At 73.1% G+C, this 56099-nt stretch carries 52 protein-coding genes, 1 tRNA gene and 1 riboswitch (2 of these 54 cut by a window edge); of the genes, 19 read left to right on the top strand and 34 right to left on the bottom strand.

From position 1 onward, the window contains the following. Positions 1-1000: the 5' portion of an NADH-ubiquinone oxidoreductase-F iron-sulfur binding region domain-containing protein gene (locus ACERM0_RS20635; RefSeq protein ID WP_373680522.1), read on the bottom strand. Its footprint begins 386 nt before the window's first position; 1000 of the gene's 1386 nt are visible here — the first part of the coding sequence; its start codon is at positions 998-1000; the stop codon falls past the left edge of the window. Positions 1001-1107: 107 nt separating this feature from the next. Continuing rightward, complete coding sequence (locus ACERM0_RS20630) at positions 1108-2193, bottom strand: polysaccharide deacetylase family protein (RefSeq protein WP_373680521.1); 1086 nt, start codon at positions 2191-2193, stop codon at positions 1108-1110. A 261-nt stretch (positions 2194-2454) separates the two neighbouring features. On the opposite strand from ACERM0_RS20630, the gene ACERM0_RS20625 reads away from it, so the two are divergent. The 4 genes from ACERM0_RS20625 (at position 2455) to ACERM0_RS20610 (ending at position 6018) form a co-directional block, all read left to right on the top strand. After that, positions 2455-4062, top strand: a complete 1608-nt coding sequence (locus ACERM0_RS20625) for a putative glycoside hydrolase (RefSeq protein ID WP_373680520.1) — start codon at positions 2455-2457, stop codon at positions 4060-4062. Positions 4063-4127: 65 nt separating this feature from the next. Next, entirely contained in the window at positions 4128-4706 is a 579-nt protein-coding gene (locus tag ACERM0_RS20620) for an alpha/beta fold hydrolase (protein WP_373680519.1), read from the top strand. A gap of 289 nt (positions 4707-4995) precedes the next feature. Beyond that, positions 4996-5352 carry a hypothetical protein gene (locus ACERM0_RS20615; protein ID WP_373680518.1) on the top strand — a complete coding sequence of 119 codons (357 nt, stop codon included), beginning with the start codon at positions 4996-4998 and terminating at the stop codon, positions 5350-5352. 102 nt (positions 5353-5454) lie between these two features. Beyond that, positions 5455-6018: a hypothetical protein gene (locus ACERM0_RS20610; RefSeq protein ID WP_373680517.1), complete on the top strand. Its 564-nt coding sequence runs from the start codon at positions 5455-5457 to the stop codon at positions 6016-6018. 267 nt (positions 6019-6285) lie between these two features. Here the strand turns inward: ACERM0_RS20610 and ACERM0_RS20605 are convergent, their stop codons facing one another. After that, entirely contained in the window at positions 6286-9939 is a 3654-nt protein-coding gene (locus ACERM0_RS20605; RefSeq protein ID WP_373680516.1) for a multifunctional oxoglutarate decarboxylase/oxoglutarate dehydrogenase thiamine pyrophosphate-binding subunit/dihydrolipoyllysine-residue succinyltransferase subunit, read from the bottom strand. A gap of 272 nt (positions 9940-10211) precedes the next feature. Here ACERM0_RS20605 and ACERM0_RS20600 point away from each other — a divergent pair, with 272 nt between their 5' ends. Next, positions 10212-12128: a penicillin-binding transpeptidase domain-containing protein gene (locus ACERM0_RS20600; protein WP_373680515.1), complete on the top strand. Its 1917-nt coding sequence runs from the start codon at positions 10212-10214 to the stop codon at positions 12126-12128. Positions 12129-12158: 30 nt separating this feature from the next. Then, the gene (locus ACERM0_RS20595) at positions 12159-12743 is read left to right on the top strand and encodes an HhH-GPD-type base excision DNA repair protein (protein WP_373680514.1); all 585 of its coding nucleotides are present in this window, start codon (positions 12159-12161) and stop codon (positions 12741-12743) included. A 52-nt stretch (positions 12744-12795) separates the two neighbouring features. Here the strand turns inward: ACERM0_RS20595 and ACERM0_RS20590 are convergent, their stop codons facing one another. Continuing rightward, entirely contained in the window at positions 12796-12957 is a 162-nt protein-coding gene (locus tag ACERM0_RS20590; RefSeq protein ID WP_373680513.1) for a DUF3309 family protein, read from the bottom strand. Between the two features lie 158 nt (positions 12958-13115). On the opposite strand from ACERM0_RS20590, the gene rimK reads away from it, so the two are divergent. Further along, complete coding sequence (gene rimK, locus ACERM0_RS20585) at positions 13116-14024, top strand: 30S ribosomal protein S6--L-glutamate ligase (protein WP_373680512.1); 909 nt, start codon at positions 13116-13118, stop codon at positions 14022-14024. A gap of 7 nt (positions 14025-14031) precedes the next feature. Continuing rightward, positions 14032-15975 carry a penicillin-binding transpeptidase domain-containing protein gene (locus tag ACERM0_RS20580; protein WP_373680511.1) on the top strand — a complete coding sequence of 648 codons (1944 nt, stop codon included), beginning with the start codon at positions 14032-14034 and terminating at the stop codon, positions 15973-15975. Between the two features lie 46 nt (positions 15976-16021). On the opposite strand, the gene ACERM0_RS20575 is transcribed toward ACERM0_RS20580, so the two are convergent. Next, positions 16022-16687: an ArsR/SmtB family transcription factor gene (locus tag ACERM0_RS20575; protein ID WP_373680510.1), complete on the bottom strand. Its 666-nt coding sequence runs from the start codon at positions 16685-16687 to the stop codon at positions 16022-16024. Positions 16688-16815: 128 nt separating this feature from the next. On the opposite strand from ACERM0_RS20575, the gene ACERM0_RS20570 reads away from it, so the two are divergent. Further along, positions 16816-18159, top strand: a complete 1344-nt coding sequence (locus ACERM0_RS20570; RefSeq protein WP_373680509.1) for a rhodanese-like domain-containing protein — start codon at positions 16816-16818, stop codon at positions 18157-18159. After that, positions 18156-19421 carry an MFS transporter gene (locus tag ACERM0_RS20565; protein WP_373680508.1) on the top strand — a complete coding sequence of 422 codons (1266 nt, stop codon included), beginning with the start codon at positions 18156-18158 and terminating at the stop codon, positions 19419-19421. Before ACERM0_RS20570 ends, ACERM0_RS20565 begins: the two co-directional genes overlap by 4 nt. Positions 19422-19440: 19 nt before the next feature. On the opposite strand, the gene ACERM0_RS20560 is transcribed toward ACERM0_RS20565, so the two are convergent. From ACERM0_RS20560 to ACERM0_RS20540, 5 genes are all read right to left on the bottom strand, one after another. Further along, a complete protein-coding gene (locus ACERM0_RS20560; RefSeq protein WP_373680507.1) occupies positions 19441-19959 on the bottom strand; it encodes a class I SAM-dependent methyltransferase in 519 nt (172 codons plus the stop codon). A 1-nt stretch (position 19960) separates the two neighbouring features. Then, positions 19961-21340, bottom strand: coding sequence for an FAD-dependent oxidoreductase (locus ACERM0_RS20555; RefSeq protein ID WP_373680506.1), 1380 nt, complete (start codon positions 21338-21340; stop codon positions 19961-19963). 137 nt (positions 21341-21477) lie between these two features. Continuing rightward, a complete protein-coding gene (locus tag ACERM0_RS20550) occupies positions 21478-21792 on the bottom strand; it encodes a rhodanese-like domain-containing protein (protein ID WP_373680505.1) in 315 nt (104 codons plus the stop codon). A gap of 2 nt (positions 21793-21794) precedes the next feature. Then, a complete protein-coding gene (locus ACERM0_RS20545; RefSeq protein WP_373680504.1) occupies positions 21795-22292 on the bottom strand; it encodes an FABP family protein in 498 nt (165 codons plus the stop codon). Further along, a complete protein-coding gene (locus ACERM0_RS20540) occupies positions 22292-22678 on the bottom strand; it encodes an FKBP-type peptidyl-prolyl cis-trans isomerase (protein WP_373680529.1) in 387 nt (128 codons plus the stop codon). The genes ACERM0_RS20545 and ACERM0_RS20540 overlap by 1 nt, the downstream gene beginning before the upstream one ends. Before the next feature lie 208 nt (positions 22679-22886). Between ACERM0_RS20540 and ACERM0_RS20535 the strand changes: the two genes are divergently transcribed. Further along, on the top strand, positions 22887-23831 hold the full coding sequence (locus tag ACERM0_RS20535; protein WP_373680503.1) for a calcium/sodium antiporter: 945 nt from the start codon (positions 22887-22889) through the stop codon (positions 23829-23831). Positions 23832-23840: 9 nt separating this feature from the next. Then, a complete protein-coding gene (locus ACERM0_RS20530; protein WP_373680502.1) occupies positions 23841-24587 on the top strand; it encodes a type 1 glutamine amidotransferase in 747 nt (248 codons plus the stop codon). Between the two features lie 9 nt (positions 24588-24596). Here the strand turns inward: ACERM0_RS20530 and ACERM0_RS20525 are convergent, their stop codons facing one another. The 4 genes from ACERM0_RS20525 to ACERM0_RS20510 form a co-directional block, all read right to left on the bottom strand. Further along, the gene (locus ACERM0_RS20525; RefSeq protein WP_373680501.1) at positions 24597-25541 is read right to left on the bottom strand and encodes a hypothetical protein; all 945 of its coding nucleotides are present in this window, start codon (positions 25539-25541) and stop codon (positions 24597-24599) included. 190 nt (positions 25542-25731) lie between these two features. Next, on the bottom strand, positions 25732-26010 hold the full coding sequence (locus tag ACERM0_RS20520) for a MoaD/ThiS family protein (protein ID WP_373680500.1): 279 nt from the start codon (positions 26008-26010) through the stop codon (positions 25732-25734). Positions 26011-26056: 46 nt separating this feature from the next. Continuing rightward, positions 26057-27406, bottom strand: coding sequence for a threonine synthase (gene thrC, locus ACERM0_RS20515; protein ID WP_373680499.1), 1350 nt, complete (start codon positions 27404-27406; stop codon positions 26057-26059). 142 nt (positions 27407-27548) lie between these two features. Next, positions 27549-27669: riboswitch (SAM riboswitch) on the bottom strand. A 108-nt stretch (positions 27670-27777) separates the two neighbouring features. Beyond that, positions 27778-29166, bottom strand: coding sequence for an alanine/glycine:cation symporter family protein (locus ACERM0_RS20510; protein WP_373680498.1), 1389 nt, complete (start codon positions 29164-29166; stop codon positions 27778-27780). Positions 29167-29336: 170 nt separating this feature from the next. Here ACERM0_RS20510 and ACERM0_RS20505 point away from each other — a divergent pair, with 170 nt between their 5' ends. Next, on the top strand, positions 29337-29783 hold the full coding sequence (locus tag ACERM0_RS20505) for a response regulator (protein WP_373680497.1): 447 nt from the start codon (positions 29337-29339) through the stop codon (positions 29781-29783). A 46-nt stretch (positions 29784-29829) separates the two neighbouring features. Here ACERM0_RS20505 and ACERM0_RS20500 read toward each other — a convergent pair whose 3' ends face one another. Together ACERM0_RS20500 and ACERM0_RS20495 are read right to left on the bottom strand one after the other, a co-directional pair. After that, positions 29830-30516 (bottom strand): LytR C-terminal domain-containing protein, encoded by a 687-nt coding sequence (locus ACERM0_RS20500; protein WP_373680496.1) that lies wholly within the window; start codon positions 30514-30516, stop codon positions 29830-29832. Positions 30517-30524: 8 nt separating this feature from the next. Then, complete coding sequence (locus tag ACERM0_RS20495) at positions 30525-30821, bottom strand: DUF3263 domain-containing protein (RefSeq protein ID WP_373680495.1); 297 nt, start codon at positions 30819-30821, stop codon at positions 30525-30527. Between the two features lie 129 nt (positions 30822-30950). Between ACERM0_RS20495 and ACERM0_RS20490 the strand changes: the two genes are divergently transcribed. After that, positions 30951-31023 (top strand) — tRNA-Thr (locus ACERM0_RS20490). Positions 31024-31059: 36 nt separating this feature from the next. Here the strand turns inward: ACERM0_RS20490 and ACERM0_RS20485 are convergent. The 11 genes from ACERM0_RS20485 to ACERM0_RS20435 form a co-directional block, all read right to left on the bottom strand. Then, positions 31060-33102 carry a prolyl oligopeptidase family serine peptidase gene (locus tag ACERM0_RS20485; protein ID WP_373680494.1) on the bottom strand — a complete coding sequence of 681 codons (2043 nt, stop codon included), beginning with the start codon at positions 33100-33102 and terminating at the stop codon, positions 31060-31062. Between the two features lie 46 nt (positions 33103-33148). After that, entirely contained in the window at positions 33149-33823 is a 675-nt protein-coding gene (sigH, locus tag ACERM0_RS20480) for an RNA polymerase sporulation sigma factor SigH (RefSeq protein WP_373680493.1), read from the bottom strand. 88 nt (positions 33824-33911) lie between these two features. Beyond that, positions 33912-34631: a 23S rRNA (guanosine(2251)-2'-O)-methyltransferase RlmB gene (gene rlmB, locus ACERM0_RS20475; RefSeq protein ID WP_373680492.1), complete on the bottom strand. Its 720-nt coding sequence runs from the start codon at positions 34629-34631 to the stop codon at positions 33912-33914. A gap of 89 nt (positions 34632-34720) precedes the next feature. Next, on the bottom strand, positions 34721-36136 hold the full coding sequence (cysS, locus tag ACERM0_RS20470; protein WP_373680491.1) for a cysteine--tRNA ligase: 1416 nt from the start codon (positions 36134-36136) through the stop codon (positions 34721-34723). Positions 36137-36213: 77 nt separating this feature from the next. After that, complete coding sequence (ispF, locus tag ACERM0_RS20465) at positions 36214-36720, bottom strand: 2-C-methyl-D-erythritol 2,4-cyclodiphosphate synthase (protein WP_373680490.1); 507 nt, start codon at positions 36718-36720, stop codon at positions 36214-36216. Positions 36721-36722: 2 nt separating this feature from the next. Then, entirely contained in the window at positions 36723-37409 is a 687-nt protein-coding gene (gene ispD, locus ACERM0_RS20460; protein ID WP_373680489.1) for a 2-C-methyl-D-erythritol 4-phosphate cytidylyltransferase, read from the bottom strand. Beyond that, positions 37406-38503 carry a PIN/TRAM domain-containing protein gene (locus ACERM0_RS20455; RefSeq protein ID WP_373680488.1) on the bottom strand — a complete coding sequence of 366 codons (1098 nt, stop codon included), beginning with the start codon at positions 38501-38503 and terminating at the stop codon, positions 37406-37408. Before ACERM0_RS20455 ends, ispD begins: the two co-directional genes overlap by 4 nt. A 147-nt stretch (positions 38504-38650) precedes the next feature. Beyond that, complete coding sequence (locus ACERM0_RS20450; protein WP_373680487.1) at positions 38651-39145, bottom strand: CarD family transcriptional regulator; 495 nt, start codon at positions 39143-39145, stop codon at positions 38651-38653. Between the two features lie 301 nt (positions 39146-39446). After that, the gene (gene disA / locus ACERM0_RS20445) at positions 39447-40514 is read right to left on the bottom strand and encodes a DNA integrity scanning diadenylate cyclase DisA (RefSeq protein WP_373680486.1); all 1068 of its coding nucleotides are present in this window, start codon (positions 40512-40514) and stop codon (positions 39447-39449) included. A 153-nt stretch (positions 40515-40667) separates the two neighbouring features. Beyond that, positions 40668-42236, bottom strand: a complete 1569-nt coding sequence (locus ACERM0_RS20440; RefSeq protein WP_373680485.1) for a DEAD/DEAH box helicase — start codon at positions 42234-42236, stop codon at positions 40668-40670. Position 42237: 1 nt separating this feature from the next. Continuing rightward, positions 42238-43131: an A/G-specific adenine glycosylase gene (locus ACERM0_RS20435; RefSeq protein ID WP_373680484.1), complete on the bottom strand. Its 894-nt coding sequence runs from the start codon at positions 43129-43131 to the stop codon at positions 42238-42240. Positions 43132-43359: 228 nt separating this feature from the next. Here ACERM0_RS20435 and ACERM0_RS20430 point away from each other — a divergent pair, with 228 nt between their 5' ends. Beyond that, positions 43360-43824: an SRPBCC family protein gene (locus tag ACERM0_RS20430; RefSeq protein ID WP_373680483.1), complete on the top strand. Its 465-nt coding sequence runs from the start codon at positions 43360-43362 to the stop codon at positions 43822-43824. A 50-nt stretch (positions 43825-43874) separates the two neighbouring features. Here the strand turns inward: ACERM0_RS20430 and ACERM0_RS20425 are convergent, their stop codons facing one another. Beyond that, complete coding sequence (locus ACERM0_RS20425; protein ID WP_373680528.1) at positions 43875-44498, bottom strand: iron dependent repressor, metal binding and dimerization domain protein; 624 nt, start codon at positions 44496-44498, stop codon at positions 43875-43877. Positions 44499-44639: 141 nt separating this feature from the next. Between ACERM0_RS20425 and ACERM0_RS20420 the strand changes: the two genes are divergently transcribed. Then, on the top strand, positions 44640-45377 hold the full coding sequence (locus tag ACERM0_RS20420) for an N-acetyltransferase (RefSeq protein ID WP_373680482.1): 738 nt from the start codon (positions 44640-44642) through the stop codon (positions 45375-45377). A gap of 75 nt (positions 45378-45452) precedes the next feature. Here ACERM0_RS20420 and ACERM0_RS20415 read toward each other — a convergent pair whose 3' ends face one another. Beyond that, the gene (locus tag ACERM0_RS20415) at positions 45453-47975 is read right to left on the bottom strand and encodes an ATP-dependent Clp protease ATP-binding subunit (protein WP_373680527.1); all 2523 of its coding nucleotides are present in this window, start codon (positions 47973-47975) and stop codon (positions 45453-45455) included. A gap of 397 nt (positions 47976-48372) precedes the next feature. On the opposite strand from ACERM0_RS20415, the gene ACERM0_RS20410 reads away from it, so the two are divergent. From ACERM0_RS20410 to ACERM0_RS20400, 3 genes are read left to right on the top strand one after another with little or no spacing between them, the layout of a single operon-like run. Beyond that, complete coding sequence (locus tag ACERM0_RS20410) at positions 48373-48924, top strand: hypothetical protein (protein ID WP_373680481.1); 552 nt, start codon at positions 48373-48375, stop codon at positions 48922-48924. Next, complete coding sequence (locus tag ACERM0_RS20405) at positions 48921-50159, top strand: serine/threonine-protein kinase (RefSeq protein ID WP_373680480.1); 1239 nt, start codon at positions 48921-48923, stop codon at positions 50157-50159. Before ACERM0_RS20410 ends, ACERM0_RS20405 begins: the two co-directional genes overlap by 4 nt. Then, positions 50140-51465: a D-arabinono-1,4-lactone oxidase gene (locus ACERM0_RS20400; RefSeq protein WP_373680479.1), complete on the top strand. Its 1326-nt coding sequence runs from the start codon at positions 50140-50142 to the stop codon at positions 51463-51465. The genes ACERM0_RS20405 and ACERM0_RS20400 overlap by 20 nt, the downstream gene beginning before the upstream one ends. Positions 51466-51553: 88 nt before the next feature. On the opposite strand, the gene ACERM0_RS20395 is transcribed toward ACERM0_RS20400, so the two are convergent. The 5 genes in view from ACERM0_RS20395 to ACERM0_RS20375 are tightly spaced (at most 57 nt apart) and all read right to left on the bottom strand, a layout consistent with a single transcriptional unit that may run on beyond the window. After that, on the bottom strand, positions 51554-52774 hold the full coding sequence (locus ACERM0_RS20395; protein ID WP_373680478.1) for an alanine racemase: 1221 nt from the start codon (positions 52772-52774) through the stop codon (positions 51554-51556). A 25-nt stretch (positions 52775-52799) separates the two neighbouring features. Further along, positions 52800-53369: a TIGR00730 family Rossman fold protein gene (locus tag ACERM0_RS20390; RefSeq protein ID WP_373680477.1), complete on the bottom strand. Its 570-nt coding sequence runs from the start codon at positions 53367-53369 to the stop codon at positions 52800-52802. Beyond that, positions 53366-53845, bottom strand: coding sequence for an SAM-dependent methyltransferase (locus ACERM0_RS20385; RefSeq protein WP_373680476.1), 480 nt, complete (start codon positions 53843-53845; stop codon positions 53366-53368). The genes ACERM0_RS20390 and ACERM0_RS20385 overlap by 4 nt, the downstream gene beginning before the upstream one ends. Continuing rightward, positions 53842-55368, bottom strand: coding sequence for a lysine--tRNA ligase (gene lysS, locus ACERM0_RS20380; RefSeq protein ID WP_373680475.1), 1527 nt, complete (start codon positions 55366-55368; stop codon positions 53842-53844). The genes ACERM0_RS20385 and lysS overlap by 4 nt, the downstream gene beginning before the upstream one ends. 57 nt (positions 55369-55425) lie before the next feature. After that, a protein-coding gene (locus tag ACERM0_RS20375) for a type III pantothenate kinase (RefSeq protein WP_373680474.1) crosses the window boundary here: on the bottom strand, positions 55426-56099 show its 3' portion. 94 nt of this gene lie beyond the right edge of the window; the window shows 674 of its 768 coding nt (coding positions 95-768); its start codon lies off the right edge, out of view; its stop codon occupies positions 55426-55428.

Below are 56099 nucleotides of genomic sequence, written 5' to 3'. Positions count from 1 at the left end.
CGCAGGACTCGATGGCCAGGAACCGGATCAGCACCGCGAGCACGTCGACGATGCTGCGCGAGGAGTCGTAGACGATGAACCCGCCCGAGCCCATGCCGGCACCGATGTCACGCATCTCGTCGAAGCCGAGCGGGACGTCCAGCCGCTCGGGAGTCAGCACCTGTGTGGAGACGCCGGAGTAGACCGCCTTGATGTCGCGCGCCCCGGCGATGTCGACCAGCAGGGTGCGCAGCGGCGTCCCCAGCGCCAGCTCGTAGACGCCCGGGTTCTCCACGTCGCCGACGACGGTGAACACCATGGTGCCGGGCGACGACTCCGTACCGGCCTGACGGAACCAGTCGGCGCCCTTGGCCAGGATCCAGGCCACGTGGCTGAGCGTCTCCACGTTGTTGACGATGGTCGGGTTCGGGACGCTGGTGGTCGCGTTCAGGCCCTGCTCGTAGGGGCGGACGATGCGGGGCATGGGCAGCTTGCCCTCGATGACCTCCAGCATCCCGGTCTCCTCGCCGAACAGGTAGGCGTCCGGGCCGAGGACGAGGTCGATCCGGTCGGCACCGGGCCATCCCGCCGCCCGCACCTCCTCCAAGGCGGTGCGCAGACGTTCCACCGGGCCCGTGAACTTGGCCTTGATGCCGATGTGGGCCCGGTCGGCGCCGGTGGCGTGCAGTGCGATGCAGATGCCCTCGAGGAACGCATAGGGCTGCTGCTCGATCAGGACGCGGTCCTTGTAGGTGCCGGGTTCCCCCTCGGCGGCGTTGGCCACCAGGCTGAGGCGCCCGCCGGCGCTCGCCGCCGTCTCCAGGACGCCACGCCACTTGCGCGCCGTCGGGAACCCTGCACCGCCGCGCCCCCGCAGGCCGGCACGACCGATCTCGTCGATGATCGCGTCGGCGTCCAGCTCCAACGCCCGGGCCAACCCGGCACCGCCACCCGTGGCGAGGTGCTCGTCGAGGTCCCGGACGGGGGCGGCGGGCAGGAGACGGTCGGCATCGCTGTGCACGGAAGGCTCCGAGAGCGGGCGGGAGAGGAGATGCCAGCGTCCCTGCCCGGTCACGGCCCGCGCAAGCGCCCTGTCCGTCCGTTCGGGTACGGCGGCGCCGCTTCGGATCAGTACGGGTTGGCCCGATCGGCGTGGGCGGGGTCGAGGTCGTCCTCGAACTCGGCCGGGAACGAGATCGTGTCCGGATCGCCGTCGGAGACGTACTTGCGCTCCGGGTGCTCCTCCAGGACCTCCAGCCAGAATGCCGAGCCGTAGTCCGGCTCACCGCCGTCCCACGACGGCGACGAACGGATGCGGGGCACCCCCAGCGGGTCCCAGTCGGCGTGGAAGGGCGACACCGCCGGTCCCGAACCGACCAGCAGCACCGCCTCGTGGGCGTAGGACACGCCGTCCGCCTCGCCCTCGCCGGCCAGCTCGGGTTGCTGCGGCCGGATGCCGAAGGGCAGCGACAACGTCTGCGTGGCCTGTCCGGTCAGCTGCTCGACCATGCCCGAGGTCGCCGCGAGCTCCCGCTGCACCTCGGCGTCGCCGAGGTTGGACAGGTTCGCGTGCGTGTGGGTGTGGTTGCCGATCTCGTAGCCGCGACCGGCAAGCTCGGTCAGCAGCTGCTCGCCGCGCTCACCACCGCCGAACAGTGAGCTCGTGATGACGTAGAACGACGCCGCGGTGGCATCCCAGCCGTCGTGGGCGGCCGCGAACTCCTCGAGGATGCCGACCTTGGTGTCGGGCAACACTTCGCCGTCCTCGTCGAGGGCGAACTGCTCGCGGGTGGAGTCGTCGAAGGTGAGCACCACCGGCGACGCGCCCGGCGGCAGGTCGATCGTGCCGGCGGCGACGTCGGCCATCCGCACCGGGCGGTAGTCGTGGTCGTACAGCCACTGCAGTTCGTCGCGGAACTCCTCCGGGGTGAGGTCGTAGTCGCCACCGCCGTCCGGGAGCAGGCGGTGATACATGAGCACCGGGATCTGCCCGAGTTCGTTGGCGCCGACCTCGGCCGGGTCGGGCAGCTCCTGGGCCGCCGCCTCGGCGTCGGGGTCGGCCGCTTCGGGGTCGGCCGCGTCGGGCTCGGCCGCGTCGCCGTCCGCGGCCTCGTCCGGGGCCGGACCGGCGTCCGCGACGGCGCCCGCGTCGTCCGGCGCACCCGGCGCGTCCGCCTGGCCGGCGCATGCCGAGGCGGCCAGAGCGGCGGCCACGAGCGCCGGAACTGCTGACGTGCGGACAGGGCGCGTCCGTCGCGCGCGACTGCAGAACCCCACGGTGCCCCCGGGTGCCGACGATTCGTGGACGCGCGACCGTATCGCTCGTCGGGACATCTGCCACCAGAGTGCACGCTCCGGACGAACCGGTAGGGTCGGGCACCGTCTCGCCGCCAGGGGCCTGTTCGGCAGTGTCGCGGCGAGGCGCCGTCGCAGCGGGTGACGGCGCGGGAACGACGATGCAGACGGGGAACCCGGATGACCTTGCTCGGTGTGCGTCCTGCCCGGATCCGGCTGCTCGGGGTGGCCACCGCCGCGCTCGTACTGGCCGGCTGCGGCGGCGGCGAGCCAGCGCTGGAGTACAAGGGCCCGGACGAGGGCGCGCTGCTCAACGGGCAGGACCTCGCCGAGGCCGCCTGGGAGGTCCACGGTGAGGAGGGTGTGCCGGAGACGGTGCGCCTCGCACTCGACGGCCAGGACGTCGACGCCGACCGTGGCGACACGACGCTGCGCTGGGCCCCGCAGGACCTCGACGACGGCGAGTACACCCTCGCCGCGCTGCGCCAGGCACCCGACGCGGACGAGCCCGAGGTGTTGCACGAGTGGGCGTTCGCGGTCGACGCGACCCCGCCGGAGATCGAGCTCACCTCCCCCGACAGCGCGGTCGTCGCCGGCGAGCCGGTGTCGGTGGCCGGCACCACCGAGCCCGGCGCCACCGTCAGCGTGGCCGGGCAGGAGACCACCGCCGGTGACGACGGCGGCTTCGCGGTCGAGCTGCCCGAGGCGCCCGAGGGCGACCTGGAGATCGTCGCCGTCGACGCGGCCGGCAACGCCAGTGACGACCAGTTCACGCTGGTGACCGTCCCCTCGCGCGTCGAGGTCGACCACGTCCGCAGCGTCCACGTCACCCCGCACGCCTGGGCCACGGACAGCTTCCGCGAGCGCATCCTGCAGATGGCCGACGACGGCATCATCAACTCGGTCGCGCTGACCCTCAAGGACGAGGGCGGGCGTATCGGCTGGAACAGCGAGGTGGAGCTCGCGATCGCCTCGGGGGCGAACGAGGGCGTCTACGACCTCGAGGCCACGATCGCCGCCCTGCACGAGCGCGGCATCCACGTGGCCGGCCGGATCGTCGCCTTCCGCGACCCGATGCTCGGCCCCTACGCGCGCGACAACGGCGACCTCGACTGGCTGGTGCAGACGACCGACGGCGAGCCCTACACCGGCCGCTACGAGTGCTGCTTCACCAACTTCTCGCACCCCGAGGTGATCGAGTACAACCTCGCCATCGCCGAGGAGGCCGCCCGCGCCGGCGTCGACGACATCCTGTGGGACTACATCCGCAAGCCGGACGGGCCGCGGGAGAACCTCGTGCTCGAGGGCATCCCGAACGACGAGCCGCTCGAGCCGGCCATCATCGAGTTCACCCGGCTGGCCGACGAGCGGCTCTCCCGCTACGGGGTCGGGCACGGCGCGTCGCTCTACGGCATCGCCGCCGACCGGCCGACCCAGATCGCCCAGGACGTGCCCGGCATGTCCGAGTACCTCGACTACGTCGCGCCCATGATCTACCCGTCGCACTGGGGCCCGGGCGAATACGGCGTCGCCGACCCGAACCGCCAGCCCTACGACATCATCGACGCGACGCTCGAGGTGTGGAAGGAACAGGTCGAGGGCACCGACACCCGCATCGTGCCCTGGCTCGAGGACACCACCTACCGCGCGTGGGACCGCCCGCACCAGGTCCGCGAACAGATCCGCGCCGCCCGGGACCACGACATCCAGGAGTTCCTGATGTGGGACCCCAGCGTCCGCTACACGCTGGAGGCCTACGACACGATCCCGCGTGGCCGCGAGGAGTGACGGCACGCGTGGGCCGGTTCGCTAGCGTCGGCCCCGTCGAAACCGTCGTCGTCCGGAGGTCAGCGGTGCCACACGCGCAGCTCGACGGCCACCAGGTGCCGTTCGAGGACGTCGGGGGCGAGGGGCCCCCGATCCTGCTCAGCCCCGGCGCCGACTCCACGGCCGCGACGCTGCGCGAACGCCTCGACGTGTTCGGCGCGGTCTACCGGCTGCTCGCGTGGGATCCGCCGCAGGTAGCCGCTCAGGGGTCCGACCGGATCCGCGAGCATGCGCGGATGGCCCTCGACCTGCTGCACCACCAGGGCATCGAGCGTGCCGTCTTCGCCGGTGACGGCGTCGGCGCGCTGATCGCCGTCCGTGCGGGGTTGTCGGCGCCGGACCGGGTGCGCGGGCTGCTGCTGTTCGACCTGCCCGGCGGTGAAGTGGACGAGCTACGGCGGCTGTACGAGCTGGACATCCCAACGCTCGTGGTGCACTCGGGGGCCGGCGGCCGCACCCGCGACGAGGTGACGGCGCTGGCCGAGGCGCTGCGCGACAACCGCGGCGTGCACCTGCTCGACGACGAGGACCCGGCACTGGCCACCACCCGCGCCGCCGCCGTCGACGCCGCCATCCGCGACTACCTCGAGTCCCTCCCCGCCTGACCCTCCCGCAGTTTCCGCCGCTGGTGACGGAAACCTCTCAGCGAGCACCCCCTGCCCCGCTCACCGAACGACGCTTTCCGTCGCCAGTGACGGAAACCTCCCAGCGAGCACCCCTGCCCCGGCTCACCGAACGGCGCTTTCCGTCGCCCGTGACGGAAAGTGCTCGATCCCGCGTCCCGGGGGTGACGCCGTCGGCGTGCGGATTCGCCCTCCACCTGGCCAAGGCGCTTTCCACAGGGCCGGAAGAACGCGCGGCGACGATCCGGCCGGCGGCAGTGATGCTCCACCCATGGACACACACCCCACCGACCGCACGCTCGGCGCGGACGCGGGCGACATCGAGTCCGCCGAGACCGAGCCCGAGTCCGACACCTCGATGTCGTGCGCCTACGACCTCGCCGAACAGCAACACGGTGTCATCGGGCGCTTCCAACTCGTGGACATCCTCGGGGCCGGACGCGCCGACCACCTCCTGAGGATCGGCCGGCTGGAGCCGGTGGTCCGCGGCATCTGGCGTGTCCGAGGTGGCGCGGTGCTGCCCGAACAGCCTGCCTTCGCGGCCGCCCTCCGAGCACGGCCGCAGGGCTGCGTCACCGGCCCCGTGGCTCTCGGGCTCTACGCGGTGCCGGGCTTCGTCGGCGCCTAGGCGTTCGAGATCCTCACGGCTCGGCATCGCTGGCTCCAGAACGTCGATTTCCACCATCGCCCGGATCTGGCGCCACGTCGAGGCACCACGGCGTACGGGGCCGTGCGGGTCGCCGGCCCCCTCGATGCGCTGATCGACAGTGCCGCATTCCGTTCGGAGGTGAGTGATCGCGAACTGCGAGTGGCGTGGGACCACCTTCGTGGAACGGGGAAGGTGACGGTGGATCGGCTCCGTCGACGGATCGCCCGACTCCGCGAGATCGCGCCGGGCGCCGACGTCCTGGAGCAGGTGCTGGATGCAGCCGGCGGCGACCGCATCGAGTCCGAAGGCGAGCGGTTGCTGTGGCCCTTCGTCTCTTGCTTCGAGCCGGGCTTCGACCCGCAGGTATGGGTGACACCCCGGCGCCGGGTCGACTTCTTCTGCCGCCGCTGTCGTTTCGGTTACGAGTATCTCGGCAGGGTGGACCACGAGCACGTCGCACGGCGCATCGCCGACGACGAGCGGGACGCGGAACTCCGACGCGAAGGGATTCGGCTCGGGTATGTCACGAAGGCGGACATCGACGAGCCGATGTCGTTGTTCAGCACGATGGTTGCCAGCCTCACGGTGCGGGCCCACGAGCTCGGCGTCACTCCTCCGGTCGCCGTCCGCTCGCCCCGCTTCTGAGCCACCGGCGCCAGGTCCCGTCGTCCGGGCCTGGCCGTCGGTTTCCCGCGCCGGCGACGAAAACCGTCCGCGGAGCCGGGCGGTGACAGCGCCGGAGCAGGGGTTTCCGTCACCCACGACGGAAACCGTCCGCGGAGCCGGGCGGTGACAGCGCCGGAGCAGGGGTTTCCCGCACCGGCGACGGAAACCGTGACTGGTGGGGGGCTGGGGACGGGCGACGCCCCGGCCGGGAACGGCCGGGGCGTCGTGCGGTGCTTCGCGGTTCGGTCAGTCCGTCGGGACGGGGTCGAGGGTGTCGCCGAGGAGCTGTTCGAGCTCCTGTTCGTGGACGACGTGCTGGCCGGCCGCCGGCGACGCCGACGGGACGCGGGCCGCGCTGCGCAGCTGGCGGTCCCCGCCGAGCTCGTCGAGCAGATTCCACAGGCGCCCGTCCACGAAGCCCCACGCCCCCATGTTCGCCGGCTCCTCCTGGACCCAGACGACGTCCTGGGCGTTCGGGTAGCCCGCGAGGACGTCGCGGATCTGCTCGCCGGGGAACGGGTAGAGCTGCTCGACCCGGACCACCGCCACCGGCAGCTCGCGCTCGTTGCGTGCCTTCATGACGTCGTAGGCGACCTTGCCCGCGCAGAGCACGACCGCGCGGGCCTCGGCCTTGTCCCGCTGGTCCCAGGCCGGGTCGTCCAACGTCTCACGGAACGAACCCGACGTGAACTCACCGATGTCGGAGAAGGCGTTGGGTGAACGCAGCAGCGACTTCGGCGTGAAGATGATCAGCGGCTTGCGCACCTCGCGGTGCAGCTGGCGGCGCAGGACGTGGAAGTACTGCGCCGAGGTGGTCGCGTTGACGACCTGGATGTTGTCCTCGGCGCACAGCGTCAGGAACCGTTCGATGCGCCCGGAGCTGTGCTCGGGACCCTGCCCCTCGTAGCCGTGGGGCAGCAGCATGACCAGCCCGGAGGTCTCGCCCCACTTGTCCTCGGCGGCGACGATGAACTGGTCGATGATGATCTGGGCGCCGTTGACGAAGTCGCCGAACTGCGCCTCCCAGGCCACCAGCGAGGCCTTGTCCTCCACCGAGTAGCCGTATTCGAAGCCGACCGCGGCGTACTCGCTGAGCAGCGAGTCGTAGATGAAGAACTTGCCCTGCTCGTCCGCGAGGTGCTGCAGCGGCAGGTGCTCCTCACCGGAGCGGAAGTCGACCTGGACCGCGTGGCGCTGCGAGAAGGTGCCGCGCCGCGAGTCCTGACCGGCCAGACGCACGTTGTTGCCCTCGAGCAGCAGCGACCCGAACGCGAGGGTCTCGCCCAGCGCCCAGTCGATCGAGCCGGACTCGTAGCGCTCCCGGGCCTTCTTGAAGATGCGGTCCAGCTTGGGGTGGCGCGTGAAGCCGTCCGGCACGTCGAACTGGTTGGCGGCGATGCGGTCCAGGGTCTCCTTGGCCACGCCGGTCTCCGCCGGCGGCAGCAACGAGGTCGACTCCTCGGGACGGATCGCCTTGGGCGGTTCCGGCGGGGCGGCCTGCTTCGTGGACGCGAACGCCTCCTCGAGCCGACTCTCGAAGTCCTCCAGGAACTCCTCGGCCTGCTCGATCGAGATGTCACCGCGGCGGACCAGGCGCTCGGTGTACAGCTTGCGGACCGAGCGCAGGTTGTCGATCACCTCGTACATCTGCGGCTGGGTGAACGACGGGTCGTCCGCCTCGTTGTGGCCGTGACGCCGGTAGCAGACGAGGTCGATGACGATGTCGCGGTGGAACTCCTGGCGGTACTCGTACGCCAGCCGTGCCACGCGCACGACCGCCTCGGGGTCGTCGCCGTTGACGTGCAGGATCGGCGCGTGGACGGTCTTCGCGACGTCCGTGGCGTAGTACGACGAGCGGGCCGCGTGCGGCGAGGTCGTGAACCCGACCTGGTTGTTGATCACCACGTGGATGGTGCCGCCGGTGCGGTACCCCCGCAGCTGCGAGAGGTTGAGCGTCTCCGCCACGACGCCCTGGCCGGCGAACGCGGCGTCGCCGTGCATCAGCAACGGCAGGACCGGGAACACGCCGTCCTGACCGCGGTCGTAGCGGTCCTGCTTCGCCCGGGAGATGCCCTCGACCACCGGGTTGACGGCCTCGAGGTGCGAGGGGTTGGGCGGCAGGTGCAGCTCGACGGTGTTGCCGGAGCGGGCCTCGTACACGCCGTGGGTACCGAGGTGGTACTTGACGTCGCCGGAGCCCTGGACCGTGTCGGGGTCGATGTGCCCCTCGAACTCGCCGAAGATCTGGTGGTACGACTTGCCGACGATGTTCGACAGCACGTTCAGGCGCCCGCGGTGGGCCATGCCCATCACGATGTCGAGGACGTCGGGGTCGTCGGCCGCGGCCTCGCAGACGGCGTCGAGCAGCGGAATCAGGCTCTCGCCACCCTCGATGCCGAAGCGCTTCTGGCCGACGTACTTGGTGTGCAGGAACGACTCGAACGCCTCGGCGGCGTTCAGCCGCTCGAGGATCCACAGCTGGTCCTCGGCCGGCACGTCCTCGGAGACGCCCTCGACCTTGTCGCGGATCCAGCGCTTCTGATCGGGGTCGAGCACGTGGCCGTACTCGATGCCGATGGTGCGGCAGTACGCGTCGCGCAGGACGCCGAGGATCTTCTGCAGCTCGAGCCGCCGCGTCCGCCCGCCGATGTCGGTGACGAACTCTCGGTCGAGGTCCCAGATCGAGAGTCCGTAGTAGGTCGGGTCGAGCTCGTTGTGCATCGCCCTGGGCTGCAGACGCAGCGGGTCGAGGTCGGCGATGAGGTGACCGCGCACCCGGTACATGTTGGCGAGCGCGTCGACCTTGCTCTGCTTGGTGAGCAGGTCGGTCTCGTCGTCGAAGTGGGTCGAGTCCGGGCGCCAGCGCGCCGGCTCGTAGGGCAGCCCGAGCGCGGCGAACACCTCGTCGTAGAAGCCGTGCTCACCGAGCAGCAGCTCGTGGACGCGCTTCAGGAACAGCCCCGACTCCGCGCCCTGGATGACGCGGTGGTCGTAGGTCGAGGTCAGCGTGATGACCTTGGACACGCCGAGCTTCGCGATCGTGCGCGGGTCGGCGGCCTGGTAGCCCGCCGGGTAGTCGATCGAGCCGACACCGAGGATGGCCGCCTGCCCGGACATCAGCCGCGGGATCGAGTGGACCGTGCCGATCGTGCCCGGGTTGGTGACCGTGATGGTGCCGCCGGAGAACATCGCGGGGTCGAGCTTGCCGGTGCGGATCTTGCGGATGATGTCCTCGTAGGCCCGCAGGAACTCGTCGAACGCGAGCGCATCCGCGTCCTGGATCACGGGCACCAGCAGGCTGCGCGAGCCGTCCTTGTTCTCCACGTCGACGGCGAGCCCGAGCCCGAAGTGCTCCGGACGCCGCACGGCCGGCTTGCCGTCCTGCGTCTCGCCGTAGCTGGACTTCATGGCCGGCACGGCCTCGACCGCCTTGACCATGGCGTAGGCGATCAGGTGCGTGAAGGAGACCTTGCCCCCGCGGGTGCGGCGCAGGTAGTTGTTGATGATGCGCCGGTTCACCTCGAGCAGCTTGGCCGGCACGTCGCGCACGGAGGTCGCGGTGGGGACCCCGAGCGAGGTCTCCATGTTCTCCACGATGCGGGCACCGACCCCGCGGATGCGGGTGGCGGTCGGGTCGTCGTCGGCGACCGTCGGGGCGGCCTTGGCGACGTCTGGCCCCTTGCCGTTGCCGCTGGGTGCCGCGGCCTCCTTCGTCGGCGCGCCGTCGGACCGCTTCGCGCCGTTGCCGCCGCGGTTCTGGTCCTCGGGGCGGTAGTCCGCGAAGAAGTCGCGCCAGGACTTCGACAGCGCGTCGGGGTTCTCGCGGTACTGCTCGTACATCTCCTCGACGAGCCAGGCGTTCAGCTCCGACTGGGACGAGGACGTGGGTTGGTTGGCCATGTCGGCGTTCGTGCTCCGGGGCGACGTGAGCAAGAGGGTAGAGCGGCGGAGGCGTCGCTCACGATCCGCGCACGGCCACGCACCGGGCGCGCGCAGCAGGAACGCAGCGACACGACGAGGGCAGCCGGACGAAGGGCCTCCGCTGCCACCTGTCGAGTGGACCCGGCGCCACCGCACACGTCAAGCCCCGTCGCGGTCGGCCGACCCCGTCCCGGCGTGCCCGCGCGGTACCGTCGCCGTCCGGCCACGGCGGGAGCAGGGAGGGGCTGGCCATGAAAGACCTCCTCGTCGCGATCCTCGCGCTCTGTGCCCTGGCCGGGGTCGCCTACGGCGGCTGGTGGCTGCTGACCGAGAGCGACGTCTTCGCCGGTGAGCAACGCCAGACCGCCGACCCGGCCGAGACGGTCGCGGCCTTCGCGGCCGCCTGGGAGGCCGGGGACCACGACGAGGTGGAGGCGCTGACGCGCGAGGCGCCCGACACGCTCGTGGCGACCTACGACCAGGTCGCCGAGGGCCTCGAGTACCGCGAACTGCGGGTCCGTCCGGGCGAGACCGAACAGGTCGAGGACGGCCGTGCCCGCACCCCGGTCGCGGTGACGGCCGTCGGCGAGGACTACGGCGAGGTCGAGTGGCAGGTCGAGCTCGAACTGCTGCGTGAGCGCGGCCAATGGGGGGTGACCTGGTCGCCGACCAACGTGCACCCGTCCCTGCGCGAGGGCATGGTCTTCGAGGTCGTCCGCGAGGAGGTCGAGCGGGCGCCGATCCTCGCGGCGGGCGGCGAGCAGCTGGCCGGCGAGGGCGACCAGGTCACGTTCGGCTTCGACCCCGGCACGGTGGAGGACCGCGACGACCTCGCCGAGGCGTTCGAGGAGGCGGTCGAGGGCGCCGGCGAGGCGGTGGACCGGATCTACGCGCGCGGCAACCTCGTCGACGGCTGGTTCTACCCGGTGGTGACGCTGCCCGCCGACCGGACCGACGACGCCCGCGACGCGTTGCGGGGGGTTCGCGGTGCCCTGTCGCGGTCGATCAGCGGCCGCACCCTCCTCGACGAGGGGTTCGCCCAGCACGTCGTCGGCCGCGTCGACGAGGCCACCCGGGAGCAGCTCGACGCGCTCGGCGATCCCTACGAGCCCGGTGACGAGGTCGGCCAGTTCGGGCTCGAGGCGGTGTTCGAGGCCGATCTCGCCTTCGCCACGCGCGTCCAGGTGGTGCTGCGCGAACGGCCCGGCGGGCCCGCCCGCGAGGTGCTGGCCGAGTCGCTGTCCGGCGCCGAGGCGGTCCAGACCACCATCGACGCACGCGTGCAGCGGGCGGTGGAGAACGCGCTGATCGGCGTCGACGAGGAGGCGGCGATCGTCGTGATCGACACGGGCGACGGCGCGATCCGGGCCAGCGCCAGCCGGCCGCTGTCGGGCTACAACCGCGCCTTCGAGGGCCGCTACCCGCCCGGATCCACGTTCAAGATCGTGACCGCCGAGGCCCTGCTGGCCGGCGGACTCGTGCCGGAGACCGACGTCGGCTGCCCGGAGCGCGCCGTCGTCGGCGGGCTGTCCGTCACCAACGCGGGCGGGCGCGAGTTGGGTGACACGACGCTGGAGGCGGCGTTCGCCAACTCCTGCAACACGACCTTCGCCGGGCTCGCGGCCGAGGAGGTGGGGATCGACGGGCTGACCGACGCCGCCGAGCGCTTCGGGTTCGGGGTCGAGCCCGACCTCCCCCTGCCGGCGTTCGGCGGATCGTTCCCCGAACCGGCGGACACCGCCGAGCTGGCGGCGGCCGCCTTCGGTCAGGCGCGCGTCGAGGTGTCACCGTTGCACCTCGCCTCCATGGCGGCGGCGGCCCGCTCCGGCGTGTGGCGGCCGCCCTACCTGATGGCCGCCGACGAGCCCGGCGACGCCCGCCAGCTCAGCGGCGGCACGCTCGACGGCCTGCGCCGGATGCTGCGCGCGGTCATCACCGACGGCAACGGCGAGGAAGCCGAGGTGGCCGGCACCGACTCGCAGGTCGAGGGCAAGACCGGCACCGCCCAGGCCGGCGGCGACGTCGAGCACGCCTGGTTCGCGGGCTCGTGGGGCGAGTACGGTTTCGCCGTGCTCGTCGAGGGCGGCGGCGCGGGCAGCGAGGTCGCGGCTCCCATCGCCGGCCGGCTCGTCGACGAACTGCAGGTCCAGCTGGCCGAGGACGGCTGACGACACCACGTTCCGACAGGAGGTCCGCCCATGCCCACGCTGACGCTCACCGGTGAGCCCGACGCCGACCGCCTCCTGTCCGACAACGCCTTCGCCCTGCTGGTCGGCATGCTCCTGGACCAGCAGATCGCGATGGAGCAGGCCTTCGTCGGTCCCCAGCGGCTCGAGGAACGACTGGGGCGGCCGCTGACCCCGTCCGCGGTCGCCGAGGTCGAGCCGGAGACGCTCGAGGAGTTGTTCCGGCAGCGGCCGGCGATCCACCGCTACCCCGGCTCCATGGCCAAGCGCGTCCACGCCCTGGCGACCGCGTTGGTCGAGGACTACGACGGCGACACCGAGGCGTTGTGGCGCGACGTCGCCGACGGCCGGGAGCTGAAGAAGCGGCTGACCGACCTGCCGGGCTTCGGCGACCAGAAGGCGCGCATCTTCGTGGCGCTGCTCGGCAAGCAGTGCGGGGTGACGCCCGACGGCTGGCAGGAGGCCGCCGGGGACTACGGCCAGGACGGCTACCGCTCGATCGCCGACGTGGTCGACCAGGAGACCCTGCTGAAGGTGCGCGAGTGGAAGCAGGCCAAGAAGGCCCGCGCGAAGGCGGCGAAGACGGCGAATTCGTGATCCCACCGCCGCCGTGCGGTTCGGGAGCCGGCCGCCGCCGTCCGCCCGCGGGTCAGCCCTCGGGGATGACCGCGTACTGGAAGAGCAGCATCGTCGCGAGCCCCATGGCCAGCATCCCGGCCGGCGCCCACGACCAGCCCTTGCTCCACGGCCACAGCGGCGCGGCCAGCACCATGAGTGCGGCGATCACGATCAGCGGCAGGGCGTTCGGCATGGTGCGACCGTAGCGCGCGGCAGGGCCGTCGCGGGCCCCACACGCGCGCGATCGCCACTACGTTGCGCGCAGTTCCGTTCACGTCTCGGTTCGGCCACGCGCCCCTCGTCAGTGGGGCCTCGGGGGTCCCTGCCGACGTTCTCGTAGGGAAGCGCACGTTGAAGCTCGCGATCCTGTCGCGCAACTCGCAGCTGTACTCGACTCGACGCCTGCGCGAGGCGGCCGAGCAACGCGGGCACGAGGTCCGCATCGTCGACTATCTCCGGTGCGTGATCGACATCACCTCGCACCGGCCGGCGATCCACTACGGCGGGTCGCGACTGGACGCGGTCGACGCCGTGGTTCCCCGCATCGGTGCGACGCACACCTTCTACGGCACCGCGGTGGTGCGCCAGTTCGAGATGATGGGCGTCTACCCCACCAACGACTCGCAGGCCATCTCCCGCTCGCGCGACAAGCTGCGTGCCCTGCAGCTGCTGGCCGCGGAAGGGGTCGGGCTGCCGGTGACCTCCTTCGCGCACTCCACCAAGGACATCGACGGGCTGGTGTCCCTGGTCGGCGGCGCCCCGGTGGTCGTGAAGCTGCTCGAGGGCACCCAGGGCATGGGGGTCGTCCTCGCGGAGACCAAGAAGGCCGCCGAGTCCGTGATCGGGGCGTTCCGCCAGCTCAACGCCAACATCCTGGTCCAGGAGTTCATCAAGGAGGCCGGCGGCTCGGACATCCGCGCCTTCGTGGTCGGCAACCGCGTCGTGGCGGCGATGGAGCGCACCGCGGCGCCCGGCGACTTCCGCTCCAACGTCCACCGCGGCGGCGAGGCGCGCCGGATCCGGCTCACCCCCGAGGAGCGCGCGGCCGCCAAGCGGGCCGCCAAGATCCTGGGGCTCAACGTCGCGGGTGTGGACCTCATGCGCTCCAACCACGGTCCGGTGGTCCTGGAGGTCAACTCGTCGCCGGGCCTGGAGGGCATCGAGACCACGACCGGCGTGGACGTGGCCGCCAAGGTGATCGAGTACATCGAGGCCAACGCGGGCGTGCGCGCCACCAACCGAGCCCGCAAGAAGGCCTGAGCCACCCATGTCGAGCGCCCTCGATCTGGACCTCAGTGGCGTGCCCACGCGCCGTGGGCGGCGGGCCGCGGTCGTCCTCCTCGTCCTGCTCGTCGTCGCCGGCCTCGCCGCGGGCGGCTGGTGGTGGTGGAGCAACCGCGACCCCGGTCCGCAGCCGGCGGCGGAAGCGTTCGCGTCGGCCTGGGACGAGGGGGACCCAGCGGCGGGTCCGGTCGCCGGCACGCCCGCCACGGTGCGGCAGCGCTACGAGACGCTGGTCGACGGCCTGCAGCTGGACCCGCCGGCCGTGACGCTGACCGAGGTCTCCGAACCGGTCGAGGGCACCGCGACCGCGGCCCTGTCGGTCCGCTGGGACCTCGGTGGCGACCGTGCGTGGGCCTACGACACCACCGCCGACCTGGTCCGGGGCGACGACGGCTGGCAGGTCGAGTTCACGCCCGCGCTCGTGCACCCGCGGCTGACCGACGACCTGCGCCTGGTCACCCGCCGCACGACCCCGCAGCGTGCCGACGTCCTCGCGGCGGACGGCACGCCGCTGGTGACCGGACGCGGGGTCGTCGAGGTGGGCGTGCAACCGTCCCGTGTGGAGGACCTCGAGGAACTCGTCGACGACCTGCGCGACATCCTCGACCTCACCGCCGACGACCTGGCCGAGCGCATCGAGGCGGCCGGTGAGAACGCGTTCGTGCCGGTCGTGACGCTCCGCGACGACGACTACGCCGAGGTGGAGGACGAGCTGTACCCGCTGCCGGGCACCGTCTTCCGCCGCGACGAGCTGCCGCTGGCGCCGACGGCGGCGTTCGCCCGGGCGCTGCTCGGCCGCGCCGGTCCCGTGACCGCCGAGCTGGTCGAGGAGCATCCCGAGCGCTACGCCGCCGGCGACCTCGTCGGCCTGTCGGGTCTGCAACGCGCCTACGACGAGCAGCTGTTCGGCCTGCCTGGCCTGGAGGTCGCCGCCGTCCCCGGCGAGGACGCCGCCGAGGACACCGAGGAGGCCGTCCTGCACGAGGAACCCGCGGTCGACGGCACGCCCGTCAGGGTCACCCTCGACGAGGCGGTCCAGCGCGCCGCCGACGACACCCTCGCCCAGGAGACCGAGCACCCGAGCGCCCTGGTGGCCATCCGGGTCAGCGACGGGCACGTCCTGGCGGTCGCCAACGGCCCCGCCAGCGGCGGGCTCGACATCGCCACCCAGGGACGCTTCGCCCCGGGATCCACGTTCAAGGTGGTGACCACGGCCGCGCTACTGGCCGAGGGCCTCGACACGGACGACACCGTCGGCTGCGAGGGCGAGGCGGTCGTCGACGGCCGCCGGTTCACCAACGCCGAGGACGGTGCCCGCGGGCAGGTGCCGTTCCGCGAGGCGTTCGCGGAGTCGTGCAACACCACGTTCGTCACGCTGGCCGGCGACCTGCCACCCGACGCGCTGGCCCGCGCCGCGGAGGACTTCGGGCTCGGCGGCCAGCACGGCCTCGGCGTCGACGCGTTCACCGGCAGCGTGCCGACCAACGAGGGGGCGACCGACCAGGCCGCCGCCGCGATCGGGCAGGCCCGCAACCTCGCCAGCCCGCTCGCGATGGCGGACGTCGCCGCGACCGTCGCCCGTGGTGCGCACCGGGCGCCGCAGCTGGTGCTCGACCCGGACCCGCAGGACCCGGCCGACGAGCGGCCCCTGGACCCCGAGATCGCGTCGGCCCTGCAGCAACTGATGCGCGAGGTGGTCACGAACGGCAGCGGTTCGGCCGTCGCGGACGTCCCGGGCGGCCCGGTGCACGGCAAGACCGGCACCGCGGAGTACGGCGACGAGTCGCCGCCGCGCACCCACGCGTGGTTCATCGGCTACCAGGACGACCTCGCGTTCGCCGTGCTGGTGGCGGAGACCGAGGACAGCTTCGGCGGCCGTGTCGCCGCACCGCTGGCGGCGGACTTCCTCACTCGCCTGGCCGACTGACCGCCGGCGACGGTCAGCCTGCGGGCTGCCGAGATCACCGGCAGTCTCAGACCTCCACCGGGCTGCCGGCACGGCGCCACTCCGGCACGCCGTCCTCGAGGCGGAGGGCGCGGCGTCCGTGCTGCTGGAGCCGGCGGACGGCGTCGTCGGCGTAGACGCAGTAGGACCCGCGGCAGTAGGCGACGACCTCCCGGTCGCCCGGCAGCTCGTCGAGCAACTCGAGCTGGTCGGGAGGCACGTTCAACGCACCAGGGAGGTGGCCGGCGGCGTACTCGGCGGCGGGACGGACGTCGACGACGACGACGTCGCCGCGGTCGAGCCGCGCGAGCAGCTCCTGGCGGGTGAGTGTCCGGATCTGCTCGCGGTCGCCGAGGTAGCCGCTGACGAGCTGGTCGAGTCCCTCGACCTGGGTGGCGGCGATCCTGCGCATGGCCCACCACAGGTCGAGCACGTCGTCCGAGGCGAGCCGGTAGTGCACCTGCGTGCCGGTCCGGCGGCTGGCGAGCAGGCCGACGCGTGCCAGCGTCCGCAGGTGATGGGACGTGTTGGCCACCGACTGGCCCAGCTCGTTCGCGATGTCGTCGACCCGGCGCTCCCCCTGGGCGAGCAGGTCGACGATCTCGGCACGGCGGCCCGAAGCCAGCGCCTTCGCGACCGCGGCGAAGCCGTCGAACAGCTGGTCCTTCGCCTTCCGACGCTCGCCACCCGACATCCCGCGAACTCCTCGACCTCTCGCGGACCATCCTACCCTGGTTACTCAAACGATCACTTGACAAGACGGGGCCGGAGTCGCCATGCTGTTTTCAAACGCTCTTTTGACAATGCTCCGAGGAGGCGGCGGTGGACGTGGTCGAACTCGTCGACGCGGGGCTGGGCAACAGCTCCTACGTCCTCGACCTGGGCGATGGCGGCGCGGCCGTGGTCGACCCCGAGCGCGACCCGAGGCCGTACCTCGGCGAGCTCGCGCGTCGCGGGCTGACGCCACGGTTCGTTCTGGAGACGCATCTCCACGCCGACTTCGTCTCGGGTGGTCGTGAGCTCGCGGCACGTGGTGCGCAGCTGCTGGCCCCTGCCGGCAGCGGGCTCGATCACGCGCACCGGCCGCTGGCGGACGGCGACGAGCTGGACCTGGGCGGCGTGCGCCTGCAGGTGATCGCGACACCGGGGCACACCCCGGAACACCTGGCCTACCTGCTGGAGGACGACGGACGGCCGGTGGCGCTGTTCTCGGGCGGGACGCTCATGGCCGGCGGGGTCGCCCGGACCGACCTGCTCACGCCGCAGCAGACCGAACCGCTCGCGCGAGCCGCCTACCGGTCGATCACCCAGCGGCTGCTGACCTTGCCGGACGACCTTCCGGTCTACCCCACCCACGGCGGCGGCTCGTTCTGCTCGGCAGTCCCGGGCGGCGACCGGACCACGACCATCGGCCACGAGCGCACCACCAACCCCGTGCTGGCCGGTGCGCCCGACGAGGACACCTTCGTGGCCCGACTGCTCGGGAGCCTGGGTTCCTATCCGCCCTACTTCCTCGAACTCCGTGAGGTGAACCGCGCCGGTGTGGTGGTGCATGGCTCGACACCACCACCGCTACCGCAGCTGACGGTCGCGGAGGTCGATGCGGCGGTGCGCGACGGTGCGCAGGTCGTCGATGCCCGCTCGATGGAGGCGTTCGCCGCCGGCCACCTCCCACGTTCGGTGTCGATCCCCTGGCGTGCGGCCTTCGCGACCTGGCTCGGCTGGCTCGTCCGTCGCGAGCAGCCCGTGGTGGTCGTCGCCGACGCGGGGCTGGACCGCGCCGACCTCGTGTGGGCTGCGTACACGATCGGGTACGAGTGCCTGATCGGTGAGCTGGCCGGGGGGATCGACGCCTGGCGAGCCACCGGCCGGGAGGTCGCGCGCACGCCGCTGCTGACCCCGGACGAGGTCGACGGTCGTCGCCCCGTCGACGTCCGCCAACACGCCGAGTACGTGTCCGGGCACGCACCCGGGGCGGCGCATGTCGAGCTCGGCCGGCTGACAGAGACGCTCGCCGACGTTCCCGGCGGGCCCGTGCTGCTGCACTGCGGCCACGGCGAACGGGCGATGTCGGCCGCGAGCCTGCTCGAACGTGCCGGCCGGCGCGACGTCGCCGTCCTCGCCGGCGGCCCGAGCGACCTCGGCGCGATCGAGGCCGGAGCGTGAGCCGCATCGACACGCCGGTGCGGTTCGGTCTACGCGAGAACCTGCCCCAGTTCGTCCTGCTCGTCGCCGTCAACGCGCTGGTCGGCGGCATGATCGGCCAGGAACGCACCGTCCTCCCCCTGCTGGCCGAGGCCGAGTTCGGCATCGCCGGCTACACCGCGATGCTGAGCTTCATCCTCGTGTTCGGGCTCACGAAGGCGATCGTCAACTACTTCGCCGGCACGCTTGCCGACCGTTTCGGTCGCAAGCCCGTGTTGCTCACCGGGTGGCTGTTCGCCATCCCCGTGCCATTGGTGCTGATCTGGGCTCCGTCGTGGGGCTGGGTCGTGTTCGCCAACGTGCTCCTCGGCGTCAACCAGGGTCTGACCTGGTCGGTCACCGTGCTCATGAAGATCGACCTCGTCGGGCCGCACCGGCGTGGGACCGCGATGGGCTTCAACGAGGCCGCCGGCTACGGCGCCGTGGCCGCTGCCGCCTGGGCCACCGGCGCGATCGCCGATGCGGCGGGGCTCCGGCCCGCCCCCTTCCTGCTCGGGCTGGCGTTCGCAGCGCTCGGACTCGGGCTGTCCGCCATCTTCGTGCGCGAGACCGCCGGCCACGTCCGACAGGAAGCGGTCAACCACGTCGCTCCATCCGCAGGGCACGGCGCCGACCTCACCCGCCGCCAGGTCTTCGCGCTGGCGACGTGGCGGGATCGCTCCCTGTCGGCGGCCTCGCAGGCCGGGCTCGTCAACAACCTCAACGAAGGCATGGCCTGGGGCCTGTTGCCGGTGTTCTTCGCCGCCGGCGGGTTCGGGCTGACCACCGTCGGGCTGCTGACCGCCATCGCCCCTGCCGTGTGGGGCATCGGGCAGCTCGGCACCGGCGCCCTGTCCGACCGGCTCGGCCGGAAGTGGCTCATCGCCGGCGGCCAGTTCACCGAGGCCGCCGGCCTGCTCGTCATCGCCCTCGGCGACACGTTCGCGGTCTGGGCGCTCGGCAGCGCGCTGTTCGGCGCCGGCACCGCGATGGCCTACCCGACCTTGATCGCCGCCGTCGGCGACGTCGCCCATCCGAGCTGGCGTGGCGCGGCCGTCGGCGTCTACCGGCTCTGGCGGGACGTCGGCTTCGCCGTCGGCGCCCTCCTCGCCGGCGTGCTCGCCGACGCCTACTCGATCACCACCGCCATCATGATCGTCGCGCTCGTCACCGCGCTCAGCGGTCTCGACGTTGCCGTCCGGATGCGCGAGACGCTCGTCGGCCAGCAAGCCACCACCGCCTGAGCGCGGGCGACCGACCGGCTCAGGGTGCGGCGACGACCGCGGCGGTGGGGCCGCCGGTGACGTCGCCACGGCGGACCTCGACGACCGGCCAGGCGCGGGTCTCGAGGTGGCGGCCCACCCGCTCCACCTCGGCGTCGAGGCGGGCGGCGTCGAGCGGTTGGAAGGCGACGACCAGCCGGCCGTCGACCGCGACGTGGCGGCGGAGCGCGGCCAGTTCCGCGTCGGGGTCGCCGCGCTGGAGCACCGGCAGGTGCACGGCGAGGATCCGGTCGAACGTGTGGCCCGGGAGGTTGAGGTCGGCCACCTCGCACGTCACGACCGTGAGCCGGCCGGCCGCGAGGTGCTCGGCGTTGCGGCGGCGGCAGGCGGCCGACATCTTCGGGGACCGGTCGACGGCGACGACGTGTCCGTCGCCGACGCGGTCCGCGATCAGCCCGGCGGCGACCCCGTGGCCCGCGGCGACCTCCAGGACCTGCATGCCGGGCACGAGGTCGAGCTGGTCGACCGCCCACACGACCCGTTCGGCGGCTGCCGCCACGTCAGCGGTCGCCGTCGGCCAGGACGGCGTCCCAGGCCTTTCGTGCGCCGATCAGGACCGGATCCCACACGGGCGAGAACGGCGGCGCGTACGACAGGTCGACGTTCAGCAGCTCCTCGACCGTCATCTGGTTCCACAGCGCCGCCGCGAACGTGTCGATCCGCTTGCAGGATCCCTCCCCACCGACGATCTGGGCCCCGAGCAGCCGGCCGGACCGCCGTTCGGCGACGACCTTGAGCTGCATGCGTTCGCGATCGGGCCAGTAACCGGCCTTCGTGGTGCTCTGCACGGATGCGCACACCGGCTGGTAGCCGGCCGCCTCCGCGTCGGCCTCGCCCAGGCCGGTGCGTCCGATCTCCACGCCACACACCTTGGTGACCGACGTGCCCAGCACCCCCGGGAACGTGGCGTAGCCGCCGCCGAGGTTGATGCCGGCGACGCGGCCCGTCTTGTTCGCGATCGTGCCCAGGGCGATGGCGGCCGGTGCCCGCGCGACGCGGTGGTGCACCTCGGCGCAGTCCCCCGCCGCCCAGACGCCCGGCACGCGGGTGCGCTGTCGGACGTCGACCACGATCCCGCCGGTGTGCTCGCCGACCGGGATGCCGGCGTCGCGGGCGAGGTCGGTGTTCGGGGCCGTGCCGAGCCCGAGCACGACCACGTCGGCCGGCAACTCGCCGGCCGAGGTGACCACCGCCCGCGGGCGGTCGCCGTCGTGCTCGATCCCCTTGACCTCGGTGGTGAGGTGGAGCCGGATGCCCATGCCCTGCATGGCGTCGGCGACCCGCTGGCCGAGGTCGGGATCCAGCGTCTTCATCGGCCGGTCGGAGCGTTCGACGAGGTCGACCTCGTAGCCGCGCACGACCATGGCCTCGGCCATCTCCAGACCGATGTAGCCGGCGCCGACCACGACCGCCCGCCGGACGTGGTGAGCCGTCAGGTGGTCGAGGATCGCCTGCCCGTCGTCGAGCGTCTGCACGCCGAACACGCCGGCACCGTCCAGCCCCGGCAGCGGCGGGCGGACCGGATTGGCCCCCGTGGCCAGCAACAGCTGGTCGTAGGGCTCGTCGAACTCGCGGCCGCCGTCGAGGTCGCGGACGCGGACCTGGCCGGCCGCCGTGTCGATCCCGACGACCTCGTGGTGGACCCGGGCGTCGATCGCGTGCTTCTCGCGGAACGCCTCGGGCGTGCGGACCACCAGGGCGTCGCGGTCCTCGACGACGTCGCCGACCCAGTACGGGATCCCGCAGGCCGAGTACGAGGTGTCGCTGCCGCGTTCGAGGACGACGATCTCCAGGTCGTCGGCACCACGGCGGCGACGGGCCTGGCTGGCGGCACTCATCCCGGCGGCGTCACCGCCCACCACGACCAGTCGCTCGGTCATCGCCGCCCTCGTCGCTCGGGGCGGTGAGCCTACGACCCGAAGTTCGCCGACGGCGGCCGCACACACCGGCCGACGGCCGAGCGGGCCTCTCGGGGCACCTGGCCCTCAGGCGACGGGGCCCTCAGGGCACGGGGCCCTCAGGCGACGTGGCCGGGCGCCCCGTCGTCGCGAACCACCGGCAGGCCGGCCGCCGCCCACTCGTGCATGCCGCCGTCGAGGTTGTGGGCCTCGTAGCCGGCCCGTGTCAGGGCCTGCACGACGGCGGCGCTGCGCCGGCCGCTGCGGCACACCGCGACGATCGGCCGCTCGGCGGGCAACTCCTCCCGCCGCAGCCCCAGCTCACCCATCGGGATGTGCACGGCGCTGGGCGCGTGCCCGGCCTGCCACTCGTCGTGCTCGCGGACGTCCAGCAGGAACGCGTCGTCGAGGTCGGCGGCGGTCTTCGGGTCCACGGTCAGCCTCCGGGGTGCTGTCGGCGCAGAGTCGCGCGCAGGTGGTGGGTCTCCGGCGTGTCGGCGTGGGCCATCCACAGGTCGTAGGTGAGTTCGTCGTCGGCCAGGACGAACCGCCGGCGCAGCGACCGGACGGGCTTGGCCGTCGCCGTCAGGCCCACCGTCGTCGTGCGCAGCTCCGCCACCCGGCCACGCAGGTGACCTTCCTCGACCTCGACGATGCCGGTCGGGTGGGCCAGGACCAACTCCAGCGCGATCGCGTCGCCGTCCTGCCCGCCAGCCGCGCGCAGGTAGCCGGTCTCCGCGTGCATGGGCTGGCCCGTGTCCGGGTGGGTCGTGCGCTGGCCGTAGACGAGGAACGGCTTGCCGACGTGACCGAAGGTCACCTGCTCGCGGTACCGGAACGGGTCGATCGTCGGGTAATGACCGGCGCCCTCGCCGACCCACGTGCCGAGCAGGCCCGCGAGCGGGCGCAGCGCGGGGTGCAGGTCGGCCGCCATCACTGGTGCTGGACGTCCAGCAGGTCCACGTCGAACACCAGCGTCTCGCCGGGCGCGATGACCCCGTTCACGCCCCGGTCGCCGTAGGCGAGCTCCGCCGGGATCACGAGGCGCCGCCGGCCGCCCTCACGCATCCCCTCGACGCCCTGGTCCCAGCCGGGGATGACGGTCCCGGTGCCGAGCTGGAAGGTGAAAGGCTGCCCGCCCCACGAGGCGTCGAACTCCTCGCGGCTGGACCACCCCACGCCCACGTAGTGGACGGTCACGGTGCTGCCGGGCGTCGCCTCGTCCCCGTCGCCGACCACCAGGTCCTCGGCGACCAGTTCGTCGGGCGGCTCGGTGCCCTCGGCGGGCAGGTCACCGGCGGGGTCGGGACGCTGGTCCATGTCGACCTCCTGTGCGGTCTCGCCGGCGGTGTCGTCGGCCGGCTCGTCGTCGCCGCAGCCGACCAGCAGCACGGCCGCCGCGATCGCCGCGGCGAGCGGCGCACGCCGCAACCCCCTCGTCACCAAGCGTCGTCCTTCGCACCCACCGGCCGTCCGCGGCGCGGTGCGGGGAGCCTACCGCCGGGACCGGACCGGCTACCGTCCGCGCATGCTCATGTCCGTCCTGGGGGTCGTCGTCGGCCTCGCGCTGCTGACGTACGCCGCGGACCAGTTCGTGGCGGGTGCAGCGCGCATCGCCGCAGCGCTGCGCCTGTCGGCCGTCGTCATCGGCGCGGTCGTCATCGGCTTCGGCACGAGCGCGCCGGAGATGATCGTGTCCGGTCTCGCGGCCGGGCAGGGCTCCCTCGACATCGCCGTCGGCAACATCGTCGGCTCGAACGTGGCCAACCTCACGCTGGTGCTGGGTGTGGCCGCCATGATCACGCCGATCGTCGTCAGCTCGCCCGTCCTGCGCCGCGAGGCGCCACTGTCGCTGGCGCTCACGGTCGTGTTCGCCGTGCTGGTGCAGGGCGGCCTCAGCCGCTGGAACGCCGTCGTCCTCGGCCTGCTGCTGGTGGCGGCGCTGGTGCTGATCCTGCGCTCGGCGAAGCAGGGCGACCCGGCGCTGTCGGGCGAGGTCGGCGAGTACCTCTCGGGCGAGCCGCCGTCGCTGCCCAAGGAATGGGTCCGCACGATCCTCGGTCTGATCGGCACGCTCGCGGCGGCGCAGATCCTGGTCGTGTCCGCGACCTCGATCGCCGCCGAACTCGGGCTCGCCGAGGGGTTCATCGGCCTGACGGTGGTCGCGATCGGCACGTCGCTGCCGGAGCTGGCGACGGCGATCCAGGCCGCCCGAAAGGGCGAGACCGATCTGATCGTCGGCAACCTGCTGGGCAGCAACCTGTTCAACGCCGGCGGGGTGGCGGTCGTGGCCGGCCTGGCCGGGCCGGGTCCGCTGAGCGACCCCACGATCGTCGGCTTCGCGACGCTGCTGATGGTGGCCGTCGCCGTGATCGCCACCGCCTTCATGGTGACGGGCAAGCGGGTCGTGCGCTGGGAGGGCGCTGCGCTGCTCCTCGGGTACGCGATCTGCGTGCCCCTGCTGGCCGGTTGAGGTGATCCGATGCCGTCGTTGCTCGTCCTGCGCCACCACCCCGCCACCGGCCCGTCGCGGCTGACGCCGACGCTGGACGAGCATGCCGGCGTCGTCCCCTGGCGGCTCCTCGACGTCACCGACCAGCCCCTTCCCGGCGACGACGAGCCACTGGCCGGCGTGCTCGTCATGGGCGGGCCCATGTCGGCGGTCCACCCGCAACGCCACCCGTGGATGCCGGAGGAGCTGGACTTCCTGCGCCGACGGGTGGCGGACGGGGTCCCGGTGCTGGGTATCTGCCTCGGCGCCCAGCTGCTGGGCACCGCGCTGGGTGGGCGCGTGTCCCCGCGCACGGTGCCGGAGGCCGGCTACCTGCCCCTGCGTCGCACCGCCGCCGGCCGCACGGATCCGGTGTTGGGCGCCTGGCCGGACGGGGCGGCGCCGTTGCTGCTGCACGAGGACGAGGTCGACCGGCTGCCGCCGGCGGCGCGTCCGCTGCTGACGGGCAACGACGGCGTGCCGGCGTGGCGTCACGGCAGCGCGCTGGCCATACAGTTCCATCCCGAGGTCGACGTCACCCAGCTCCGGGGCTGGGCCGACCTGCTCGAAGGGCTGCTGTCGCGAGCCGGCAGCGATGTCGAGGGGCTGCTGCGGGAGGCGAGACACCGCGAGTCCGAGACGGTGTCGCTCGGCCGTGACCTGTTGGCGCGGTGGTTGGACGTCGAGGTCCGGCCGCGGCTCCTCGCCCCCTCGCCCACGCCCCGGGCGATGCCGTAGCGGGGGCGGCTAGCCCTCGTCGCCCTCGTCGCCCTCGTCGGCGGCGTCCGCGCGGGCCGGCGGTTCGGACGATTCCGTGGGCGAGGGCGTCGGTGTCGGCGAGGGAGTCGGCGTCGGCTTGGGGCTCGGCTTCGGCTCGCTCGGCGACGGCTTCGGCTCGGGTTTCGGCTCGGGCTTGGGCTCGGGTTTCGGCTCGGACGGCGACGGCTCCGGCTCGGGCTCGGGCTCCGGTTCCTCGCTGGGTTCGGGCTCCGGCTCGCTGGCGGTCGTCGCACGCGGCTGCGGCGTCCGAGCCGGCGCCGGCCGGGTCTCGGGCCGCGGGGCCGGCTCGCGCATCAGGTCCTCGAGGTCGGCACGCCAGCCGGGGCCCCTCACCCGGACCGGCCGGTCGTGGTTGATCGAGTCCGGCGCCGGCACGACGTCGGGACCCTCGCACGGCGGCCCCACGAGTTCGCGGACCTGCTCGTCCTCGAGGGGTGGGTCGGCGACGATCGCCACGCGGACGCGCAGTTCGGCGACCACCTCGTCGCAGGCAGGTCTGCCCGCTGGCAGCAGGTACAGCGGCGTGCGCGCCAGTTCGCCGGCCGTGATCGGGCGTGCGGACGGACCGTCGAGCGCCACGGGCAGCGGGTCGTCACCGACCGGCGAAACGGTGGCGTACAGCACGAGCCGGGTCTTGTTCCGGAAGCGCTGGCCTTCCGCGTCGGTCACGGACACCCGCACCGGTTGCCGTTGTCCCTCGATGAGGTGGCGCGGTGCCGAGACGTGCACCCGGAGGCCGGCGCCGGCCTGCGCGACCGGCACGGCGGCCTCGCCCTCGGCCAGGTCGACGGCCGCGGTCGACGAACTGTCCGACCAGGTGCTGAGCGCCCAGACCGCCACGGCGGCCATGGCGACGAGCGTCGCCATCACCCCCGCGAGAATCCGGGCGGGCTGGACTCCGGTCTCGCCCACGTCCCCCCGTTTCGTGCGTCCGTCGCAGTGTGCCGCCGGGCGGGGTGCCGGTGAGAGGGACGAAGGTCCGTCGTCGCGGCCGGAGGGCCACCGGCCGAGGGGGGTCCGCCGTTGATCGTGACGGGGCCGGCACGCGCTAGCGCCGCCGCGATGGTCACGCCGTCCCCGTGCCCTGCCCGCGACGGCTCGCTCAGGCGGCGCCGCCCGCGACGGCCGGGACGATGGAGACCGTGTCGTCCTCGTCGATCGCCGTGTCGAGCCCCGCCTGGAAGCGCACGTCCTCGTCGCGGACGAAGACGTTGACGAAGCGACGCAGCCGCCCGTCCTGGTCGAGGAGGCGCTCGCCGAAGCCGGGATGTGCGGCCTCGAGGTTGGTGACGACCTCGCGCAGGTCGGCGCCGTCGACCGTGACCTCGGGTCGCCCGTCGGTGAGCTTGCGCAACGGTGTCGGGACGCGGACGGTTGGCATGGCGGGTCCTTTCGCTCGGCCGGGTGGGTGGCGCGTCGGCGCGGGTTCAGTCGTGCAGCATCCCGAGGAAGTCGGTCAGCGACGGGGTGGTCCGGTGGGTCGGGCCGGCGGTGCCGTCGAGCGCCTCGACGGTCTTGTAGCCGTTGCCCGAGACGACGGCGACGACACGCTCGTCGCGCCCGACCACGCCCTGCTCGACGAAGCGCACGAGGTTGGCGACGGTGACGCCGCCGGCGGTCTCGGCGAACAGTCCCTCGGTCCGCGCCAGCAGCCGGATGCCGGCGACCACCTCGGCGTCGGCGACGTGGCCGATGGCGCCTCCGGTCTGCTCGGCCACCTGCAGTGCGTAGTAGCCGTCGGCGGGATCGCCGATCGCCAGCGAGCGCGCGATCGTGTCGGGCCGCTGCGGACGGACGTCGAGGCTGCCGCGCTCGAACGCCTCCGCGATCGGGGAGCACCCGGTGGCCTGTGCGCCGGACATGCGCGGCAGTTCGGCGGTGTCCAGCAGCCCGTGGCGCTGCAGGTCACCGAAGGCGCGGTGGATCTTCGTGAACATGGCACCCGAGGCGAGCGGGCCCACGACGTGGTCCGGCAGCTGCCAGCCGAGCTGCTCGGCGATCTCGAAGCCGATCGTCTTGGAGCCCTCCGCGTAGAACGCCCGGAGGTTGACGTTGACGAAACCCCAGCCGCGGCGGTCCGCCACCTCGGCACACAGGCGGTTGACGTCGTCGTAGGTGCCGTCCACGGCCACGACGTTCGCGCCGTACACGGCCGAGCCGACGACCTTCCCGCGCTCGAGGTCGTGCGGGATGAAGACGTAGGCGGGCATGCCGGCCGCGGCCGCGTGCGCCGCGACGGCGTTGGCCAGGTTGCCGGTGGACGCGCACGCGATCGTGTCGATACCCAGCGCCCGGGCCGCCGACAGCGCGACCGTCACCACGCGGTCCTTGAAGGAACCGGACGGATTGCGCGTGTCGTCCTTGAGCCACAGCTCGCGTAGGCCCAGGTGTGCGGCGAGCCGGGGCGCGGGGCGCAGCGGCGTGAAGCCGGCCCCCAGGTCGATCCGGTCGTCGGGCTCGTCACGCAGGACCGGCAGCAGGTCGCCGTAGCGCCACAGCGTCGATGGGCCGCTCGCGATGCGGTCACGGCTCACGCGGGCCGCCACGACCTCCTCGTCGTAGGCGACCTCGAGCGGTCCGAAGCACCAGCCGCAGACGTGGGAGGCGCCGAGGTCCTCGGTCCGGCCGCACTCGCGACAGCGCAGCCCCGTCACGTTGACGACGAGGTCGTGGCGGCCGGGCGGTGCCGTGGCGCCTGGCGCGGGCGGGGCGGGAGCGGTCGGCGGGGCGGGAGCGGTCGGCGTGGTGGTTGCGGTCGGTGTGGGGCTGGACGTCATCTCGCGTCGCCTGTCTCATCGTGTCCGTCCGAGGCGCGGGCGCGCGCCGGAGCGGGAGACCGACGCGTCTCGCGGGCGAAACGGCGACGGCCTCCCCACCGGGGAGGCCGCTGACGATGATGGTGGACGACGGGCGCGTCCTCGCTCATCGACCGCACCTTCCGGTGGGTCCGGGTTTGGCACCTTCCCCGCGCGTGTCACCACGTGCGGCGGGGTTGCCGAGGCGTCAATGGGCCCGAGCCCTCGACCTCTCTGGATGAGCACCAGTGCGAGCGAGTCTGCCACCCCGCTCGCGATCGCGCCAGTCGGGATCGCGTCGCCGCGTCGGTCGCGGTCGGCGTCGCCGTGTCGGTCGCGTGCGCGCCGCCGCGTCAGTCGCTGCGGGTCGACTCCGGGGCGGGCGTGTCGACGTTCCGCCAGTCGGGACGGGACAGGTACGCCCGCGTCTCGCGGGCGATCAGGCCCGACAGCAGCAGCAGGCCGACGAGGTTCGGCAGCGCCATGAGCCCGTTCATGATGTCCGAGAAGGTCCAGACCACGTCGAGCTCGGCGGTCGCGCCGACGAAGATCACCGCCACGAACAGCACCCGGTAGGGCACCACCGCCCGGCGGCCGAACAGGAAGTCCATGTTGCGCTCGCCGTAGTACGCCCAGCCGAGCAACGTCGAGAACGCGAAGAACGCGACGCTGATCGTCACGATGATGCTGCCCCACTCGCCCGGCAGGCCCTGCGAGAACGCCTGCGACGTCATCGTGGCGCCCTCCTCCTCGCCCGTCCACACGCCGGTGACGACCAGGGTGAGGCCCGTGAACGTGACGACCACCAGGGTGTCGAGGAACGTCTGCGTCATGGACACCAGCGCCTGGCGCACCGGGTTGGTGGTCTGCGCCGCGGCCGCGGCGATGCCGCCCGTGCCCAGGCCGGACTCGTTGGAGAAGATGCCGCGGGCGACACCCATGCGGATCACGGTCAGCAGGGCCGCTCCGGCGAAGCCACCCGTCGCGGCCGTGCCCGTGAACGCGTCGGAGAAGATCATGCCCAGCGCGCCCGGGATCTCGGCCGCGTTGGTCGCCAGCACGATGGTGGCGCCCACCAGATAGATGACGGCCATCAGCGGCACGAAGGCGGCGGTGAAGCGGCCGATCGACTTGATGCCGCCGATCAGCACGATGCCCGCGCCGACGACGAGGACCAGGCCGGTGACCCAGGTCGCGACCCCGAACTCGTCGCTCATGACGTCGGCGACGGTGTTGGCCTGTGCGCCGTTGCCGATCCCGAACGCGGCGACCGCGGCGAAGACGGCGAACGCCACGCCGAGGACCTTGCCGAGCGGCCCGCCGAGGCCGTCGCGCAGGTAGAACATCGGGCCGCCGGACTGCTCGCCCGCGGCGTCGCGACGCCGGTACTTCACGCCGAGGAAGGCCTCGGAGTACTTGGTCGCCATGCCGACCAGGCCCGTGACCCACATCCAGAACAGCGCGCCGGGTCCACCGATGCCGATGGCGGTGGCGACACCGGCGATGTTGCCGACACCCACCGTGGCGGCCAGCGCCGTCGCCAGGGCCTGGTAGTGGGTGACGTCACCCTCGCCGCCGGCCTCCTTGCGCTTCACCAGCGCCAACCACAGCGAGTACGTGAGCTTGTGGAACTGCACCCCGCGCAGCACCACCGTCAGGTACAGGCCGGTCAGCAGCAGCAAGGGGATCAGCAGCAGTGGCCCCCACACGATCCCGCTGATCTGGTCGAGGACGTCGGCCATGTCGTGCTCCCTCCACATGCCCACGCGGCGTGGCGCCTCCCCGGCGACGCCCGGACCCTAGTCTTCCCGGCCGCGGCGTGGCGAGATCCGTCGCCGCGCTCCGCTCGACTCGGGCCTCGCCATGCCGACAGGCGACACACTGGGTGCGCGACACGAACGAGGTGGGGAGGATGGCCGCAACCGTGGGACGCCGGGTGCTCGTCGTCGACGACGAGGCCGACGTGCGCTTGCTGTGCCGTGTGAACCTCGAGTTCGAGGGCTACGAGGTGAGCGAGGCCACCGACGGCGAGACCGCCATCGCCGAGGTGCGGGCCGGGCGGCCGGACGTGGTGCTCCTGGACGTCTCCCTGCCGGGGCTGCAGGGCTGGGACGTCCTGGACGCCATCAAGGCGGATCCGGCCCTGCGGCACATCCCGGTCGTGATCGTGTCCGCCCGGGCACGCGACGAGGACCAGATCCGGGGTTGGTCGCAGGGCGCGGCCGACTACATCACGAAGCCGTTCTCGCCGCTGGCGCTGTCACAGGTGCTGCAGGACGTCCTGGCCACCGAGCCCGCCGAGGAGGAGCGCCGGCGCCGCATGATCCTGGAGAAGCTGCAGCTGCTACGCAACACGTGACGCCGCGTGCCCGTCGGCGCAGCGGCGGGATGCTGCGGCCGGCGGCTCAGCCGCGGTCCGCGCCGACCACGACGTGGACGTCGACGGCGTTGGAGAGGTTGCCGGGCTGTGGGCGGACGTCGCCGGCCCCGACCTCCGCGGCCACCTGGCGAGCGGCCGCCTCGTTGCCCTCGGTCCACAGCACGGTGGTCACCTGGTAGTTGAGCGCCTGGTTCTCCGCGATGACGCGGTAGCCCTGGTCGCGCAACGACTGCGCCACACCGCGGGCGGCCACGCCCCCGTCCGCCTTGTAGCCGTCGAGCACCTGGATGACCACGTCGCCGGGTGCGAGCGCCCGGGCCGCCGGCTCGGGTTCCGGTTCCGGCTCCGACTCCTCGGTGGGCTCGGGCTCCGGTTCGGGCTCCTCCACCTCGGCCGGCTCCTCCGCGTCCTCGGTCGGGTCGGGCTCCGGGTCCTCGGTGGGTTCCGGCGCCGCCGGCTCGGCGGGCTCGTCCGGCGCCGCCGCCTGCGTGTCGTCGGACCCGTCGGACTCGTCGGTGTCCTCGGGCGCCGACGGCGCGTCGTCCGGTGCCGGGCCGCTGGCCACGGTCGGTTGCGTTGCGGCGTCGTCCGTGCGTGCGCCGATGAACGCGAAAGCACCCGCCGTCAGCACCACCACGCCCACGGCGGCGCCGACCCGTTTCCCCACGGCGACGCCCAGGCCGGTCTCCTCGGGCGTCCCCGTCGCCTTCATCGCGTGCCTCAGCGGGCGTCCGCGCCGAGGCGGTTCGCGGCCCGCTGCCGCTGGCGGGCGGCACGCAGGCGACGCAGCCGCTTGACCAGCATCGGGTCGTACGCCACGGCGGCCTCGTCGTCGATCACGCGGTTGAGCAACTGGTAGTAGCGCGTCGGCGAGAGGTCGAACTGCTCGCGGATCGCCTGCTCCTTCGCGCCCGCGTAGCGCCACCACTCGCGCTCGAAGTCCAGGATCTCCTGCGCGCGCGCATCGATGCCGGAGGCCTCGGCGGCAGCGGCGAACTCCTGGCGGTCGGCGCTCATGGACGCTCCTGGGTTCGGGACCTGCCCAGGTTCGCAGACGAACGACACGGGTGCAACTACGACGACGTGACCCGTCGGTCCCCGCGCGCGTCGCTGCCGGGGGCCGACACGCTACGTTCGCGCGGCAACGCCGAGGTAGCTCAGTTGGCAGAGCGCCCGCCTTGTAAGCGGATGGTCACGGGTTCGAATCCCGTCCTCGGCTCCGGACCGCTGCGGTGTCGGGCGCGCGGCCGCCCCGTCACGCCACCTCGGGGGCGATGGGGGCGGCGGAGGTCGCCTCGTCGCCGGGGTCGGCGGCGTCCCGCAGGTGGCGGGCGTGCCAGTCGAGCACCACCTCGAACCGTTCGATGCGGTGCTTGGGGCTGCCGCTACGGGACAGTTCGTGGGTCTCGTCGGGGAACCGCACGAACTCGGTCGTCACCCCGGCGCGCTTGAGCGCCGCGAAGTACTGCTCGGCCTGCTCGATCGGGCAGCGGTGGTCGGCCTCGCTGTGCAGCACGAGGGTCGGTGCGGTCACCGACGCGGCCGTCGCGACGGGACTGGCGGCCCGGTGCGCCGCCGCGCCGTCGGGCAGCGACGCGGCCAGGAACATGCGGTCGAAGTAGGGGCCGATGTCGGAGGTGCCCGAGAACGACTCCCACTGCAGCAGGCCGCGCTCGACGATCGCGGAGCCGTAGCGGTCGGAGCGGGCGATCAGGCGGGCGGTGGCGTAGCCGCCGTACGAGCCTCCCATGATGCCGATCCGGCCGGGGTCGGCCTGCGGGAAGCGCTCCAGGGTGGCGTCAACCAGCGCCTCGAGGTCCAACGTGTCGACCGAGCCGTGGTCGGTCCAGGCCCCGACGACGGCGCGCGCCCAGTCCGCACCCCGGCCGGACGAGCCGCGCGGGTTGCAGCCGACGGCGAGGTAGCCCGCGCCCGCCTCGACCTGGAACTCGTCGAAGAAGTACTCGCCGTACTGCGAGGTCGGGCCGCCGTGGATGTTGACCAGCACCGGCACGGTGCCGGGGCCGGCGGCGTCGAAGCCGTCCGGCAGGACGGCCCAGGCGTCGATCTCCGCCCCCTCGCGTTCGAAGACGAACCGCTGCGTCGGCTGCACGTCGACCTTGCTGCGGAACGTGCGCGCGAGGTCGGTGACGCAGCGCTCGCGCCCCTCCTGCAGCCACACGAGCTCGCCGGGCGTGGCCGTGTCCGTGACGGTGAAGGCCACGGCGGACGCGTCGGGCCGGACCCCGAACCCGGTGACGGAGCGGTTGCCGGCCACGACGTCGGTCACGACCGGCGGCTTGTCGCCGTCCGGATCCCAGGCGTCGAGGTCGACGCGGACGACCTTGCTGGTACCGCGATCCTCGACCGCGATCAGGAACCCACCGGTGACGAACCGGGGACCGACGGTCGCGTTCGACGGCGCACCCGGCAGCACGTCGCGGTCGAGGTGGGCGAGCAGCTCGACCGGCTCGAAGGGCGTGTCGCCGTCGTCACGCGGGCGACACCAGTACACGCCGTGGTTGCCGGGCCAGTCGAACGGGTCGGTCTGCCCGACGGTGAACAGCCGCCCGTCGGGGGCGTAGCCGACCCACTGCCACGACCCGGGTGGCAGCAGCGGGCGGACCTCGCCGCCGTCCAGGTCGAGCTCGAACACCTGGTCGTGCGGATCGAGGTCGGTGCCCTCGTCCGGGCGGGCGACGAAGGCGACGGCCCCGCCGTCGGGCCGCCACGCCGGCGCACCGTGGTCGCGGTCGACGGTCGTGAGCCGCTGTGGCTCGCCGCTGCCGTCACGGTCGACGAGGTAGAGGTGGTCGGTGCGGTCGTGGACCCAGCCGCCGGCGTCGGTGCGGTAGGGCAGCTTGGTGATGCGCTTCGGGCGCCGCCGGCGCTCGTCGTCGTCGAGGTCGGCGACCTCGTCGGCGTAGGCGGCGGCGACCAGCACGAGCTGGGTGGAGTCCGGCGACCAGGCGAAGTCGGACACGCCCAGGGGCAGGTCGGTGCGCCGGTGGGCCTCGCCGCCGTCGGCCCACATGATCACCAGCTGCGGCTTCTCGCCCTCCTCGACGCCCGTGCGCAGGAAGGCCAGGCAGCGGCCGTCGGGCGACCAGCGCGGCGAGCGGTCGGACGGGCCGTGCGTGTAGCGCCGGGTGCGCATGCCGTCGAACAGGTGGATGGTCCGCAGGGTGCGGTCGTCGTCGACGTCCAGTTCGGCCAGCACGAAGGCGACGCGGGTGCCGTCGGGGTGCAGCTGCGGGTCGCCGGGCAGCACCAGGTGTTCGAGGTCGGTCGCACGCACGCGCAAGGCTCCTGCTGGTCGCGTCGGGGCGCGCGACGCTAGCGGGCTAGGCGGCCGGTCGGTCCTCGAGCTTGCGCTTGACGCGCTGCAGCGCGTTGTCGACCGCCTTCACGTGCCGGCCGAGCCGGTCGGCGATCTCCTCGTACGTCCGCCCCTCCACGTACAGCCCCAGCACCTGCGCCTCCAACCCGGAGAGCGAGGCGTCCAGCGCCGCCCGCAGCCGGCCCAGGTCGTCGTCGGCGACGACGACGGCCAGCGGGTCGGGGGCGTCGGTCGCCGGCAGGACCTCGCCGATCGTCACGTCGGGCCGCGAGTCGTGCGGGCGGTCCAGGCTGACCGAGGTGTTCAGCGGCCGGTGCTTGTGCCGCGTCGCGCCGCGGACCGCGGTCAGCACCTGCCGGGTGATGCACAGCTCGGCGAACGACCGGAAGGACGCGCCCGAACGGGGTGAGAAGTCCCGGACGGCCTTGAACAGGCCGAGCATCGCCTCCTGCGCGAGATCGTCCTGGTCACCGCCGACCAGGAAGTAGTTGCGCGCCCGGGCCTGCGCGAGCGGCCGGTAGCGCAACAGCAGTTCGGTCGTGGCGGTCTCGTCGCCGCCGCGGGCACGGTCGACCAGCGCCTCGTCGGTTAGGGCGTGGTGCCGCGCCCCGGAGCGCCGCCGTCGCCGGACCGCCGGTGCTCGCCGCGCCGAGGTGGCCAGGCCCGTCCGCTGCGTCATGCTCGCCCTCCGGCCGGGGCCGGCCCCCGGTCGTAGGGCTCAACGAGGCACGCGCGCGCGGGTTGCGGCGCCGGTCACGGCCGGTCGGTCACGACCGTTGGCGCAGCACCTCGTAGAGCGCCACGCCGGCCGCCACCGAGGCGTTGAGCGAGCCGACCGCACCGTGCATGGGCAGGCGCACGAGTTCGTCGCACGTTTCGGCCGTCAGCCGCGACAGGCCGCGGCCCTCGGCGCCGACGACCAGGACGACCGGGTCGGCCAGCAGCCGGCTGTCGGCGATGTCCGTGGGGGCGTCACCGTCGAGCCCCACCGCCCAGACGCCCTCCCCCTGCAACGAGCGGATCGTGCGCACGAGGTTCGTGACCTGCACGACCGGCAGGTGTGCGAGCGCCCCGGCGGCGGCCTTCTCCGCGGTCGGGGTGACCGAGGCCGCCCGGCGGGCGGGCACCAGCAGCCCGTGGGCGCCGACCGCGTCGGCGGTCCTGGCGATCGAGCCGAGGTTGTGCGGATCGGTGACGGAGTCCAGCGCGACGAGCAGCAGCGGCCGGTCGCCGGCGCGACGGCGGACCTCGTCGAGCGACGCGTACGCGAACGCCGGCGCGAGTGCCAGCACGCCCTGGTGGACGAGGCCCTCGGCGCGCTCGTCGACCCGGGCGCGGTCGACCTCGTCGACGTGCACGCCGGCGCGTCGGGCCAGGGCGAGGATCTCGTCGAGCACGGGGGAGGCGTCACGCGTGTCGGCCACGAGCACGCGGCGCACCGGGCGGCCCGCCCGGAGCAGCTCGCGGACCGGGTGGAGACCCACCACGATGCGCCCGTCGCCGCGACGCGGCTCGCCGCCGCGGGGGCCGCCCCCACGCCGCCCGCCGCGACGGTTCGGGGCGGGACGCGGCCGGGTCACGCCACGTACCAGCGCGGCCCGTCGGGGCGGTCCTCGACGACCACCCCCGCCGCGGCGAGCTGGTCGCGGATGCGGTCGGCCGTGGCGAAGTCCTTGCCGGCGCGCGCCTCGGCCCGCTGGTCGAGCAGCTGGCGGATGAGCGGCTCCAGCTGCCGTTCGAGCGTCGACGCGTCCGCCAGCGCGGCCTCGAGGCCCAGCCCGAAGACGCCGTCGCCGACGTCCACGAGCGCCGCGGCGAGCCCGGCGACCTCGGCACGGGCGTCCGCGTCACCCTTCTCCGCGATCGGGAGTCGCTCGTTGCCGGTGGACACGAGGTCGTGGAGCGCGGCGACCGCCTGCGGTGCGTTGAGGTCGTCGTCCATGGCCGCCCGGAACGCGTCCAGGTGCGCCGCGGCGGCCGCGGTGTCGGGTTCGGCGCCGTCGGCCGCCCGACGCGCCGAGCGCAGGAACGTGGTGAGGCGCTGGTGGGCGGCGGCCGCGTCGCGCAGCCGCTCGTCCTCGTAGGTGAGCGGGCTGCGGTGGTGGGCCGAGAGGTACCACAGGCGCAGCGGGCCGACGCCCCACTCGTCGAGCGCCTCCTGCAGTCCGACGACGTTGCCGACGGACTTGGACATCTTCTCCTCGCCCATGCGCACCATGCCGTTGTGGACCCAGTGGCGGGCGAAGACGCCACCGTGGGCGGCCTCGTGCTGGGCGATCTCGTTCTCGTGATGCGGGAAGACCAGGTCGAGGCCGCCGCAGTGGATGTCGAAGCCCTCGCCGAGGTGCTTGGCCGCCATCGCCGAGCACTCGATGTGCCAGCCGGGGCGACCGTCGCCCCACGGGGACGGCCACGACGGCTCGCCGGGCTTGGCCGACTTCCACATCGCGAAGTCGAGCGGGTCCTCCTTGCGGTCGGCGTCGACGACGTCCTCGCCCTGCTGCATGTCGTCGATGCGCCGCCGCGACAGCTTGCCGTAGCCCTCGAAGGAGCGGACCCGGAAGAAGACGTCGCCGTCCACGGCGTACGCCTTGTCCTGGTCGATCAGTTCCTGGATCAGCGCCTGCATCTCCAGCAGGTGGCCGGTCGCGAGCGGCTGCACGTCGGGCGGCAGCACCCCCAGCGCGTCCATGGTCCGGTTCCAGGCCCGCGTGTAACGCGTGGAGATCTCCGCCGGCGACACCTTCTCGCGGCGGGCGCGCAGGATGATCTTGTCGTCGATGTCGGTGACGTTCTGCACGAACGTGACGTCGTTGCCGGCGTAGTCGAGGTAGCGCCGCAGCATGTCGGTGACGACCGCGAGGCGCCCGTGACCGACGTGGGCGTCGGCCTGCACCGTCGGGCCGCAGACGTACAGCGACACGCGGTTCGGCTCACGCGGCTCGAAGGCGACCTTGTCGCGGCGCAGGGTGTCGTAGATGACCAGGGACAACGTCGTCGACCACCGGATCGGGAGTGTGGCGGGGCGCCGCGGGCGGGGGCTGGAGGCCGGGCGCACGACTGACGAGTCTAATGGGGCCCGTCAATGCCGCCTCGCCGGACCACGACGGCGCTGGCCCACGCGGCGATCCCCTCGGCCCGCCCCAGGAACCCGAGCCGGTCCGTGGTCGTGAACTTGACCGACACGGCGTCGACCTCGAGGTGCAGCACCGGGGCCAGCCGTTCACGCATGCGCTCGCGGTACGGGGCCAGCCGCGGCCGCTGGGCGACGACGGTCACGTCGACGTTGCCGACCTGCCAGCCGCGCTCGCTGACGCCCGCGACCACGGTGCCCAACAGCGTCAGCGAGTCGGCCCCGGCGACCTCCGGCCGGTCCACCCCGAACCAGCTGCCGAGGTCGCCCAGCGCCAGGGCGCCGAGGAGGGCGTCGGCCACCGCGTGGGCCGCCACGTCGGCGTCCGAGTGGCCGGCGAGGCCGGGACCGTCGGGCACCTCGACGCCGGCGAGCACGAGGCGACGGTCCGGGTCGTCGGTGAAGGGGTGGACGTCCAGGCCGTTGCCGATGCGCAGGTCCATGCTCACTCCTGGTCGTGGCGGTGCAGGAGCGCTTCGGCGACGGCCAGGTCGTGGCGGTAGGTCACCTTCATCGCCTCCGCCGCGCCTTCGACCACCTCGATGCGCCCGTGCAGCCGCCCGGCGTCGAGGAGGCGCTCGACCAGCGCGAGGTCGTCGGTGGCCGCCGCGCCGGAGGCGTGCGCGGCGGCCAGCGCGGCCCGGGTGAAGGCCTGGGGAGTCTGGACGGCGACGAGGCCGTCGCGGTCGACCGTTCCCAGCACGCGACCCCCGGCGACCCGCTTGAGCGTGTCGGCGACCGGCAGGCCCGGCGCGGCCGCGACCACCTCACCGGTGATGGCCTGCGCGACGGCCCGGATCACGCGGGGCGGGGTCAGCGCGCGGGCGGCGTCGTGCACGAGGACGACGTCGACGTCGTCGGGCAGTGCGGCCAGACCGGCGGCGACGCTGGCGGTGCGGGTGGAGCCCCCGGGCACCAGGGCCGTGACCGGCAGGTCGGCGAGGGCGGAACGGAAGGCGGATGCGGCGTCGGGGGTGTGGACGATCACCGGTGGCGGCATGCCGGCGGCCAGGACACCGCGCACGGCGTGGACGAGCAGCGGCTCGCCGGCCAGCGCCACCAGTGCCTTCGGCTGCCCCTCGCCGAGGCGTTCGCCGCGGCCGGCCGCGACGACCACGACACCGACGCTCACCCGGCCACCGCCCGCCCGTCGACGGCGGGGTTGGCGAACAGCATGCGGCCCTGCCGATGCTGCACGATCGAGGTCACGTCGACGGTGACGTCGCTGCCGACCCGGTCGGCCGCCTCCTGCACGACGACCATCGTGCCGTCGTCGAGGTAGCCGATGGCCTGGCCGGCGTCGCGACCGGTTCGCACCAGCCGCAACGTGAGCCGGTCGCCTGGCACGACCGGTGGGCGGACCGCGTCGGCCAGGGCATGGAGGTTGAGCACCCGCAGGCCGGCGATCTCCGCCGTCCGCGCGAGGTTGCCGTCGGTGGTCACGAGCGCGGCGCCGCGGCTGCGGCACAGCGCCGCCAGCTTCGCGTCGACCTCGCGGACGCCTTCGACCGGGTCGTCGGTCACCTCCACGGCGACGAGCGACTCGTCCTGTAGCACGTGCAACGTCTCCAGCCCGCGCCGGCCGCCCCGCCGGCGCCGTTCGTCACCGGAGTCCGCGAGCGCCTGCAGTTCCTCGAGCACGAAGGTGGGCACGACCAACGTGCCCTCCAGGAAGCCGGCCCGGGCGACCTCGATGACGCGGCCGTCGACCAGCGCCGAGGAGTCGACGACCTTCGTGCCGGCGCCCTTCGACGGCGTGCGCACGTCCAGCCGACCGCGCAGGCCGACGAAGCGCGCGAGGTCGGCCCCCCGCAGGCTGCCGAGACGGCCGCCGCCATAGGCCAGCACCAGCACGATCAGCAGTGCCACCGGCACGGTGTAGCGCTGGTAGGGCAGCAACAGGACCGGCAGGAGCACCACCAGCCCGGCCAGGGCACCGACCGCCGCACCGATGCAGGCCGCCACCAACTGCACGGCCGGCACGGGCGCGAGCGCCGAGCCCGCACGGTCGACGCCCCGGACCAGCGCACGGCCCAGCACCCCGCCGACGAGGTAGCCCCCCAGCGCCCCCAGCACGGCCGTGACCAGTTGCGTGGTCTCCGGCTCGCCACGGCCCAGGGCGTCGTCGATCCCGACCCCGACCGCGTGCCCCGCCGCGGTCAGCAGCAGCACGACCGCCAGGCGCAGCACCTCGGCCATGGGCCGGCCGGCACGCGGGTGGGACACGACGGCTTCCTCGCTCGCTCCTCGGATGCACGTGCTGTTCTAGCGCCTCGGCGGCAACGTGCGGCCCATCACGGGCGTACGACGGCGACGACCGCCCGGCGCAGCGGGCGGTCGTCGTGACGCGTCGTGATCAGGCGACGGCGGACGTCAGGCGGCCTGGGACTCGGCCAGCACCTTCTCCACCAGCTCCTCGGCCTTGGCCTCGTCCTTCTTGATGGCGACGGCCAGCTCGGAGAGCAGGATCTGCTTCGCCTTGGTCAGCATGCGCTTCTCGCCGGCGGACAGGCCCTTGTCCTTCTCGCGCGTGGCGAGGTTCCGCACGACCTCGGCGACCTGGAAGATGTCGCCGGAGCGCAGCTTCTCGTAGTTGGCCTTGAAACGCCGCGACCAGTTGCCGGCGGCCTTGCCCTCGGGCTCGCGCAGGACGTCGAGGACCTGCTCGACCTCCTTCTTCGAGACCACGCTGCGGATCCCGACCTCTTCACAGGAGTCGGCCGGCACCATCAGCGTCAGATCCCCGTAGGTCAGGCGCAGGACGAGGTACTCGCGAGGCTCGCCCTTGAGTTCGCGAGCTTCCTTCCGCTCGATGACCGCTGCGCCGTGGTGGGGATAGATGACGGTGTCGCCGACGCTGTAGGCCATGAGTGGCTGCTCCTCGTTCTTCCGGATGGACGCACGCGACCACGCGGGCCGGTGGGGGAAGTCGGGGACGTCGCACCGCGTGGCCTTCGGCACCGGGTCGAGGCGCCAGACCGAGCGGCTCCTGGACGACCCTTCCGTGGACGCGGCACACGCGCAGTGCGGACGTGCGACTGGACCCTACCACACGTACATGGTCAGCCTCAACCGGCCCCCATGCGAAACCGCAGGTCAGAGGGCAGTTCTCACCGTTCCGAGGCCTAGTCCTGGACGCACGATGGGGGCCGAACGGCCAGGACGGGGCTCAGACGTAGCGCTCGAGGAGGCTCGCCTCGGCCAGTCGACGCAGGCCGTCCTGGATGGTCCGCGCCCGCGACTCACCCACGCCCTCGACCTCGTCGAGCTCCGCGATCGAGGCCTCCATGATGCGTGGCAGGTTGCCGAACCGGTCGACCAGGCGCTCCACGACCCGGGGCGGCAGCCGCGGGATCCGCGACAGCAGACGGTAGCCCCGCGGCGTCACCGGGCGGTCCAGCTCCTCCTCGTCGTAGGCGAGGATGGTCGCCACCAGCTCGCTGTCGAGCAGGTCGTCGGTCGACAGCGCGGCGACGTCGTCGAGCACCCGCGGCAGCTTGCGGCGCCGGTCGGCGAGGTAGTCGCGCACGACCAGTTCGCGGTCGTCGGCGACGGACGCCACCAACTCGTCCAGCTGCAGCTGGATCAGCCGGCCCTCGGAGCCGAGCTCGACCACGTGGTCCTCGACCTCGAGGGCGATGCGCCGCAGCATCTCCGCCCGCTGCAGCGTCAGCACCACGTCGCGCACGGTGACCGCGTCCTCGACCTCCCGCGCGGCCAGCGTCGCGGACACCTCGTCGAGCCGGGCGCGGTAGCGCTCCAGCGTCGACAGGGCCTGGTTGGCCCGGAACAGCAACGCCGACACCTCTTCCACCGTGTGGCGGCGGTCGCCGTAGTACAGCGTGACCATGCCCATCGACTCCGACACGGCGATGACCGGCTGCCCGGTCTGCCGGGCGGTGCGTTCCGCGGAGCGGTGACGGGTCCCGGTCTCCGACGTCTCGATCGCCGGGTCGGGCACGAGGTGGACGTTGGCGCGCAGAATGCGCTGCGCGTCGCCGTCCAACACGAGCGCACCGTCCATCTTGGCGAGCTCGGCGACCCGCTGGCTGGTCGCGCCGATGTCGATGACGAAGCCGCCCGACACCACGGCCTCGATCTCCGGCGTCCAGCCGATCACGACCAGGGCACCGCGCCCGGCGCGGATCACCCGTTCGATGCCCTCGCGTAGCGGCGAGCCCGGGGCGAGCATGGCGAGGACGCTGCGCAGTCCCTCGTCACGCGACGGGTCGGGCACGCCGTCCTCCTCCCGGGTCCGGTTGCGGCGTCGCGCTCGTGGACGCCCGTTGCCGGCCGCGTCGCGGGGTGCTGGCGCCCATCGGCGCCGCGCGGCCGCCGCGCAGACTACTGGACGACCGCACGCCCATGTCCAGCCCGCGGGTTCGCATGATCATGGCCGCGTCGGCGCCGTCGGCCCGCCCTGTGCCAACCAGCGGCCGAGGCCGACGGCATCGGCGTCGAGGTCCATCCCGGCGACCTCGAGGGCGACGTCACGGACCTGGCGCAGGAAGTCCGCGTGGCCGCCGCGGGCGGGGTCCTCGTGCGTGCCGATCGCGTGGGCGAGGACGAGCGTGGCCGGCCGACCGTCCGCCTTCTGCCGCAACACGCGACCGAGCCGCTGGACCAGCTGGCGGCGGGTGCGGAAGTTGGCGAGCACGAGCGCCACCTCCGCGTCGGGCACGTCGACACCCTCGTCGAGCACACGCGGCGCGACCAGGGCGTCGATCCGGCCCCGGCGGAACTGCGCCAGGCGGATCCGGCGCTTGTCGTCGCTCAGGCCACCGTGCAGGGTCTCCGCGTGCACGCCGGCCCGCACCAGCTCGGCCACGGCGTCGTCCGCCTGCTCCACGGTGTCGGTGAAGACCAACGTCCGCCGCCCGGCCAGCCCGGCCGCGGCCGCGGCACACACGTGCAGCTTGCCCTCGCAGGTGGCCGCGACCTCCCGTCGTTCACGGACCCGCACCAGGTACTCGCGGCAGGCCCGCACCTGCGCGCCGTCGCGGCGCGAGGTCTCCGCCTCGGCCACCACGGCTGACACCGCCGCGAACAGCTTGCGAGGGTCCTTCGGCATGCCCAGCCCACCCACCAGCTCGCGGTGCAGCTGGCGGGCACGCGCGTCGGCGCGGTCGTAGGCGTCCTGCTCGTCGCCACGCAGGCGCACGCCGACCGTCGCGATGCGGAAGGGCGCGATGGTGCCGTCGGCCACGGCGCGGTCGTAGTCGTAGCGGTGCACGACCCCGCCGAAGTAGGGCTCGAGGACCTCGACGAGTCCGTCGTCGTTGCGCTCGTAGGTGGCGGTCAGCGCCAGGCGCAGGGGAAACGCCGCCTGCAGCGCCGCCCCCCAGGTCGGGGCGCCGTAGCGGTGGGCCTCGTCGGCGACGAGGAGGCCTGGTGCGCCGGGTGGCGGCTCGATCGGCACGGTCGCGGCCGAGTGCGGCGTCGACACCACCACGTCGAAGTCGAACAGGTCGTCGCGCCGGCCACCGCCCAGCCGGCCGACGCGCAGGTCGGGGGCGGCGGTCCTGAGCTCGCGGGCCCACTGGTCCTGCAACTCCAGCGTGGGGGCGAGCACCAGCGCGCGACCGCCACGGTCGGCGACGATCCGGATCGCCGCCATCGCCAGGCGCGTCTTGCCGGTGCCGGTCACGGCCTCGACCACGCCCCGGCCGCTCTGCGACCAGGCCGCCAGCGCCTCGGCCTGCCACTGGCGCAGGGCAAGCAGGTCGAGTCGCGCGCGGGTGCCGACGGCGGCCGGCGCCACCTCGGCGTCCTCCGCGAGCGACCAGCGCGGCTTCGTGGCGTCGCCGTCGCAGACGAACCTGGCGTCACGTGCCAGCACCCGCTCCACCATCGAGCGCGGCAGCCGCGACCCGTCGGCGCGCAGGGCCCGGACCAGCATCGGCACCGTCAGCGCGCCACCGTCGGCCAGGTGCGCCGCGAGCCGGTCGGCGACGTCCACGTCAGTGCGGCAGTGCGAGTTGGCCGTCGACGTACTCCGCGAGCCCCTCCTGGACCAGCGCGTCGGCGATGCGGTGGGCACGGTCGGGGTCGTCGGGCCAGCCTGCGACGTCGGCCAGCCGGGCGATCTCCAGCGGTCCCGTTCGCAGCGCCTGCACCAGCCGGCCGCGTCCCTGGCGGTCGGAGCCCTCGAAACGCGCCTGCGGCGTCGAGGTACCGGCGCTGCCGTCGGCGGGATCGGGGTCCGGCAGGCCGGCGGCGAACCAGGCACAGGTGGACTGCAGCGGACAGCGTTCGCAGCGCGGACCGCGCTTCACGCAGACGGTCGCGCCGAGGTCCAGGACCGCCTGGTTCCACTCCCACGCTGCACCAGGTGGGACATGCGCGTCGGCCAGCGCCTGTGCCTCGCGGGCCTGGAGGCGACGACCGGCGACGGCGCGGGCCAGGAACCGGGCCGCGTTGGTGTCGACGACGCCGTGGTCGCGCTCGAAGGCGAAGGCCAGCACGGCCCGCGCCGTGTACGGGCCGATACCGGGCAGGGCCAGCAGGGCGTCGAGGTCGTCCGGCAGCCGGCCTTCGTGACGTTCGACCACGGCGACCGCGGTGCGGTGCAGGTTGAGCGCCCGCCGGTTGTAACCGAGCCCGGCCCAGTGCTTCACGACCTCGCCCGGCGCGGCGTCGGCGCAGGCCTGGGGGGTCGGGAAGCGGTCGAGGAACTCGCGGTAGCGCGGCAGGACCCGGGCCACCTGCGTCTGCTGGAGCATGAGCTCGGACACCAGGATCGCCCAGGGGTCCCGGGTCCGGCGCCAGGGCAGGTCGCGCCGGGTCTCGCGCGCCCAGCCCAACAGCCGTTCGGCCAGGGTGGGCACCCGTGCCGGCGCAGGGGCGACGGACATGGACGCAGACACGACGAGGAACACCTTGGTGGCGGGGGCGCGCGAACGGTACCCGGCCGGCACGGCGCGGCACACCCGGACGCCACCGGTGACCTCGCGCAGGGCGGGGCCTGCATCCCAGGGACGCCGGCCGGTGACCGCCGGTCGGGTGACCATCGGATGCCATTACGGCCCGCGGCGCGGCCGATCACGGGGCATCGTGATCTCCCGTCCGGAGAAGGAGACGCCATGAGCACCATCGAGAAGTCGATCGAGGTCGAGGTCCCGGTGCGTACCGCCTACGACCAGTGGACGCAGTTCGAGGACTTCCCTCAGTTCATGGAGGACGTCGAGCGCATCGACCAGCTCGATGACGCCACCACGCACTGGGTCGTGAACGTCGCGGGCCAGGAGCGCGAGTGGGATGCCGACATCACCGAGCAGGAGCCTGACCAGCGGGTCGCGTGGCGCAGCCGCGGCGAGACGAAGCACGCCGGCGTCGTCACGTTCCACAAGATCGACGAGGGCAAGACCCGCGTCATGGTGCAGATGGACATCGAGCCCACCGACTGGGCCGAGAAGGTCGGCGACGCGACCGGTGTCATCGAGCGCAACGTCCAGCGTGACCTGGAGAACTTCAAGGGCTTCATCGAAGAGCGCGGCATGGAGACCGGGGCCTGGCGCGGCGAGATCGACCAGGATCCCACGACCTGAGCACACCGCACCACGACGTGGCCGCCCCTGAGGGGCGGCCACCCGCCGTTTCAGGCGGGGGTGACGAAGACGAGCTTCGCGTCGTCGCTCGGCAACTCGACCTCGTGGCCGTCGGTCCGCAGCCGCACCGCCCGCGGGCCGCGTTCGACGCTGACCTGCACGCCGGCCCACATCCCGTGCTCGCGCAGCTGGGTCACGACGTCGTGGTCGCTCTGCAGCTTCTCCGAGATGTAGGTGATGACGACCTCGTCGGCCTCGGTCGTGGCCAGGCTGACCGGTTCCTGCTCGCTGGGCGTGGCTCCCGGGATCGGGTTGCCGTAGGGCGAGGTGGTCGGGTTGCCGAGGAACTCCAGCAGTTTGGCCTCGACCCGGTCGGAGATGACGTGCTCCCAGCGGCACGCCTCCTCGTGGACGTGCTCGTGCTCGAGCCCGAGCACGTCGACCAGCAGCCGCTCGGCGAGACGGTGCTTGCGCATGACGTGCTCGGCACGCTCGCGGCCCCGGGAGGTCAGGGCGATGGTGCGGTCCGCCTGCAACTCGACCAGCCCGACCTGCTCCAGCCGGGCGACCCCCTCGGACACGGCTGGTGCCGACAGCCCCAGCCGCTCGGAGAGCCGGGCGCGGAGGGCCGGCACGCCCTCCTCCTCCAGCTCGAGGACCGTGCGCAGGTACATCTCGACGGCTTCGCTGGGCTGATGGCTCACGTCGGTCTCCTGCCGCCCCGTAGAAGGTCGAGCCTACCCGGCGGCCGCCGGCACCGTCGCGGCAGCGGCTAGGGTCCGCCGGCTGCCTCCACCTCCTGCGGAGATGCCGTCGTGGACGTTCGTGTCGTGTCGCTCGCCGAGCGTCCGGACCTGGGTGACCAGCTGTGGGCGTTCTCGGACGGCTGGCCCGCGTTCATGCTGCACGACCCCGTCGCCAGGCTGATGGATCACCTGCCGGAGCGCTTCCCGCAGCTCCAGTTGCTGGCGGTCGACGACCAGGACCGGGCCGTCGCCAAGGCGCATGGCCTGACCTTCGCCTGGGACGGCCCACCCGCGGACCTCCCGGCGCGGGGGTGGGACGCGATCCTGGAGCGGGGCATGGCCGACCACGCGGAGGGCCGCTCGCCGACAGCGGCCTCGGCGCTGGAGATCTCCGTGCTGCCCCACCTACGAGGTACCGGGCTGTCGGTGCTGATGCTCGGTGCCCTGCGCGACGCGGTCGCCGCCATGGGGTTGCGCGACCTGTTCGCGCCGGTGCGGCCCAACCACAAGCACCTCGAACCCGACACCCCCATGGCCGAGTACGCCTTCCGGACGCGCCCTGACGGCCTGCCCCACGACCCGTGGCTGCGGGTCCACGTGCGCGCCGGCGCCGACGTCGTGGCGGTCGCGCCGCTGTCGATGACCATCCCCGGCACGCTCGCGCAGTGGCGGTCGTGGACCGGGCTGCCCCTCGACCGGTCGGGTCCCACGTTCGTCGACGGCGCGCTCAGTCGCGTCCACGTCAGCGTCGAGCACGATCACGCCGTGTACGTCGAACCCAACGTCTGGGTCCACCACCACGTGTAGCCGGCGGGTGGAGGACGGAACGAGGGCGGGCCCGTGGGCCCGCCCTCGTCGGTGTGTCGTCCGCCGCCGTCGGGACTACTCGTCCTGCTCGCCGTCGCGGTCGCCGCCCGCCAGCTCGATCGGCGGGACGTCCGGCGCGGACGGCGAGTCCACCGCTCGGAACGCGACCGCGTCGCTGTCGGGATCGACGTCGGCGACGATCAGCTGTCCGGCGCTGAATTCACCCTGCAACATCCGCTCGGAGAGCTTGTCCTCGAGCTCGCGCTGGATGGTGCGGCGCAGCGGACGGGCGCCGAGCTGCGGGTCGTAGCCCTTCTGCGCGAGCCAGCTCTTGAGCGCGTCGGTCAGCTCGAGGTCGAGGTCCCGGGCGCGCAGCTGCGTCTTCACGCGGGTGATCATCAGGTCGACGATCTCCTTGACCTCCTCGCGGGTGAGGGGGTGGAAGACGATCGTCTCGTCGATGCGGTTGAGGAACTCCGGCCGGAAGTGCTTCTTGAGCTCTTCGTCCACCTGCCGCTTCATCTTCTCGTACATCGAGTCGTCGTCCTGCTGGACGAAGCCGACGGCCGGCGCGGTGAGGTTCTTCGTGCCGAGGTTGGACGTCATGATGAGGATCGTGTTCTTGAAGTCCACCGTGCGACCCTGCGCGTCGGTCAGGCGACCGTCCTCGAGGATCTGCAGGAGCGTGTTGAACACGTCCGGGTGGGCCTTCTCCACCTCGTCGAACAGCACGACGGAGAACGGCTTGCGGCGCACCTGCTCGGTGAGCTGGCCACCCTCGTCGTAGCCGACGTAGCCGGGCGGCGAGCCGATGAGCCGGCTGACCGTGTGCTTCTCCATGTACTCGGACATGTCGAGGTGGATCAGCGCGTCCTCGTCACCGAAGAGGTACTCGGCGAGGGTCTTGGCGAGCTCGGTCTTCCCGACGCCGGAGGGGCCGAGGAAGATGAACGAGCCGGCCGGGCGCTTGGGGTCCTTCAGGCCGGCACGGGTGCGCCGGATCGCCTTGGACACGGCCTGGATCGACTGGTGCTGACCGATGACCCGCTCGTGGAGGTGATCCTCCATGTGCAGCAGCTTCTCGGTCTCCTCCTGCGTGAGCTTGAAGACCGGGATGCCCGTCCAGGTCGCGAGGACCTCGGCGATGACCTCCTCGTCGACCGTGAGCACGGTGTCCATGCCCTCGGTCCGCCACTCGTCCTCGCGGGCGGAGCGACGCTCGATGAGCTTCTTCTCCTCGTCGCGCAGGGCGGCGGCGCGCTCGAAGTCCTGCGCGTCGATCGCGTCTTCCTTGGCCTTGCGGGCGCGCTCGATCTCCGTGTCGAGGTCCGCGAGGTCGGGCGGGGTGGTCATCGACCGGATGCGCAGGCGCGAGCCGGCCTCGTCGATGAGGTCGATGGCCTTGTCCGGCAGGTAGCGGTCGGAGATGTAGCGGTCGGCCAGCTCGGCCGCGGCCACCAGCGCCTCGTCGGTGATGGTCACACGGTGGTGCGCCTCGTAGCGGTCGCGCAGGCCCTTGAGGATCTCGATGGAGTGCTCCATCGAGGGCTCCTCGACCTTCACGGGCTGGAACCGGCGCTCGAGCGCGGCGTCCTTCTCCAGGTGCTTGCGGTACTCGTCGAGGGTCGTCGCACCGACGGTCTGGATCTCGCCGCGGGCCAGCATGGGCTTGAGGATCGAGGCGGCGTCGATGGCACCTTCGGCGGCACCGGCACCGACGAGGGTGTGGATCTCGTCGATGAACAGGATGATGTCGCCGCGGGAGGTGATCTCCTTCAGGACCTTCTTCAGGCGCTCCTCGAAGTCACCGCGGTAGCGAGACCCGGCGACCAGTGCGCCGAGGTCGAGGGTGTACAGGTGCTTGTCGCGCAACGTCTCCGGCACCTCGCCGGCCACGATCCGCTGGGCGAGGCCCTCGACGATGGCGGTCTTGCCGACGCCCGGCTCGCCGATCAGGACGGGGTTGTTCTTCGTCCGCCGCGACAGGACCTGCATGACGCGCTCGATCTCGCGCGCCCGGCCGATGACCGGGTCGAGCTCGCCGTCGCGGGCGGCCTGGGTCAGGTTGCGGCCGAACTGGTCGAGGATCGTGGAGCCCTCGCGCGACCCCTCGCGCGAGCCCTCGCCGACACCGGCACCGGCCTTGCCCGGCTCCCCACCGGCGTAGCCGGACAGCAGCTGGATGACCTGCTGGCGCACGCGGTTGAGGTCGGCGCCCAGCTTCTGCAGGACCTGGGCGGCCACACCCTCACCCTCGCGGATGAGGCCGAGCAGGATGTGCTCCGTGCCGATGTAGTTGTGGCCGAGCTGCAGGGCCTCGCGCAGGGAGAGCTCGAGGACCTTCTTGGCACGCGGGGTGAAGGGGATGTGCCCCGCCGGTGCCGTCTGGCCGCGACCGATGATTTCCGTCACCTGATTGCGGACGGCCTCGAGCGAGATGCTCATCGACTCGAGCGCCTTGGCGGCGACGCCCTCGCCCTCGTGGATGAGACCGAGCAGGATGTGCTCGGTACCGATGTAGTTGTGGTTGAGCATCCTCGCTTCTTCCTGCGCGAGGACGACCACCCGTCGGGCTCGGTCGGTGAACCGCTCGAACATAGGACTGACTCCCACGTCGGGCCGGGGAGTCCTCCGGCTGAGGACTTCGTGTTGGCCCGGACGATCGTAACGGAAGCTCGAAAGCTGTCTTCTGGTGTACGTCACGTCCGTAGGGGATGGACGTCGGCCTTAGTGGCGTCGACGCAAGGAATGCCGCGACAGGACGTGCGATCCGGCACGCAGGCCGGTCAAGTGTCAACGCGCCGCGCCGCGGGAACCTTCCCCGACGCTCGTGGCGCGGGGCGTCGGCGAACCGCCCGGGCGTGGCGCGCACGAGGACCATGTCCGACGGACGACGCGCGCCGGCCGGGCGGGCGGCGAGCCCCCGTACGCTGTCCCGGTCATGCGCGTCCCACCCTTCCGTCGCCGCGCTCCTCGGTCGTGCCGAGGAGTCGTCGTGCCGTCCCTGCTCATGGCGCTGGCGGGACTCGCGAGCGCGTGCTCCTCCGCGGAGGGCTCGGAGCTGACGACGGGCGTCGCCGGCGACCTCGCCGAGGGCGCCGAGGTGCTGGCCCGGCACCTCGAGCGTGACGACGCCTGCGACGCGCTCGCACAGGCCCAGAGCCTGCTCGCCCAGGCCCGTGAGGGTCACGTCGCCGGCGAGGTGCCCGACGACGTGGTTGCCCGGATCGAGTACGTGGCCGAGCAGGTCACCACGGACGTCACCTGCGAACCCGACGCGCCGGCCGAGGTGGCCGCGGCTGACTCGGCCGCGACGGACGAGGCCGCCGACGCCGACGACGGCGCGGACGGCGGCGGCCAGGCGGAGGGATCCGACGAGGCCAAGGACCGCGACGAGGCCAAGGGCCGCGACGAGGCCAAGGGCCGCGACGAGGCCAAGGGCCGCGACGAGGCCAAGGGCAATCCGGGCAAGGGCAGCGAGGGCAAGGGCAACGAGGGCAAGGGCAACGAGGGCAAGGGCCGGGGCGAGGGCAAGGGGCGCGGGTGAACGCGTCGGGCGCGGCCGACGTGCTCGCCGGCGGCCGGTACGAGCTCGGGGAACTTCTCGGTGCGGGCGGGATGGGCCTCGTGCGGCGCGCCCGCGACACGGTGCTGGACCGTGACGTGGCCGTGAAGCTGCTGGCGGACAACCTCGCCGCGGACGCCGACGCCCGCGAGCGCTTCCTTCGCGAGGCGCGCGCCGCGGCCCGTGTCACGGATCCACACGTCGTCACGGTGCACGACGTCGGCGAGGAGGCCGGTCGGCCCTACCTCGTCATGGAACTCGTCGACGGCCCGAGCCTCGCGGACGTGCTGCGCCGGGACGGCCCGCTGGACCCCTACGACGTCGTCGAGGTGGCAGCGCAGGCGCTCGCCGGGCTCGCGGCCGCCCACGCGGCCGGTGTGCTGCACCGCGACGTGAAACCGGGCAACCTGCTGTGCGGCCCGGACGGGGCCGTCAAGGTTGCCGACTTCGGGGTCGCGGAAGCCGCCGACGTGCCGGGCCTCACGCGCACCGGCTTCGTGCTGGGCACCCGCTCGTACCTGGCGCCCGAGCGCCTGCGCGGGGCACCGGCCTCGGTCCGGACCGACCTCTACGCGCTGGGAGCGACGCTGGTCGAGTTGCTGACCGGATCGCCCCCGTCCGACACGCCGGCGCGGGACGTCGCGGGCCTGCCCGTCGGGCTCGGTCGGCTGCTGACCCGCCTGACCGCCGACGACCCCGAGGCGCGGCCCCGCTCGGCGGAGGACGCCCTGCTGGAATGGGCGGAGAGCGGCCCACTGGCGGCGGCGGAGGCCGTGGACGCGGTCGCCGACGACACCACCGTGGACCTGCGGGCCGTCGCACCGACGCCGGCCGGGCCCCCGCCCCGGCGGAAGACCACCACGCCGCGCGAGCCGCGCGAGACGACGGCGCTGCTGCCCGCCGGCGCGGCCGCCGACACCCCGGTCGCGCCGCTGGACGCGGCCCCGGACGCGACCGCGCCCGCGCCGGGCGCGCCCGGCGGTGGGTCACGGGCGTGGCGGTTGGTGGCGCTGCTGGGGCTCGCCGTGCTGGCGGTCGTCGTGCTGCTGCAGTTGGTCGACGGTGGCGCGGACACGCCGCCGCCGGAGCCGGGTGGCGGCGAGGACGTCGAGGCGACCGACGACGACCCCGCGGCGGACGACGACCCCGCGGAGGAGAACCCGGCCGACGCGGCACGCGACCTGGCACGATGGCTCCGTGAGCGCGCCGACGACTGAGCCGCGACTCGCGGCCTGGTCGAACTGGTCGCGGGAGCTCACGTGCACGCCCGGCCGGATCGAGCGGCCGCGCACGACCCGGGACGTCACGCGGCTCGTCGACCGGGCCGCCGGTGAGGGGCTCGCCGTCAGGCCCGCCGGCTCCGGGCACTCGTTCACGCCGCTGGTGCCCACCGACGGGGTGCTGGTCGACCTCGGTGCGATGGACCGGATCCTCGCCGTCGACGTCGACCGCCAGCAGGTGCGCCTACAGGCCGGCGTGCGCCTCGGCCGCCTCGCCGAGCTCCTCCTCGGCGCGGACCTCGCCTTCCAGAACCTCGGCGACATCGACCGCCAGACCGTGGCGGGGGCGATCGCGACGGGCACCCACGGCACCGGGGCGAGCCTCGGCAACCTGGCCACCCAGGTCGTCGCGCTGCAGCTCGTCGACGGGGTCGGCGCGGTGCACGAGCTCACGGCTGCCGACGGCGACCCGTTCCTGGCTGCACGGGTGGGCCTCGGCGCGCTCGGGGTCGTCACCGAGGTCACGCTGCAGGCGACCGCCGCCTACCGGCTGCACGGTCACGACCGTGTCGAGCCGGTGGACGAGGTGCTCGACGGCTTCCTCGACCGCGCGCACGCCCACCGCCACTTCGAGGCCTACGCCTTCCCGTACAGCGGGCACGCGCTCACCCGCACCAACGATCCGGCCGAAGGGCCGTCCCGGCCGCGCCCGGCGGTCACGCGGTGGGCGTACGACCGGCTGCTGGCGACGCACCTGCTGGACGCCACCTGCCGCCTGGGCCGTCGCCTGCCGGGTGCGATCCCGACACTGAACCGCACCGTGTCGCGGCTGGCGGGCGACGCGCCCCGTGTCGACGAGGCGCACCGCATCTTCGCGAGCCCCCGCGACGTGCGGTTCACGGAGATGGAGTTGGCGTTGCCCCGGGAAGCCGGCATCCCGCTGGTCCGCGAGGTCCTGCGGTTCGTCCGCCGGCGGCGGCTGCCGGTGAACTTCCCCATCGAGATCCGGACGTCGGCGGGTGACGACGCCCTGCTGTCGCCGGCGTACGGGCGTGACACCGTCTACGTCGCCGTCCACGCCTACGCCGGCATGCCGTTCGCCGACTACTTCGCCGGCGTCTGGGAACGGGCGCGTCACCATGGCGCGCGGCCGCACTGGGGCAAGCGACACCCCGCCACCGCGAAGGACCTGCGGCCGCGCTACCCGGCCTGGGACCGCTTCGCCGCCGTCCGGTCCCGCCTCGACCCGCATGGCCGCTTCCGCAACCCCCACCTCGACCGCGTCCTCGGCCTGGTCGGCTGAAGCGACGCGCTGGCACCGAACCGTGGCGCCGCGGCCTGCGACGGTTGCCGCAGCCCTCGCCGAGGAGCCGGCGACCGAGGCGTGAGCGTCACAGGAAGCGCTGCCCCTCGCCGCGGTAGGTGGGCACCGCGAACGGGGCCGCGTCGTCGGCGATCACGTGCAGGCGTTCGAAGTGCTCGCACAACTCGCCGGCCTTCGCATGCCGGAACCACACCCGATCGCCGACGCGTAGCCCGTCGGCGGCCGGCCCGCGCACCGGTGTCTGCACCTCGCCCGCGCCCTCCGTCCCGGTGAGCGACAGGCCGGCCGGTAGCACCGGGCGGGGCAGCCGGTCCGGCCCGGCTGGGCCGGAGGCGACGTAGCCGCCACCGAGCACGGTCGCGACGCCCGGGCCCGGACGGCGCACCACCGGCAGCGCGAACAGCACCGCCGGCCGCGGCGTGAAGTCGCGATAGTCGTCGAACAGCGCCGGGCCGTAGAACCCGGAGCCGGCGGCGACCTCGGTGACGGCGCGCTCGGCGGCGGTGGTCTCCAGCGAGCCGGTGCCACCGCCGTTCACGAAGCGCAGCGGCTGGCCGGCATCCGAGGCGACGGCACGGACGGCGGCGACGATCGCGGCGCGCCGACGGGCGAACTCGGTCACCGACCGGCGGCGCAGCGCCCGGATCGCCGGCGTGCGCCAGCGGCCGTACGTGGGGTCGTCGCCGACGCCGGCGACCTGCGCCTCGTACGCCATCATCCCGTCGAGCACGAACCCGCGACGGGTCACGACCGCGCGGGCCAGCGCGGCGGCCTCGGCGGGTGAGCGCACCGGGGACCGCCGAGCGCCGATGCGCACGTGCCCGCCCGCGAGCGGCAGCGAGGCGTCGACGTCGAGGCACACCCGCACCGCGGGCCGTGCCGCCGCCGGCGCCACCGCGTCGACGAGGTCGAGCTGCTCCACCGCGTCGATGGTCACGGTGATGCGGCGCGCGAGGTCCTCGTCCCCGCACAGGGCCCGCAGCGCACCGCGGTCCGCGCACGGGTAGGCGACCAGCAGGTCGTCGCGGCCGTGCTCGGCCAGCCAGAGCGCTTCCGCGAGCGTGTACGCCAGGACGCCGGCCGACGGCACGGACGCCAGCGCCCGGTCCAGGGTCCACCGGCACCGCAGCGACTTCGACGCCACCCGGATCGGCTTGCCGGCCGCCCGCCGCGTCAGGTCACGACCGTTCGCGTCGAACGCGGCCAGGTCGAGGACCGCGAAGGGCGCGTCCAGCTCGGCCGTCGCGGCGTCGAGCCGCTTCTGTGCGGTGGGGAGGTCGTCGAACATCGCCGCCTCCTCACCCGTCACGCGGTCAGGCCCACTTCGCCGGCACGCTCGTGCCAGCGTACGTGTCGACGTGCGCGAACAGGGCGTCCACATCGGAAACGACGGCGTACAGGGCCCGGTAGACCGGTGCTGCGAACGCGGTGTCGTACAGCTCCTCGAAGAAGGCCAGCAGCGGGTCGTAGAACCCGTCGACGTTGAGCAGCACGATCGGCTTGTCGTGGTAGCCGAGCTGCTTCAACGTCAGCACCTCGAGGAGCTCCTCGAGCGTGCCGAAACCGCCGGGCAGTGCCACGAACGCGTCCGCCCGGGCGACCATGTGCTGCTTGCGGTCGCTCATGCCGTCGGTGACCAGCAGCTCGTCGCAGGCCTCGTCGGCGATCCCGCGCTCGTGCATCAGCCTCGGCAGCACGCCCGTGACGTGTCCACCGGCCTCGCGCACCGCCCGGGCGAGTACGCCCATGACCCCCACGGCCGTGCCGCCGTAGACCAGCCGGTCACCGCGCTCGCCGATGCGACGGCCGAACGTGGCGGCGACCTGCGGATAGCGCGGGTCGATCGCGTCCGAGGACGACGTGTAGACCGTGAAGGTCGTCATGCGTCGGCCCGCCAGTAGCCGGCCATCAACTCGCGGCTCCACGCCGGCTGACGCACCGGTCCCTGCGGCGCGAACTCCTCCATCCACGGCTTGACGTCCAGCACCGGGGTGCCGTCGACCGCGTCGAGCCCCTCGACGGTGAGGCGCAGACCGTCGACCGCCACCAGCCGGCACCGTGAGATCGCCAGCCGGTTGGGACGGTTCTTCCCGCGCTGGGCGAGAATGCCGACCCGCGGCCACGCCGTGTTGCCGCGCGGGTGGCGGGCACCGGTGGTGACGTGCTGCGGATCGACGCGGTCGAACAGGAACACCACCTCGAGATGGCTGAAGGCCTCGAGCCCGGCGGTCGCGTCCGGACCGACGGCGTCGGGGTCCAGGACCAGGTCGGCCCGCACGTCGCCCCAGTCGTCGTCGGCGACCTCGGCGCGGCCGCCGTGCACCCGCCCGAGCGGGCGCACCTCGAACGCGTCCGTCATCCCTCGGGCCGCAGGGTCGGGAACAGGATGACGTCGCGGATGTTGGCCACGTCGGCGAGCAGCATCACGAGCCGGTCGACGCCGATGCCCAGCCCGCCGGTCGGCGGCATGCCCAGCTCCATGGCGCGCAGGTACGCGTCGTCGACGACCATCGCCTCCTCGTCCCCGGCCGCCTTCGCGCGGGCCTGTGCCTCGAGGCGGGACCGCTGGTCGTCGGGGTCGATGAGCTCGGAGAACGCGTTGGCGTGCTCACGGCCGACCAGGATCAGTTCGAAACGCTCCGTGACGTGCGGGTCCGCGCGATGCCGGCGCGCCAGCGGTGACACCTCGACGGGATAGTCGATCACGAACGTCGGGTCCCACAGGGTGTGCTCGACCAGCGCCTCGTACAGCTCCAGCACCAGCTTGCCGGCCCCCCACGCGTCCTCGACCGGCACCTCGTGCTCGCGGCACAGCTTGCGCAGCTCGTCGACGGGCAGTTCGTAGGACAGGTCGTCGCGGCCGGTCGCCTCGCGGGTGAGGTCGAGCAGGCTGGCACGCCGGAACGGACCGGCCAGCGACACGGGACGGCCTTGGTAGGTGAGCTCGAGCGTGCCCAACGCCTCGTTCGCGGCGCGGCGGAACAGCGCCTCGGTGAGGTCCATGACGTCGTGGTAGTCGGCGTAGGCCTCGTAGGACTCCAGCATCGTGAACTCGGGGTTGTGCCGCGGCGACATCCCTTCGTTGCGAAAGCTGCGGTTGATCTCGTACACGCGCCGCATGCCGCCGGCGATCAGCCGCTTGAGGTAGAGCTCGGGCGCGATGCGCAGGTACAGGTCGGTGTCCAGCGCGTTGTGGTGGGTCACGAACGGCTTGGCCGCCGCGCCGCCGGGGATCGGGTGGAGCATCGGCGTCTCCACCTCGACGTAGCCGCGTTCGTCGAGCTCCGCGCGCAGTGCCTTGAGCGCCCGCGCCCGGATGGTGAACACCCGGCGGGCGTCCGCGTTGACGGTCAGGTCGAGCTCTCGCTGCCGGAAGCGGGCCTCGGTGTCGGACAGGCCGTACCAGGACGACGGCAGCGGTCGCAGGCCCTTGCCCAGCAGCGTCAGCGTGGCCGGCTTGACCGACAGCTCGCCGGTCTTGGTCGCCAGCACCTCACCCGTTGCACCCACCCAGTCGCCGACGTCGAGGAGATCGACGAGCTCGCGCGAGGGCCCGTCGAGCGCCTTGACGGGGCAGAACAGCTGCAGGTCCTGGCCGTCCTCGCGCACGACGAGGAACCGCAGCCGGCCCATCTCGCGCTTGGCCACGACCCGGCCGGCGACGGTCACCTCGTCACCGGTCTCCGTGCCCGGCTCGAGATCCGGGTAGCGCTCACGCACCTGCGCCACGGTCACGGACGGCGCGAACCGCACGGGGTAGGGTTCGACGCCCGCCTCGCGCAGCTGCGCGACCTTGGCGCGGCGGGTCGCGACGATCTCGTCGAGCTTGGACTCGCCCTCGCGGGTGGGTTCGGGCAGCTCCGGGGTGGCGTCGTCGGTCACGAGGACGACCTCTCGCGGTCGGCGGGAACGGACTCGCAACGCTACCCGCTCGGCAGGTCACTGATTCCGGTGCCAGATCAGGCGCAGGCCGTCGAGTGTCAGCCACGGGTCGTAGTCGTCGATCGTCTCGCAAGCCGCCAGCACGGCGGGTGCGCAGCCGCCCGTCGCGACCGTCGTGACGTCGCCGCCGAGCTCGGCCGCGATGCGGCGCACGATCCCGTCGACCTGCCCGGCGAAGCCGTAGACGATGCCGGACTGCAGGGCCGTCACGGTCGAGCGCCCGATCGGCGACGGCGGCGTGACGGTCTCCACCTTCGGCAACCGGGCCGCGCGCTGGACCAGTGCCTCGGAGGCGACGTGGACGCCGGGGGCGATCGCGCCGCCGACGAACGCGCCGTCGGCGCTGACCGCGTCGAAGCTGGTGGCCGTGCCGAAGTCGACGACGATGGCGGCACCGTCGTAGCGTGCGTGTGCGGCGACGGCGTTGACGATCCGGTCCGCGCCGATGTCCTGCGGGTGGTCGTGGCGCAGCGAGATGCCGGTACGCACCCCCGGTTCCACGATCACCGGTCGGAACGGCAGGTAGCGGTGGGCCATGTCGCGGACCACCTCGGTGACCGTCGGCACGACGCTGCCCGCGACCAGCCCGTCGACCTGCCGGTGCAGGTCCAGCCCGGCGAAGCCGAGGAAGCCGGCCAGCGACAGGATCAGCTCGTCCGGGGTGCGCTCGA

Origin of the sequence: Egicoccus sp. AB-alg2 (assembly GCF_041821065.1) — a bacterium.
Taxonomy (GTDB): Bacteria; Actinomycetota; Nitriliruptoria; order Nitriliruptorales; family Nitriliruptoraceae; genus Egicoccus.
The sequence above is the reverse complement of the archived record's forward strand: the minus strand, read 5'-3'. Positions and strand labels throughout refer to the sequence as shown.

Excerpts from the sequence above, each read along its gene's own strand:
- ispF (WP_373680490.1), bottom strand. The coding sequence starts at position 36,720 with ATGGACCTGCGCATCGGCAACGGCCTGGACGTCCACCCCTTCACCGAC.
- thrC (WP_373680499.1), bottom strand. The coding sequence starts at position 27,406 with ATGACGTCCAGCCCCACACCGACCGCAACCACCACGCCGACCGCTCCC.
- ACERM0_RS20450 (WP_373680487.1), bottom strand. The coding sequence starts at position 39,145 with ATGGCCTACAGCGTCGGCGACACCGTCATCTATCCCCACCACGGCGCA.
- ACERM0_RS20545 (WP_373680504.1), bottom strand. The coding sequence starts at position 22,292 with ATGGCGGCCGACCTGCACCCCGCGCTGCGCCCGCTCGCGGGCCTGCTC.
- ACERM0_RS20625 (WP_373680520.1), top strand. The coding sequence starts at position 2,455 with ATGACCTTGCTCGGTGTGCGTCCTGCCCGGATCCGGCTGCTCGGGGTG.
- ACERM0_RS20500 (WP_373680496.1), bottom strand. The coding sequence starts at position 30,516 with ATGAAGGCGACGGGGACGCCCGAGGAGACCGGCCTGGGCGTCGCCGTG.
- ACERM0_RS20605 (WP_373680516.1), bottom strand. The coding sequence starts at position 9,939 with ATGGCCAACCAACCCACGTCCTCGTCCCAGTCGGAGCTGAACGCCTGG.
- ACERM0_RS20600 (WP_373680515.1), top strand. The coding sequence starts at position 10,212 with ATGAAAGACCTCCTCGTCGCGATCCTCGCGCTCTGTGCCCTGGCCGGG.
- ACERM0_RS20510 (WP_373680498.1), bottom strand. The coding sequence starts at position 29,166 with ATGGCCGACGTCCTCGACCAGATCAGCGGGATCGTGTGGGGGCCACTG.
- ACERM0_RS20590 (WP_373680513.1), bottom strand. The coding sequence starts at position 12,957 with ATGCCGAACGCCCTGCCGCTGATCGTGATCGCCGCACTCATGGTGCTG.
- ACERM0_RS20415 (WP_373680527.1), bottom strand. The coding sequence starts at position 47,975 with ATGTTCGAGCGGTTCACCGACCGAGCCCGACGGGTGGTCGTCCTCGCG.
- ACERM0_RS20540 (WP_373680529.1), bottom strand. The coding sequence starts at position 22,678 with ATGGACCAGCGTCCCGACCCCGCCGGTGACCTGCCCGCCGAGGGCACC.
- ACERM0_RS20615 (WP_373680518.1), top strand. The coding sequence starts at position 4,996 with ATGGACACACACCCCACCGACCGCACGCTCGGCGCGGACGCGGGCGAC.
- ACERM0_RS20390 (WP_373680477.1), bottom strand. The coding sequence starts at position 53,369 with ATGACGACCTTCACGGTCTACACGTCGTCCTCGGACGCGATCGACCCG.
- ACERM0_RS20595 (WP_373680514.1), top strand. The coding sequence starts at position 12,159 with ATGCCCACGCTGACGCTCACCGGTGAGCCCGACGCCGACCGCCTCCTG.
- sigH (WP_373680493.1), bottom strand. The coding sequence starts at position 33,823 with ATGACGCAGCGGACGGGCCTGGCCACCTCGGCGCGGCGAGCACCGGCG.
- ACERM0_RS20575 (WP_373680510.1), bottom strand. The coding sequence starts at position 16,687 with ATGTCGGGTGGCGAGCGTCGGAAGGCGAAGGACCAGCTGTTCGACGGC.
- ACERM0_RS20435 (WP_373680484.1), bottom strand. The coding sequence starts at position 43,131 with ATGTCCGTCGCCCCTGCGCCGGCACGGGTGCCCACCCTGGCCGAACGG.
- ACERM0_RS20430 (WP_373680483.1), top strand. The coding sequence starts at position 43,360 with ATGAGCACCATCGAGAAGTCGATCGAGGTCGAGGTCCCGGTGCGTACC.
- ACERM0_RS20425 (WP_373680528.1), bottom strand. The coding sequence starts at position 44,498 with ATGTACCTGCGCACGGTCCTCGAGCTGGAGGAGGAGGGCGTGCCGGCC.
- ACERM0_RS20495 (WP_373680495.1), bottom strand. The coding sequence starts at position 30,821 with ATGAGCGCCGACCGCCAGGAGTTCGCCGCTGCCGCCGAGGCCTCCGGC.
- ACERM0_RS20555 (WP_373680506.1), bottom strand. The coding sequence starts at position 21,340 with ATGACCGAGCGACTGGTCGTGGTGGGCGGTGACGCCGCCGGGATGAGT.
- ACERM0_RS20530 (WP_373680502.1), top strand. The coding sequence starts at position 23,841 with ATGCCGTCGTTGCTCGTCCTGCGCCACCACCCCGCCACCGGCCCGTCG.
- ACERM0_RS20520 (WP_373680500.1), bottom strand. The coding sequence starts at position 26,010 with ATGCCAACCGTCCGCGTCCCGACACCGTTGCGCAAGCTCACCGACGGG.
- ACERM0_RS20395 (WP_373680478.1), bottom strand. The coding sequence starts at position 52,774 with ATGTTCGACGACCTCCCCACCGCACAGAAGCGGCTCGACGCCGCGACG.
- ACERM0_RS20385 (WP_373680476.1), bottom strand. The coding sequence starts at position 53,845 with ATGACGGACGCGTTCGAGGTGCGCCCGCTCGGGCGGGTGCACGGCGGC.
- ACERM0_RS20505 (WP_373680497.1), top strand. The coding sequence starts at position 29,337 with ATGGCCGCAACCGTGGGACGCCGGGTGCTCGTCGTCGACGACGAGGCC.
- ACERM0_RS20580 (WP_373680511.1), top strand. The coding sequence starts at position 14,032 with ATGTCGAGCGCCCTCGATCTGGACCTCAGTGGCGTGCCCACGCGCCGT.
- ACERM0_RS20535 (WP_373680503.1), top strand. The coding sequence starts at position 22,887 with ATGCTCATGTCCGTCCTGGGGGTCGTCGTCGGCCTCGCGCTGCTGACG.